This window comes from Mycobacterium sp. E3251, assembly GCF_001666835.1.
Classification (GTDB): Bacteria; Actinomycetota; Actinomycetes; order Mycobacteriales; family Mycobacteriaceae; genus Mycobacterium.
Genome location: NZ_LZJF01000078.1, coordinates 1 through 44,619, shown reverse-complemented (window position 1 = coordinate 44,619; position 44,619 = coordinate 1). Strand labels below are relative to the sequence as shown.

Below are 44,619 nucleotides of genomic sequence, written 5' to 3'. Positions count from 1 at the left end.
CGCGGGAGATCCCCTGCCCCAATGCGGTGCGCCGGCGTTCGACCAGCCCGTCTGTGTAGAGGAGCAGGGTCGCGCGGGCCGGAATGGTCACCCTGGCCTCGGGGCGGGACCAGTCGGCTCGTACCCCCAGCGCGATGGTGTGACCGTCATCGAGGATCTGGGTGGTGCCGTCCGCGTGGACCAGGACGGGCGGCGGGTGGCCGGCGCTGGAATAAATCAGCTCGCCGGTCTCGGGGTTGAGCACCGCGCAGACGGCGGTGGTGCACTGGGCGCCTGGCAGCCGCGCGGCGAAGCGATCCATCCCGGAGAGAGCGGCGCCGGGGCTGGGGTTCTCGAACAGCAACGCGCGGCAGGCGCTGCGCACCTGACCCATGACGGTGGCGGCGGCGAGGCCATGCCCCACACAGTCGCCGACGACCATAGCGATGCGCCCGTCGTCCAGGTCGACGACGTCGTACCAGTCACCGCCCACCTGAAGGGGCCGGCTGGCGGCCTGATAGCGGACCGTGAACCCGTGCGGGAGATCGGCAGGGCCGAGGATCGCGTGTTGCAGCGCCAGGGCGGTTTCCCGCTGCTGGTCGACCTGATGGACCCGCTGCAGCCCCTGGCCGAGCCGGCCGGCCAGCACCGTGAGCAAGGTCTGGTCCTCGAGGGTGAACGCGCGCCGCTCGGCCAGATCGATCCAGACGACGAGCACGCCCTCGGGGTGCTGCAGCGCGATGCCGGCCGTCCCGGCCTCCCCCGTGCTCGCGGTGAGCAAGTCACCGTCGCGCAGCGCGCCGAGCATCTGTTGGGTGTGGGATGGCAGGTCGCCCCACTGCGCTGGCTCGCCGACCGACACGACTTGCGGCGCGCCAAAAGCGGTTCCCGCGGTGGAACCGAGCGTCGGAAAGGTGACAGCCAGCACGCGGCGGGCCCGCCACAGTCGGCGCAATTCCTCGGCGGCGGCGTTCACCGCGGCGTCGACGGTGTCAGCCTGGGCGAGTTCCTGGTTGAGCGCGTGTTCACGACCCGCCGCCAACGCCAGGGCGATAGCCGCGTGCCGGGCAAAGTCGCTGACGAGCTCGAGGTAATCGTTGCCGAACGGCGACTGCTGAGGGTCGCGGGCCACGGCGATGACGCCGAGCACCGCCCCGTCCGCGATCAGTGGCATGACGATCGCCGAGCGTTCACCGACGTCGGTGAATCCCTCGATCGGATATTGGAAGGATTCGGTGATCAACGGTAGGCCGCGCCGCGCGACACCGCCCGTAGTGGAGCCGTCCATCGGCACCTGGCGACCGATCACCTCCGAGGAGTACCGGCCCGCCGTCGCGGCCACCACCAGGGTGTCGACGTCGTCGGCGGGCAGGTCGGACTCCTTCGGAACCAGCAAGATCGCCTGTTCGGCACCGGCCAACTCCAGCGCCCGGTTCACGATGAGTTGCAACGGCCCCGTCTGGGGGTCGCCGGACAGGAGCGCGGTGGTGATCTCGCGGCTGGCCTTCGTCCATCTGGCCGTTTCGCGTTCTCGCTCGAACAGGCGCGCGTTGTCGATGGCTGCCGCCGCGGCCGTCGCCAACGCCCGCACGGCGGCCGCCTGGGAATCGGAGAACACTCGGCCCGCGCGGTCGTCGGCGAGGTAAAGGCTCCCAAAGTCCGCGCCCCGCACGGTGATCGGCAGTCCGAGTAGCGCCCGCAATGGCGGATCGTGGGCTTGCAGCTTGGCGGCCTGCGGATGCGCACTTACATCTTCGAGGCGCAGACCCTCACCCACCGGCAGATCGCCGAGCCGCCGCGCCGTGCCGTCATCGATGCCCGCGCGGACGTAGGTGGCCAGGGCGCCGTCGGCAGCACGGATACCCAGGGCGGCGTAACGGCAGCCCGTCAGCTCCATCGCCCCCTTGACGATCCGGTTCAACGTCACGTCCAGGTCCAGGTCAGAGCCGATTTCGCTGATGACCCGCACCAGTTGTTCCATCTGGTCGCGGGCTTCGACCAGCTCGTCGAGCTGCTCATGAATCTGGCTCACCAGCTCACGCCGGCCCTGCCAGGTGAACGCCGATCCACCCCCTTCGTTGACCATGGATACAAACCTAACTGCTCACGCTCGTGAGCATTCCAGTGGCGGTGACTTGGGGCCTGGACGCGAGGGCTTTACTCGATCTTGACCGTGCATTGAATCTCCCCACTGACGATGGCTGATGTGAGTACGCTTCCATCGGTGGAACTGGGGGTTTTGGGACCTCTCCAGGTCCGGTTAGGCGGGGCGCCCGTCGCTATCCCGGGCGCCAAACCCCGCGCGATCCTTTCAATGCTTGGGCTGCACGGCGGTTCGGTCGTGGCGGCCGACACGCTCGTCGAGCTTCTCTGGGGCGAGGATCCGCCGCGCACCGCAGCCAAGGCCCTACAAACCCACATCTCCTCATTACGCCGCACCCTGGGCGACGGTTTCGTCCTGACGACGGGCACGGGTTGGACGCTGGCCGAGACCCAGGTTGACGCCGCGCGGTACAAATCGGCCGCCCGACTGGGACGCGACGCCGCGGCGGCCGGCGACACCAGCCAGGCGGTGGCCCGCTTCGAGGAGGCGCTCGCCCTGTGGCGCGGAATCCCCGAGCTGCCCGATAGCCGACGCGGCACCTCCGAGAAAACGCGGTGGATCGAGGGCCACGCCGCACTGGTGGAGGATCGGGCCGACGCGCTGCTCGCGACCGGCCGGGCCGCGGAGATCATCGGCGAACTCGAGGCCGCGGTGGCCGATGCGCCACTGCGCGAACGGCGTTGGGGCCAGCTGATGCTCGCGCTGTACCGCGCCGGCAGGCAGGGCGAGGCACTCGGCGCGTACCAGCGTGCGCGCGCGCTGCTCGCCGACGAATTGGGGGTCGACCCGGGACCAGACCTTCGCCGGCTGGAGGCCGCGATCGTCGCGCAGGACTCCGCGCTGGAAACGCCTGCTGCACAACAACTCCCGTCAGTGACTCGGGCGGTGACGTTCCTGCTGACCGACATCGAGGGGTCGACGGCCGCATGGGAGGCAGACGCCGGGGCCATGGCGGTGGCGCTGGCACGGCACGACGAACTCGTCGAGCAGGTCGTGACGTCCCGTGGGGGCCGGCTGATCAAGACCCGCGGCGAGGGCGACGCCACATTCTCGGTGTTCGAGCGACCGTCAGCGGCCGCCGCGGCGGCCATCGAGCTTCAAGATGCGATCGTTCACGAGCCCTGGGCGTTGCGCGAGCCCATGCGTATTCGCGTGGCTTTGCACACCGGGGAGGTCGAATTTCGCGATGGCGACTACTTCGGCCGCGCCGTCAACCGCGCCGCCCGCCTCCGGTCGCTGGCTAGCGGTGGCCAGATCCTCTGCTCGGGTGCGACGGCGGAGCTCGTCATCGACTCACTGCCCGATGACGTCGCGCTCGCCGATCTGGGGACGCGCCAGCTGCGCAATCTGGCGCGCCCGGAACACGTTTTCGAACTCCGATTGCAGACCACCCTGCTCGACCATCCCCCGGATTCGACCGAGGTGCCCCTGGAACGCCCGAGCCTGCCTCCCGTTCTCGCGGGCACCGGGCCGTTCGTGGGGCGCGGGCACGAGCTCGAGCGGCTGTCGTCGGCGTGGCAGGCCGCGCTCGCCGGTGGCACCAATGCACTGCTGATCGCGGGCGAACCAGGTGTCGGTAAGACGCGTCTGGCCGGCGAATGGTCGCGACAAGCGTATGACCAAGGCGCACTGGTTATTTACGGCAGATGCGACGAGGACCTCGGTGCGCCGTACCAGCCGTTCGCGGAAGCGCTGCGTGCGCTGGTGCCGTGCCTGGGTGCGGGTGGGCTTCGTGGGCTGCGGGGCGTGGAAGCGCTCCTCACACTGGTGCCCGGGCTGGCCGATCTGCTGCCCGACCTGGCGGCGCCCACGCGCGCCGACCCGGACACCGAACGGTACGCACTTTTCGACGCCGTCGTCGCGCTGTTGGCCATGGCCTCGGCGAGCGCGCCGGTCGTCCTGATCCTCGACGACCTGCACTGGGCGGCCAAGCCCACGCTGCTGCTGTTACGACATCTCCTGCGTTTCGGCGAACACGGCCGCATGCAGATCATCGGCACCTACCGCAGCACCGACCTTGACCGCTCCCATCCCCTGGCGGCGATGCTGGCCGACCTCCACCGCGACGGCACGGCCAGCCGGCTCAGCCTGAGCGGTCTCGACGAGGACGACGTGACCGCTTACGTCGCCGAGGCGGGCTACAACGACGAAGAGCTCGCCCGGGCACTGGCGTCGGTCACGGGTGGCAATCCGTTCTTCCTCATCGAGGCCCTGCGCCACGTGGATGAAAGCGGCGGACGCTGGGACCAGAGCACCCTGCCCCAGGGGGTGCGCGAGGCGGTGAGTCGCCGCCTTTCGCGGCTTCCGGCGGAGGCGAACAAGGCGCTTGCCGCGGCCGCCGTGGTCGGCAGCCGGTTCGCCTTGGATCTGGTGGAACGCGTGTTGGACGACGACCTGGTCGACGCGTTCGACGAGGCGTGCAAGGCCGGCATCGTCATCGAAGAGCCCGGCGGTCGCTACCGGTTCAACCACGCGATTGTCCGGCAGTCGCTGCTGGCCGAGTTGCCGTCGGTGCGGCGGATGCGGCTGCACCAGCGCATCGCCGCAACGTTGGAAAGCGAGCCGGGCGCCGACGACGAGCTGCTGGCCGAACTGGCGTACCACTACTTCGAATGTGCGTGGGCGGGCAACGCGGCGAAGGCGGTCGAATACTGCCGGCGTGCCGCGGACCAGGCGATGGCACGGCTCGCCTACGAAGGAGCGGCGGACCTCTACGACCGCGCCCTGCACGCACTCGAGGAGATCGACGAGGAGTTGCCCGACCGCGACGCCCAGACGGCCGAGTTGTTGATAGCGCGTTGCGAGGCCCTGCTGGCCGCCGGTGACGTGGCTTCGGCGGCAAGTGCGGTGGCCCAATTGCAAAGCGCGAGCGCCGATTCGAGGCAACTGGCGGCGTGGGCCACCTGCTTCGACGGCCAGCTCTCGATGCTGATCCACCCGGAGCGACTGGACGACGTCGCGGCCGCGGTCGGCTCGGCCGCCGACGAGTTGGCCCAATTAGGCGACGCCGCCGGAGAAGCCATGGCGCACACCGTGCGCGCCGGATGCCTCGCCCGGCTGGGAAGAATCGGCGACGGCGAGATCGCTCTGGACGACGCTCTTTCAGCGGCGCGGCGTGCCCGTGAACACCGCCGGGTGAATGCGGTTCTGGCGAACGCACCGCTTGCGGCGCTGTGGGGCCCGAATCCCGTTCCGCGCGCGGGCGGGCGATGCCTGGACGTGGTGCGGCTGCTCCGAATCACCACGGAATCACCGGCGGTCGAGGCGACATCGACGCGGTGCCAAGCGGTGTTGGAGGCCTTCCGTGGACGGGGGGCGGCGGCGCGACGGATGATCGACTCGGCCCGGCGCACGGCCACCGAGCTCGGACTGCGCCATTCCCTGATGGAGGTCGAGCAGTTCGCCGGGATCGTGGAGCTGGTGGTCGACGAGCCCGCGGCGGCCGAGCCGCACTTGCGCAAGGCCTACAACGGCTTTCGTCGCATGGGGCTGGACGCCGATACCGCCGAAACCGCGGCGCTGCTGGGTCGCGCGTGCCTGGCACTCGACCGAGACGCCGAGGCCGACGAATTGTGCACCGAGAGTGAGAGTCTCGCCGGGCATGCGCTGAAGGCCTCGATCGCCTGGCGCACGCTGCGGGCGCGGCTGCTGTCGCGGCGCGGTGATCACGACGCGGCGCGGCGGGTCGCCGAGGAAGCCGTCGGTCTCGCTGAGCGCACCGACGCGCTGGTGGATCACGGCGATGCGTGCCTGACGCTGGCAACGGTTGTGGGTGCCGCCGGCGACGTTGCGGGTGCGCGGGCCGCCGCCGAGCGGGCGGTTGAATTGTACGAGCGGAAAGGCGCTGCGGCGCTTGCCGAAAAGGCGCGCGGCCTGGTCGGCGATCGTGTCGTCGCGGCTCCTCAAGCGCCGCGAGAAGCTTCACCGCCCGTCGAACTCGACAACGCATGCGTCCGCTCGGTGCGTGAGTTGGACACCGCGATCGACCGGGATGCCTGGGAAGAAACTGAGCGGCGACTCGCGCCCGAGATCGCCCTCGAGAGTCGGCGCAAGGTCGTCGGATTCCCCCGCACAGTGGTCACGCCTTCCCAATGGGTCAACGACGTCGTCAAGAGCACGCGCGCGCTCGGCGGTGTATGGCACGGTCACGCAACCGTCGCCGTACGCGGTGAGCGGCTGGCGCTCACGCGATTGGAAGTGCACATGGCGGATACCAGTCCCGGTGCGCCGCGCGACGACTCGCTGCAATTGTTCGGCCTCGACGATGACGGACGAATCCGGCTGCACCTGTGGTTCGACATCGATGACCTCGACGCCGCGCTCACCGAACTCGACTCCCGATTCGAGGCGGAGCAACCACCCGGGCGACGGTTGGAAAACACGGCGGCGCGGGTGTTCGAGCATGTCTGGTCACATTTCGCGACCCGCAACTGGGACGCCTTGGCGGACACCGTCGCCGACGACTATGTCGGCACCGATCACCGGCGGGTCGTGAGCGCTGAGACGCAGCTCAGTCGAGATGACGTGGTCAGAGACTTGCGGGCGGCGGCCGACGTCGGCTTCACGATCTCGATGGTCAGCGCCGTGGCGATCCGCGGTGAGCGTCTCGTCCTGGCACGTGTTCGCGCGGCCGGCCAAGACCCCGAGGCGATTCAGAACGACGCCCTCAACGTCGTCGAGATCGACGCCGACGACCGAATCGCGAACGTCGTCACGTTCGACCTCGACGACATCGACGCTGCCCTTGCCGAACTCGACACGAGATACCTCGCCGGTGAAGCGGCGGCACACGCGCGCATGTGGGCTGCCGTCTTGGAGGCATATTCCACCATCAACCGGCGCGAAATTCCTACCACCACGCCGGACTTCGTGAGCGAAGACCATCGGCGGGGGGCAGCTTTCGCAACCGGTGGGATGATCGAATACCTCGTCGCCGGGTGGGAACTTGACCAAGAGATCCATTTCCACATCGAGGCAGTTCATCGGCTGAGCGACCAAGGGGTGGTCATCACCCACATGGGGCGTGGCACCTCACGCGAGGGCTTCGACGCCGAGTGGCGGGAGGTCATGCTTTTTAAGGCTCGCGGTACTGCGTTCACCCGCTGCGAGGTATTCGACGAGGCGGACTTGCAGACCGCGATCACGAAATTCGATCAGCTCAGCCGCCCGGCATCGCGTCTGGAAAATGCAGCAACAATGGCATTCGACCACTTCTGGTCGCACTTTGCGGCCCGCGACTGGGATGCGCTGGGCGACAGCATCGCCGATAGCTTCTCCGGCGCTGACCACCGACGGGTGGTGAATGAGGGAAGCAGACGCGGTCGAGATGCAGTGATCGAAAATCTGAAAGTGTCCGCAGACATAGGCTTTACGATATCGATGTTGGATGTCGTCGCGATCCGCGGTGCGCACCTCGCTCTCGTACGCGTACGCGCCTCCGGCCGCGATCCCGAGACGATTCAAGGCGTTGCCTTGAATATCGTCGAAGTTGACGCCGACGAGCGGATCACCGCGATCGTGGTCTTCGATCTCGACGACATAGACGCCGCATTCGGAGAGCTCGATCGTCGATACCTTGCCGGTGAGGCAGCCAATTACGCCCATACCTGGTCGCTCGTTATGGAGGCATTCGCGGCGCTGAACCAGCGGAGAATTCCGAAGACAACCCCCGAATGGGCGAGCATCGACCACCGACGACTCGCACCAATCGGCGCGGGTGACCTAGGCGCATATCTCCTCGCTACATGGGAGCTCTCGCCGCAGTCTCGCATCTACATTGAAGCCGTGCACCGGCTAGGCAATATCGGCGCCGTGCTTACCCACGTGGCCATCGGGACATCGCCAGACGGATTCGACGCCGAGTGGCGGGTGACCGACGTTGTGATGTTCGACGGTGACCGGATCAGCCGCAGCGAGCTTTTCGACGACTCGGACGTGGCCGCCGCACTGACGAGGTTGGATCAGCTCAGCCAGCCGGCAGCGCGGCTCGAGAACACCGCAAGCGAAATCCACAAGCGCGTGCAAGCGTGTTTCGCGACCCGTGACTGGGATGCGATATCTGCGATGGCGGCCGACGATGTGTGCACCGACGATCGCCGTCGTACAGTGAATTCCGGCGTGCGAAAGGGCCGTAACGCCGTACTCGAAGAGATGGCGGCAACGTTCGAAATCGGCGTCGAGAGCTTGACCTCGGATATCATCGCCACCCGTGGCGACCGCCTCACGCTATGCCGCACCCAAACCTGGGGCCGGGACAAACGCCCAGAGGCGTTCCATACCGACGTCTTCGACATCTTCGAAGTCAATGCCGACGCAAAAGCTCTGGCACGGATCATCTTTGATATCAACGACTTCGACGCCGCCATCGATGAGCTCGAGGCACGATACATCGCCGGCGAGGCAGCCGCTCATGCACGCACGTGGTCAGTCATCGCGCAAAGCTTTGCCTCGATCAATAGGCGCGAAATGCCCACGACAACACCGGATTGGGTAAACATCGACCACCGGCGAGGGACGTCAATCGCGCCAGGTGAGGTGGCTGCCTTGATGGGCGCCGCATGGAGTTCTTCGTCTGATCTACGTTGCTACATCGAATCGGTGCACCGTCTGAACGATCGCGGTGTGGTGATCACGCACGTCGCACGTGAAATCTCGCCCGACGGTTTCCACGCTGAATGGCGAGTGATCAGCGTCATCACGGTCGAGGGCGACCTGATCAACCGAACTGAGGTATTCGACGAGGCAGAGCTCGACGCCGCGCAGGCACGGTTTGATCAGCTCAGCCAGTCGGCGCACCTGGTGGAAAACGCCGCAACCCGAGCCGGACAGCGGTACCTGGCGTTCTTCGCCGCCGGCGACTGGGACGCCATGGCGACGATGCTGGACGACAAACTCGTATACGACGATCGCCGTCGTGTAATAGGCGCGGGTCCCCAACATGGTCGAGACGCTCAGATCGCCGACATGAGGACAGTCGCCGGTCTCTGGCCCGCGACCGTGGTGGCAACCGTGGTGGCGACTCGTGGCGCGCGCCTTACCCTCATGCGCCTGCGCTTCGCCGATCGCGATCACGGGCTCGACGCATTTCTCACCGACGTCGTCGGCGTGCTCGAACTCAATCCCGACGGGTTGATTACCTCAGTAGTCTTCTTCGATACCGACGACGTCGGCGCCGCGTTCGAAGAACTCGACTCCCGTTACCTCAAAGGCGAAGCGGCTACCCACTCGCGGGCGTGGTCAGTCATCATGGATGGCTATGCCGCACTGAACCGGCACGAACTACCCGCGACTACACCGGATTTCGCCAGCGTCGACCACCGTCGGGGTACGGCTCACACTCCCGGCGAGCTGATTGAATACGTCCGCGCCGGATGGGATCTCGACCAGAGAATTCGAACCTACCCAGAGGTGGTGCATCGGCTGAGCGACCTGGGAGCCGTCTACACCCACGTCGCGCATGGCACGTCGCACGAGGGCTTCGACGCTGAGTGGCGAGGGATCAGTCTCGTCATGGTCGACGGTGAACTTGTCAGCCGCTCCGAGGTCTTCGACGAAGCGGACATTGATGCCGCCCTAGCGAGATTCGAGCGACTCAGCCGTCCGGCACGAAGTTTGGCGAACGCGGCAAGCCGAGCGGTACAGCGTTTTGTGGCGTGCTTCGTCGCCCGTGATTGGGCGGCCATGGCGGACATGATGGTTGACGGCTACGAGACCGATGATCGCCGACGCACGGTGAACGCCGGCATCCGACGAGGTCGCGATGCCGCGATAGATGATTTTCGGGCCGGTGCCGGCGTCGGTTTCACGACCGGCGCTTCAGTCGTCATTGCGACTCGGGGCGAGCGCCTCGTCCTCACGCGTGCTCGCTACTCGACGCGTGAAGCGTCACCTGCCGCTTTCCAGACCGAGATGCTGCACGTCGTCGAGATCGACGCCGACGGCTTGATAACGGGGGCCGCTGTATTCGATCTGGACGACCTCGACGCGGCCTTCCAAGAGCTCGAAACACGATACCTCGCAAGCGAAGCGGCTTCCCATTCAAACGCCTGGTCTGCCATCGTAGAGAGTTACGCCGCGATCAACAGGGGCGAACTTCCCTCGACGACAACCGACTTCGTAGACATCGACCATCGCCGAGGAGCAGCGATGGCACCTGGTGAACTTATCGCATTCCTCCGCAACGCGTTGGATCAGACGCCTAATCTGACGATCCGCATCGCAGCAGTGCATCGTCTCAGTCAATACGGCGCAGTCATCGCCCACGCTGCGGCTGCGACCTCCCCAGAAGGGTTTGAAGCCGAGTGGCGCGAAGTCGTCATTTTGACGGTTGATGGCAGCATGCTCAATGTTTGCGAGGTATTCGACGAGGCAGACCTGGAAGCCGCGCTCGCCCGATTCACGGAGCTCAACCCACACCGGCCGAGGCTGGAAAACCCAGTGAACCAACGCTTCCTGGCGTACTTTGCTGCCCGCGACTGGGACGCCATGGCCCAGCTGTTTGCCGAGGATTATTCGAACGACGATCGCCGCCGAGTGGTGAATGCGGGGGTTCGACAAGGTCGCGATGCCGCGGTCGAAGATCTACGGGTGTCCGCTGATGTTGGGTTATTGGCGACCATGGACTCGGAAGTCATCGCGACCCGAGGCGACCGCCTCGTTCTCACCCACGTTCAAGCGTCGGGCCGTGATCACCCCGCAATCCAACTCGACGTTCTTCAAGTCGTTGTGCACGACGGCGAACAGGTAATTGCAGCCGTCATTTTCGACTCGGAGGACGTCGACGCCGCATTCGGCGAACTCGACGCCCGCTACCTGGCCGGCGAAGCGGCCCCCTACGCGCACACCTGGTCGGTCATTGCAGAAACTTATGCCGCCTTCAACAGCAACGAGCTCCCCGCGACAGACTGGGCCGCCATCGACCACCGGCGAGGCACACCCTTCGCGCCCAACACCATGATCCAGTCCATCCGCGCCATCTGGGATCTAACCCCAAACCTCAAGATCCGCATCGCGGCGGTCCATCACCTCAGCAAGCACGGGGCGGTCATTACCCATACCCAACATGGGACCTCGTCTGACGGCTTCGATGCCGAGTGGCGACAGATCCAGCTTCTGACCGTCGAAGGCGACCGAGTCAATCGCTGCGAGATCTTCGACGAGAGTGACTTGGACACCGCGCTTGCCAGATTCGAGGAGCTCACCCGTCAGACACGGCGGCTGGAGAATGCAGCGACCCGCGCGGAAGACCGATTCTTCGCGCACTCGGCGGCCAGCGATTGGGCGGCGGTCGGCGAAATCCTGGCCGGCAACAGCCTCGTCGACGATCGCCGTCGGGCGGTGAACGTCGGGATCTGGGACGGTCGCGATGCCGTGATGGCGAACATGCAAGCCTTAGCCGAGGGCCTTGCCCAGGTAACGCTGACGGCAATTGCGACCCGCGGTGACCGCCTCGCCCTCATCCTTATCCGCTCCTTCGAACCCCACTTGCAACGCGGCGAATTCGTCATCGAGATGCTGGGGATCACCGAGATCGACACAGACGGGCGAATTGCGGCCCACGTCTTATTCGACGCCACCGACTTTGATGCCGCCTTTGAAGGACTAGAAGCCCGGTACCTCGCCGGAGAAGCGGCCGAATATGCCCGCACGTGGTCGATCATCACGCAGGCCTATGCCGCGGTTAATCGTCACGAGCTACCGCCGACGACGCCGGACTGGGCCAACGTCGACCACCGAAGAGGAATAGCGTTCGCACCGGGCAATCTGGACGCATATCTCAGAGCGTCGTGGGACCTGCTCGCTCCAGGGCTCAGCGCCTACATCGAAACCGTGCATCGGTTGACGGAGCTCGGCGCGGTCGTCACCCGGGTTGTCGAAGGGACGTCGAGCGACGGCTTCCAGGCCGAATGGCGAGAGATCGGCATCTCGACGGTCGACGGTGATCTGATCAATCGCTCCGAGATCTTCGACGAAGCGGACATTGATGGCGCCCTTGCCCGCTTTGAGGAATTGCAAGCGCGGCCACACCGCCCCGTCAATGCGGCAAGCCAAGTGAGTGAACGGTTTTGGACCTGCCTCACGAGGCGAGACTGGACAGCGATGGCCGAGGTACTCGCCGAGAACGTTGTGTCGCATGACAACCGGCGGGTCGTCAACTCCGGTGTACTACGCGGGCGCGCTACGAATATCGCCAACCTGCGGGCGGTCGCCGAGGTCGGATTCGAACGTCTTGTCTCGACGGTCCTCGCGATTCGCGGGCAACGCCTTGCCCTCACTCGTATTTGGTCCTCCGCCCAGGGATGTGAGCCCGGGGAGATCAGCGCGGACATGATCGGCGTCGTGGAGATCGACAGCGACAATCGGATGATTGTTCACTCCATCTTCGACACCGACGACTTCGAACCCGCCGTTGCCGAACTCGAAACCCGGTACATCGCCGGCGAAGCGGCCACCCACGCGCGCGCATGGTCGCTGGTTGTGCAAGGCCACGCTCAGTTCAATCGGCGCGAGCCTCTCGCGATGATGCCGGACGTGGTTTACATCGACCATCGACGAAGCGTGACAATCGAGGGCGCCGATCTGGCCACCTCCGTTCGTGCCGTGTGGGACCTTCTCCCGCAGGTGCACGTCTACGTAGAGACTGTGCACCGGCTAACCGAACTTGGAGCCGTCGTCACCCAAGTGGTGAAAGGGACTTCACAAGAGGGATTCGACGCCGAGTGGCAGACGATCACTATTTGCACCTTCGAAGGTGACCGGCTCAGCCGATACGAAGTCTTCGAAGAGGACGACCTGGACGCCGCGCTTGCCAGGTTCGAGGAGCTGGGCCGCCCGACACGGCGGCTGCAGAACGCAGCAAGCCGAGCCGAAGACCAACTTTTTGCGCGCTCGGCGGCTCATGATTGGGCGGCGATCGCCGAAATCCTGGCCGAGGACAGCGTCGTCGACGATCGCCGTCGGGTGGTGAATGTCGGATTCTGGGACGGTCGCGAGGCCGTGATGGCGAACATGCAAGCCCTGGCCGAGGGTCTTGCGCAGGTAACGCTGACGGTCATCGCGACCCGCGGCGAGCGCCTCGCGCTGATTCTCGTCCGCTCCTTCAACCCCGATTCAGAGCGCGGGGAATTCGCCATCGAGCTGCTGGGAGTCGTCGAGATCGACACCGACAAGCGGATTGCGGCCCATATCTTCTTCGACGTCGACGACACCGATGCCGCTTTTGATGAGCTCGACGCTCGCTATGTCGCCGGTGAGGCTGCCGCCCACGCGCACGCCTGGTCGGTTGTCGCGAGTTCATATGCCGCGATGAACCGGCGCGAGCTCTTCCCGACCACGCCGGATTGGGTGAACATCGATCACCGACGACCGGGCATCATCGAGGAAGGAGGTCTGAACGCATCCCTCCTTTCCCTGTGGCAACTGACCAAGCACGTCATCTTCCGCGTCGAGGCCGTGCATCGGTTGACCGAACTCGGAGTGGTTTGCTCCCATGTGGCGCACGGCGTTTCGCGGGACGGCTTCGACGCCGAGTGGCGCGGGATCGAAGTCCAGACCGTCGATGGTCCAATGATCAGCCGCTGCGAAATCTTCGACGAAACGGATCTCGACGCCGCGCTCGCAAGGTTCGATGAGCTCGTCGGAAGCACCGGTGACTGAGACGGTGGCACAACAACCGCTTTATCTGTTTGCGGACAGCCAGCTGCTGTTCTGGAAGCGCCGAGACCGCCTGCTCCTCGAGGAAGCCCTCGATGGGTTGGCGCGCGACACACCGCTTAGCGCGGCCTACATCGGTGCCTCCAACGGGGATCGTCCCGAGTACTACGGGATCTTCGAGGCGGCAATGGACGCGCTCGGGGTCACCGACCGTCGGATGATCGATTCGTCGTTCGGCCCCGCCGATCGCGCTTTCCTCGAGCGTGCCTGGTTGATCGTCCTCGCCGGCGGCGATGTACGGCTCGGCTGGGACACGTTCGAGCACACCGGCATGAAGGACGTGATCTTGCGCAGGCACGCCCAAGGGGCGGTCCTGGTGGGTGTTTCGGCGGGAGCGGTCCAGCTCGGACGCTATGGGATCGTCGAGACGCCCGATTCCGCCTCGCTCGAACTACTCGCTGTGTTCAACCTCGTCCCGATGGTGATCGACGCGCATGACGAGCGGGGCGGCTGGGGGCGGTTGTCGCGCATGATTCATGTACTCGAGGGGGCGGTCAGCGGGCTCGGGATCCCGTCCGGTGGCGGAGTCATCCTGCACGTGGACGGCACTATCGAGCCTCTGCGTCATCCCGCGCATGAATTTCACTTCGAGGGCGGTCGCGTCAACCACTCGGTGTTGGGCGCCGAAGACGACAGCTGATTTTCTCGCACCGCAACGAAGTTCGGGACGATCAGCATCACCATCGCGTTGTGACGGTTGGCCGTTGCAATAGTGACTTTCGGCCCGAGTAACGAACCCCCGCCGGTGTCCAGAGTGAATACCATGCCAACCGCCGGTAATAGCCGCATAAAGGAGCCAGCTATGTTCTTCGCGCATCTGATCCCGCGTCGGCTACTAGTCGGGGCCGTCGGTACTGGCGCGGTCACCGGCACGCTTCTATGTGCCACCGCGGCAACCGCTGCCGCTGACCCCCCGCCCCGGCCCCCCAACTGCACGGCAGCGGACGTAGCCGGCGTCGCAGCGGGTGTCGCGGCGGCGCTCTCGAGCTACCTGTTCACCCATCCGGACCTGAACGGGTTCTACACCGACCTTCAGGATCGGCCCAAAGATCAGATCCGCGACGACGTGCAGCAGTATTTCGGCGCCAATCCGGAGGAGCAGGCCGATCTGGAGAACATCCGCCAGCCGATGGTTGACGTCAGGCAGCGTTGCCAGTGGACGCCGCTGCTCGGACAGGGCGGCGCAACCCCTTGAGCGATCGGGACAGGAACACCCGAACTTGCCACCGGTCAGAGTTAAGGAGATCCGGATGAACTCGTGGGTGCGGTCATGGACCGCGGGGGGCATAGCGGTATTGGCGCTCACGGCAATTCCTGAGCTGTATGCCGTCGTACAGCCTTCCGGTGTGGCTAACGCGGACGTCTGCGCAAGCGTCGGCAACCGCGTCTCAGTGAGCGGGTGCACCAACGTCGCCGATACGATCAACGCCAACGTCCCGCCGCCGGGCGCGTATGCGCCACTGCCGCAGGACTTTCCGCCCCCGCCGCCACCGGTGAACGTCTGTGTCGGAGCCGGCCGGCGAATTCACGTAAGCGGATGCTTCTGAAGCGGCAGTCGCTACACCGATCGCCGCGCAGTTCCGCTACCCCGACCTCGCCCCGTGCGGTGCGCTGCTAGCACGTCAGCGTTAGCCAACGATTGGGCCTGAGCTGCCAGCGTCGATGCCCGGTTGGCGTGGGCGATGGCTTCCAAGTCGTTTGTTGCCTGCTTGCCGTGCGCCGCCGCCAAATGCCGCTTCGCGTCTTCGAACCTGGATTGAGCCTCGGCGCCGACGCTCTCGCGATGCCTGGCGACGTAATCGGAGATCTGGCGCACCCTGCCGTCCGCGGTGGAAATCGCCTGCCCCAACGAAGGGCCACGCCCGTCGATGTAGCCATCGGTCGGCTCGACCCGACGGCGGTGGCGCGCGCGGTAGAGCAGGAAAGCCACCACGACGATCACCGCGAAGACAATGACGCCGATCGCAATCGGCACCCAGATCGGCGTCCCGGGCTTGGGCGAGCTTGCCGACTTGTTCAACCCGTCGGCCGCGGCGACCGCCGCACCGCTCCAGTCTTTAGCGGCCAGCGCCGGCTCAATTTGTTTGGATCGCAGACCGATCAACTCGGCCGGTGTGAGCCCCTGCACCTGCGGCGGCACCGTGAACGCGTACAGCTTGGTGTTCGTTGCTACGGCCAGCAGCGCGTCATGGTCGCCCATCCGAGTCTCGCTGCGGGTCCGGTCGGCCCAGTTGTCGGGCTTGAACCTGGAGAAGTTGTCGACGTAAACCACCCACAGTTGGATGTGCCGATCGCGGTAAAGCCGGTCGATTGCCGAGCTGACCGCTGCCCGGCCGGAATCCGTCAATACCCCGTTGCTGTCAGTGATGTGATCCGTGAGCTTGGACGGCGGTTGCGCGCCGGCGGGACTTGCAGACAGCAGCCCCGCCATGAGCATCGTCAGGATCACACCGACCAGGCGAACTACCCGCATGCGGGTAATTTAGCCGTCATTCGCGGAAAGGCGGACACCTGCAGCTCGCAGAAATGATCGGGCCGAGGAAAACACTGGGCCGTAGGGGCTCGCGCTGGCATGGTGGCGTTTCGTGCGGGTGTGGCTGAGCGGCTAGGCAGCGGCCTGCAAAGCCGTATACACGGGTTCGAGTCCCGTCACTCGCTCTGCGCCACGGCGTCGAGGTAGAACCATCGGCCGGCGCGGCGCTCGAAGCGACTGCGTTCGTGCAGGCTGCCCGCGCGGCCCGCGGACTCGAACCGGGCCGTGAATTCCACCTCCCCGTGATCGTCGTCCGGGCCACCCGCGACGGTGTCGATCACGTTCAGGCCAATCCAGGTGGTGCCCGGGTCAATCGTCACGTCGGCCGGACGCGTGCGCGGGTGCCATGTGCGGTAGAGGTAGGCGGCGTCTCCGTAGGCGAATGCCGAATACCGCGACCGCATCAATTCCTCGGCCGACCGGGCCTGCGACTCGCCGTGATGGAATGGCCCGCAACAGGCGAGATAGCGTTTGGCACTGCCGCACGGACACGGTTCGTTCATGTCAAGAGCCTGACAGAGCTTTACGGTTACTCCCCCATCGGCGCCGCACCGGCGGCGTCCTGCAGGATCTGCTGCAACTTGTCGAGCGGATCGCCTCCCGCGGGATCAAGCCGCCGTGGTGGGATCTCCCGGCCGTCGGGTGCGACGGTGGGCAGCGGCGGCGGTGGGGGTGGTGCCGCTGGCGGTGGGAGCGGTGGCGGTGGGGGGGTTGCCGGCGGCGGAGCATTGAGCGCAGTTCGTTTGGCCGCCAACCGGTTCGCGGCGTCGTCCCGGATGGTCCGCCGTTGGGGATCCGGATCGCTATTGCCGACAAAGCAGCCTTGCGGTGCCTGGTCTATGACCGACAGCGCGCTCGCATAACGTTCCTCGGCGCGCGCCCGATCCCCCGCCGTCGCGGAACGGTCGCCCTCGGTCTCGCGCACCAGTTCGAGGTTGACACGCACCGGGCAGGAGCCGTGGGTGTCCGTGCGAGCAAGCGCTTCGGAGAAGTTAGTGTCGGCATCGTCGAGCCGGCCGTCAAGCACGGCGGCGGTGCCCGCAGCGAACGGCGCCTTCGCAGGTTCCACCACGTTGACCACTCCGAGGATCGCCGCATCGGCTCGCACGGTGTTCCCGTCGCCGTTCGCGAAGGCGTGGGTCGCCGAATTGCCGGCCACCACAACGGAGAACAGCTTGACGGCAATCAGCAGCGCTATGGCGGCGGCCGGGGCCGAGTAGATCAGCAGCCGCCGTCGCAGCCGCAGCCGTGCCGGTTTCGAGGTCACGATGTCAGATCCCGCCGGGCGATACGGCCACGCCGGAATTCGCGAACCGATAGGTAGATCTCGGCGAGCAGCAGCCCCGCGGCGAGCAGCGCAGGCAGCCAGTACAGCTCGGTCCGTCCACCGACCTCCACCCGGAAATCCGGCGCGCGGGGCAAGTCCGGCCGAAACGACTGCCCCGGGTCCCGATGTACGTATGGCACGTCGAGTTGTGCTGCGATTCTTCGCAATTCGACCTCATTGATCGCGTCGGTACGGCCGTAGCCCAGCACCGCTCCGCCGGTCACCGCGCTCTGCGCGAGGCTGAAGTCGCCCTGGGGTACACGCGATCCGGGCGCACCGGAGCCGAAGTAGAGCACCACATTTCGCGATCCCGGATACTGCTGCGCCGCCTGGATCAACTGGTACCGCAGCACGTTGTCCGCCGAGGCACCGTTCAGGTCGGGACGCGCGTTTTCGGAGCCGAGTGCGGCGACGGTCGGGCGCAGGCTCCAGACGTCCTCGGACAGCGGCCAGTCCAGCGAGGCGCGCGACGCGAAGCCGACGAGCGCGTACCGTGCCTCCGGATACTCCTTGATCACCGCGCCGATGTCGTCGCGCATCCCTGCGATCCGTGGTTCACCGGCGCCGTAGTCGTGGACGCCCGAGTCGGCCGACCGATCGACGACGAGGAACACGTTGAGGTTAGCGCCGGGCGCTCGCGTTGCTTCGCGGCGATTAGCGTCGCTGCGAAGCCCGGGGCGGGTGGTGGCGGCGATAAGCAGCAGCACCGCGAACGTCACGCCGGTCCACCGCAGCGCCGCGCGGCCACGCCGGCGCCCCGCCGACAGGAGCACCTGGCGCAGCGCCACCAGTCGCGCCAGGAGTAGCGCGCCGGCGACGACCGCGAAGATCGCCCAGGGCAGCAAGGGATCGAACGTCATCGGCGTAACACCAATAGGGCCACCGACAGCACGGCCGCCGACAACAACGCGATTACCAGCGGTACCGCCGGCTCATCCCGGACGTCCGCGGCCACGACGGTGCCGTCGGCCAGGCGTGCGGGTGGGGCATGTGCACGAATTTCGTTGACTGCCTTGATCACCGATCCGCGTCCAGGTGCGAGGTACCGACCGCCGGTCCGCTCGACGAGGGCGACCAGCGATGAGCTGGCGGACGAGGGGGCCGTGTCGATGACATTGAGTTGTGTTCCCGCGCGCTGGACCACGTCCCGCACACCGGCGTCGGTGAACAGTCCGGCACGCGAGTCCCCGGCGGCACGGAGATCCGAGGGGCCGAGATAGATCACTGACCGCCGATGCGTGCCGCCCTCCTCGACGGGAGGGAATCCCGACATACAGAGCGCCAGAACGTCGTTCACGCTCGTCGCATAGTCCGTATAGGGCACCGCGGGGGCGAACGACGCGGGCTGCGCCGCATGTGCGCCGGTGTACTCGCCGAATCGCGCCGCGGCGTACTGATGATCGCGCGTCAGCGGCACCAGACGGCGGTTGACCGAGGTCAAGCCGATGCGCTGGCGCGGCGGAGACGTGCCGGCTTGGCGCGTGAAGTAGTCGAGCAGTTCAGCCGTCGCCGGATCGGTCACCGACTGCCCGACACACAGCATGATGTCCTCGGGGTGAGCGGCGTCGAAATCGTTGCTGGGCACGGCCGGGCGGGCCGCCGCCCACGAGGCGGCGCCGAACATGGCCGTCAGCACCACCAAAGTGACAATCGTTGACAGTGATCGCAGCCGGGCCACCTTCGCGTACTCGGGCAATCGGGTCAGCCGTGCGACGTTGGCCAGCGGGCGAAGTCGCCGACGGGCGGCCGTCATGGGCAGCCATATCGCCAACGCCACCACCGCGGCGAAGCAGGCCAGTCCAATGGCCCCTACCGGCCACCACTTCAGGTCCACGAGCGGATCAACTCCCGCGCACGGGCGCTCACGTCGGCGACGTCGACGCGCGCCTCGGCGTTGAACTGCCCGTCACCGAGCCGGGTCAGCAGCGGCGCGACAGCCGCCAGGTTCGCATCGGCCAGCGCCCCGACGTGTAGGTACTGCGCCCGGGCACCTGTCGCTTGATGGAGAAAGCTGCGCACTGTTCGGCTGATCGCCGAGCACGCCGCGGGTGCCGAAATCCTTCCGGCATCGTGCTCGTCGGCGATGTCCTGCACGCGGCGGGCGAAGCGGTTGCGGATCAGCCAGGCGTGCGCTCGCCGCAGAACGGGGATGCGCCGCAGTTGGTGCGATGGGAGCGTCCACACGAAAAGCGCCGCATACCAGGTGATTATGGCAAGCGCCAACAGCAGGCCGAGCCACAGCCACCACGACGAGTAGGGCTGCGGACCGAATACATGGCGCAGCAGATCATCCGGCACGGGCGGCCACCTCGGTCAGACGAACGAGTTCGCGCCGGATGTGATCGCTGCCCGCGATGGTCGCGTGGGGAATCGCGTGACCGGTGAGGAACGCGTCGAGGCGGTTGCGGCGGGACTGCTCGGCGCGACGATATGCGGTGACGACCCGCGGGCCGAGGTCGGCTCCATTAAGGACGAAACGACCTGTGGCGACGTCGTATCCGTCGGTGTTGTCGGGACCCACCGCCGGCATCTCCGACACCATCGCCCACATGATGTCGTGGCGCCCGCCCAGTCTGGCGAGCACGGCGCCGAGTCTGTCGTCGACCTCGGGCTCATCGGATACCACGATGATCAGCATGGTGTGCCGGTAATGCGTTGCCACGTAGTCAAGTTGGGTTGTGACGTCGCTGCGGCCGGGGTTGGTCGTAGTGTGCTGGTACCAGCGGTGCAGTAGTCCCTCGATGTGCGGCTCGCCCCGCCGCTGCGGAATGTTCACACTGCCGCGGCGGTCGCCGTAGACCATGCCGATCTGATCCGAGCGCCGGAGACCGATCAACCCCACCGCGCCCATGATGTGCGCGGCTACGTCGCGTTTGACCTCCCCACTCGGGGCGAGCGCCGACATGTTGCGACCCGCATCGGCGACGAGCAGAATCTTGTGGTGCTTCTCGGAGACGAACCGCTTGATGAGCACGCTGCCCGATCGCGCAGAGGCCTTCCAGTCGATGTCCCGGACGTCGTCGCCGGGCACGTACGGGCGCAGGTCGTCGAATTCCATGCTGCGCGTATGCAATAACGCATAGCGACCGCCTTCGAGCATGCCGCGGGTGTCGGTGCCGAAGTGCGCCTTGGCTCGGTTGAGGTGTTTACCCAAGACGACCTCAGGGGACGCGGACGGCCCGCAGCGCGGCGTCGATGACGACCTCGGGAGTGATATCGGCGCTGGCCGCTTCGAATCCGAGGATGAGCCGGTGCCGCAGCACCCGGTGCGCGAGCTTCGCGATGTCCTCGGGCAATACGTGCGCACGCCCGGACAGCACGGCCTGCGCGCGGGCCGCCTTACAGAATGCGATCGTGGCGCGGGGGCTGGCGCCGTATTCGACCAGACGCGCGAGCTGCTTGGGCAGCGCCCGCGCGGGATGACGGGTCACGTCGACCAGCTGGCTGGCATAGAGCATCAGCGCGCGGTCCATGTGGACATGGCGCACCACGTCCTGGACGCGGAGCACGTCGTCGAGAGTGGCCACCGGCCGGGCGGGCCGTCCCTTGTCGTAGATGCCGGCGTCGATCCGCGACATCACTTCCACCTCCTCCTGCGGGGAGGGGTAGCGCACGATCTCCTTGAGCAGGAAGCGGTCGGTCTGCGCCTCGGAGAGCGGATAGGTGCCTTCCTGGTCGACGGGGTTCTGGGTGGCGACGACCAGAAACGGGTCCGCGAGCGGGTGCACCTGCCCGGCGATCGTGGTCTGACGCTCCTCCATCGCCTCGAGCATGGCGCTCTGCGTCTTCGCGCTGGACCGGTTGATCTCGTCGAGCAGCACGATGTTGGCGTGCACCGGACCTAGTTGGGTGACGAAGGAGTTGGTTGCCGAGTCATAAATCTGTGTGCCGATGATGTCGCTGGGCAGCAGGTCGGGCGTGCATTGGATGCGTTGAAAGCGGCCGTGAATCGACTCGGCGAGCACCTTGGCTGCGGTGGTCTTGGCCAGGCCCGGCACGCTTTCCAACAGGATGTGACCGCCCGCCAGCAGGCCGATGAGTAGCGACTCGCGTAAGTCGTGCTGCCCGACGATCTTGGCCGCGAAGGCCGAGGAGATGGCGTCAACGATCCCCCGGACGTCGTCGATTTCGTGCTGATCCGGTTGTGTCCTGGCTGTAGTCATACGCCCGGGGGGATACCCCGGTCCCGAATTCCCACACGTGGGGCCGACCTCGTGCGACGCGACTGCTCCCGAGCCCTTGCCTGGAAACGACGATGGGAACTACTTTCGGACACGGTCAATTGCCGATGGGTGGCCGGGGTTCGCCGGCCACGGGTGAAAACGGGCCCTCGCCCTCCTCGGGCACCACCGGCTCAGGGTCCCGCTTGGGCTTGGACTGAGAGTCGGCGGCGTCGTCGTTGGGCGCTTCATCCTCATGGCGTCGGCTCATTCAACCCAATCTATGACTTGCGCCGCCTGCGTGGCTCGGCACCGGCAGGGTCTGGCGGCAGAAGCGGGGGTTCGCGTGTCCTCATCGCAGGACCGATAGATTTCCGTCGAATTGAGGACGTCCGGACACAGGTCCGTTATGGCGAAATGAACGAGGGTGCCGACTCGCTCTCGCGAACCTATGCATTTGTGGCTTGCGTCAATCTCTGCGCTTCATCTCGGGCCAATCCATTAAGTCTTCAAGGCCTACCCCCAAGGCAAGGACGAGAAGACGCTCGTCGTTGTCCGAGACCAGCAGCTTGGGGCCGTCCGCGGCCGTACCGCATGCCAGATAGCCAATCGGAATCATCAGCGTGTAGTTATCCCGGAATCCAGAAATGAGACCGGACCAATAGCACCGGAGGAGTTTGCTGTCGGCGGGGAATCCACGAAATGACCGCATCTCGAAATTTTTGGTCGGTCCGGCAACTGGCGAGACTGGACGCGTGCCATCTCCCTCTCGGCCCTCGGTTCGCACTGAATGGCAAGTGTCGCGGCGGCAGCCTCTCGACAGCATCCCATCAGGCCCCAGGTCGCGTCGAAAAGCGTTTGAGCTGCCATGATAGGGGAACCCGGTGAGGGCCGTTATGAACAATCTGCCAACCATGCTGCCCCGCCTTGCAAACTCGGATGTGCGGCTAGTTCGCAGGCGACTTGGGCGTCTCGAACAAGAGGGATTCGCCCCGATCCGGCGAGGACTTTACCCGACAGAATATGAGGTGAGGATCAATTGAGTTTGCTGACAGGGCTGTAACCGAGGATCGATACCGCACGCATAGCTTCGAGCACGTCGCCCTCGACACGCGGGACGCAAATCCGCAAGGTGTAATTACCGAACGGAAAGATGCTCCAAATGATGGACGGAACACGCCTCAATGCGTGGTCCGTGTCCGAGGCCCGGGTGGAGTGGCGCTTTCTCGGTCATAACGCGACGGAAGTCCCGCAGGACATGGGCCCTAAGACCCTACTCCCCTAGTCGTGAACATTGGTCGGATGAAAAAGAGTTGTCGCATAACTCAATCCAAATCGCTGGAAGAAACACGTCATTATCGAGTTCCGAGGAGGACCTCATGTCAAACAGTTTGAGCACCAAGATCATTGCGTCGGTCGGCCTTGCGCTCCTTGGCGCTGCCACGACCAACGCCATCGCCGCGGCCAATCCGCTCCCGTCCCCGCCCCCTTTGGCGGGCCCTATCAACAGCGTCGACGGATGGGGTGGTGACAAGACCGTGGCCTGCGACAACGGCACGTTGTACGTCAGCGGCGGCAACCATGTAGTCACCGTCACCGGGAACTGCGACGTACTGAACGTTTCCGGGGTCGGGCACAAGGTCACCGTCGACTCGGCCAACTCCATCATGGTGTCCGGAAACTCGAACGACATCACGTACCACTCCGGCACACCGGCGGTCAACAACACCGGCAACCAGAACGTCGTGCACCAGGGCTGAGTCCCCATCTTCGGCCGGGCCCCGCCCGCGAATGTGACGTCGGGCGGGCCCGGATCGGATGACGCGCTCCGTTCGCCGCGAGTGTGGGGTCAACGCATCACCGGTGCACCCGCCACGAAGCACCGGCCCCCTCGTCGCCATCGGAAATCAGACCTTTCCTCGGCGCCTGAAACGTGCTGTGAGACAGCGCTTGCCAGCGCGGGCTCGGCTCTGATTACTACGCCCGACGCAGTCCCGAGCGCTGGAACCACTGCGCGCCTTATCGCGTCGTCTGCGGTGTGGACGCGAGAGCCGCGAAGCAGGAGGGCAGCGGGGCCGGCAACAGCTCGCTTCCGGGACTTTCGCCACTAGCCGGTGGCACCCGGCTGCGATTAACTGCGAACACGCAACTCACCACGCTGCGCATACGGCTACGACAAAGGCAGACTGATGAAGAGAGCAATATTGGGGGTGTCTGCGGCAGCGGTCATAGCACTCGTACCAATCTCTGTTCCCGTAGCACCGGCACGCGTCGGCGATCCCTGTGTCGACATCACCGATCCCGCTGCCCACCAGGCGTGCATCGACAATTACATGCGCGAGATCTACAGACGCGAACTCGGCCAGTGCGAGGCAAGCCCAAATCACGGACAAATAGGCCAGGTCTGTGGCTAACCACCTCGGGCCCCTACCCCGTCAACCAGCTGCACGTTCAGAGCCGGTGGGGCTGTTCAGAGCCGGTGGGGCGGGCGGGGCTCGAACCCGCGACCAACGGATTATGAGTCCGCGGCTCTAACCAACTGAGCTACCGCCCCTAGCGATGTTCCGTAGGAAACGGTAGCCGAACGCCAACATCAATGTCCGTCGGGCGGTTATCCCGGGTAGGTCAGGTGTTCGGCCGTTCAGCGGCGCCGGTTATAGCATTTCGTCGGTTGCTGGCAACGAATCGCGAGAGGCCAGAGCGCTTGCCGTCGCCGCCGAGATCACACGTCGCGGCTCAGCGGAGAGGAGGGCCATGGCCGACGTCATGACGCTCGGCCTGACGACCGCCGAGGCAACCGAGCGGCGCGCGATGGGCGGTACCAACAAGCTCCCCGCCGCGAGGCGGCCGTCGATCGCCCGCCGGCTGCTCGGGGAGCTGACGCACTTTTTCGCGCTGCTGCTGTGGGCGGCCGCAGTGCTCGCCTTCCTGGCGAAGCTGCCACAACTCAGCGTCGCCATCATCGCGGTAATCGTGGTGAACGGGATCTTCTCCTTGATCCAACAAGCGCGGGCAGACCGCGCCGCCGACCGGCTCCAGGAGATGCTGCCGACCCGCGTAACGGTCTTGCGCGACGGCGCTCGGCGGGTGATCGAGGCCGAGGACGTGGTCGTCGACGACGTGCTGCTACTGGAAAGCGGCGACCGCGTTCCCGCCGACGCCGTGGTGCTCAGCCAGAATCGGTTGCTGGTCGACTCCTCCATGCTCACCGGTGAGAGCGAGGCCGGCGCAGTCGCAGCAGGTGAACCGCTGTTCGCCGGCACTTTCGTCGTGGAAGGAGATTCGCGCGCACTGGTGACCGCGATCGGCCAACAGACCCGCCTGGCCGGCATCACCCGGCTGACCACCTCGGCCAGGAAACCGGACACCCCACTGACGCGCGGTTTGCGCGGTGTCGTGCGCCTGATCGCAGCGATCGCAATCAGTGTGGGTGTGTTGTTCCTGCTCGTTTCTATGCTCGTGGGCAACCCGATCCAGCAGGCCTTCGTTTTTGCGATCGGCGTCACGGTCGCCCTGGTCCCCGAGGCGTTGCTGCCCACCGTGACGCTCTCCCTCGCCTGGGGCTCGGAGCAGATGGCGAAACGGCAGATCCTGGTCCGCAACCTCGAGGCCGTCGAGACGCTCGGTTCCACGACGTTCATCTGTACCGACAAGACGGGAACCCTCACCCGCAATCAGATGACGGTGGTCGAAGCCTGGACGCCGGCCGGCTCGTCGACCATCGACGGTGCCGGTTACGGCCCCAAAGCCCGGTTCACGTGGTCTTCACCGACTGCGGAGCAGTCCGTTCGCCGGCTCGCGCTAGCCGGAGAACGCTGCTCCACCGGATACGCCGAAGAAGTCGACGGGCAGTGGCGGGCCCACGGCGACCCCATGGAGGCTGCCCTCGACACCTTCGCCCGACGACTCGGCATCGACACCGTCGAGGACCGTCGCACCGTCCATGCCGAACTGCGGTTCCCCTTCGATCCCCGACTGCGCCGCATGGCCGTCGTGCTGACAAACGAAACCGTGGTGAAAGGCGCACCGGATGCCGTGCTTCCGCTCTGCGGTGACGACCCCGCAGCACACCGGGCCGTCGACGCCCTGACTGCCCGGGGGCTCCGGGTGCTCGCCGTCGCCGCGGGCCCGAGGGCCAGCCGTACCCCCCGGGATCAACAGGAATGCGAAGAGGGTTTGTCCCTGCTCGGCCTCGTGGCGCTCGAGGATCCGCCACGTGAGGACATCTCCGCATCGCTCGACGCGTGCCGCAAAGCGGGAGTGAAGGTGGCGATGGTGACCGGTGATCATCCGGCCACCGCCACGGCCATCGCCAACGAGGTGCGGCTACGGGCCGCCGACTCACCGGTGCTGTTGGGAGCGGAGCTACCGGAGGACGAGCAGCATCTCGGCGCTGTCCTCGACCACGACGGGGTGGTGATCGCTCGGGTGTCTCCCGAGGACAAACTCCGCATCGCCCGTGCGCTTCGCTCCCGGGGCCACGTGGTGGCGATGACCGGCGACGGAGTCAACGACGCACCGGCGTTGCACGAGTCCGACATCGGTGTGGCGATGGGCCGGTCCGGCACCGACGTCGCACGCGAAGCGGCCGACCTCGTTCTGCTCGACGATTCTTTCGCCGGCATCGTGGCCGGCATCGAGCAAGGGCGCGCCACCTTCGTCAATATCCGCCGGTTCCTGACCTACCACCTGACCGACAACGTTGCCGAGCTTGCACCCTTCCTCGTTTGGGCGCTTTCGGGCGGCCTGTTTCCCCTCGCGCTCGGTGTTCTGCAGATCATCGCACTCGACATCGGCACCGACACCCTGTCGGCTGTCGCGCTCGGCGCCGAGCCGCCCGCCAAGCACCTGCTCGAGGGGCCTCCGGTTCACGGACGACTGATGAACCGCACGGTGCTGCACCGCGCATTCGGGGTGCTGGGCCCGCTCGAGGCCGTCGTCTCGCTGACCGCCTTCGTCGTATCCCTGATGGCGCTCGGCTGGCGTCCCGCAAACCCGTTCCCGGCCGGACACGACCTGGCGATGGCTTCCGGCGCGGCGTTCATCACAGTCGTCCTCGCCCAGACCGCCAACGTCTTTGCGTGCCGGTCCTCCTCGCGCTGGCCAGGAGCGTTGGGCTGGCTCACCAACCGGCTCCTGGTACCCGCGGCGTTCATCGGGCTGGCCTTCTCCCTTGTCGAACTGTGGGTACCCCCCATTGCGCGCTTGCTCGGTCAATGGAATCCGCCCCTGTGGGGTTGGGTCGTCGCGGTCGCCGCAGTGCCGATCCTGTTCGGCGTCGACACGGTGGATAAGTACCGACGGACGCATCGCAGGCGGCCGCGACCGGCCTCAGAAGCTCGGAACTAACGCCAAAAACCCTTACGCGCAGCAAGATTGGGCGGCCATGCACAGGCGTCCAGGCAGCCCCCGAAGGGCATCACATGGGCGCCGGTTGCCCGGGGACCTGCCGCGCGGCCTCATCCTTCATCTTGGGAATCATGTCCGGTGCGTAGACATAGACCGCCGATTCAACTTCCCACTCGGCCTGGGCTTGGCTCATCGGCGTGGTTCTGGTGATCATGTTGATCAACTCCTGACCCTCTCCGAACGGATTCGGGTTGGACCGGACCTGAGAGGCGAACCAGCGCCCCTCGGCGGCCTCGCTGCAGTCGTTGAAATCGGCGTTGTGAACCATCTTGTTCTGCGCCAGCAGCTTGATGTACTGATCGTCGGCGGGGCTCATGTTGCACGACGCCGAGGCGTGCGGCGCTGTCAGCACGGCACCACCGAACATCGCGGCCCCCACCACGACGGCGGCCCCCGCCGCCAACTGCGCGCGCGATCGTGAAATCGTCACTTCTCCAGACCCCCTCATCATGGAAATTTGCTACTGTCCCCTTCGCGCTAACGCTCGGGTACCACCGTCGACGAGCAGGTCAAACGACCGGCTCGTCGAACATTGAATGAACAGCGGTTAGCCAAAAAGCTTGCGCGACACTGCATATAACGAAAGGCGGTTGGCACTCACGCGACGAACAGCCGCCGTAAACTGGCGATCGGGCACTCGCCGGCGCCCAGCCGCGCCGGCGCCTTGCGCGAGTTAGCTGGCAGAGCCCCGTCGTTACGCCGTCGGCCAGTCAGCGTGAGCGGCCTGATCCTTGATCTTGGGGATCACGTCCGGCGCGTAGACGTAGATCGCCGACTCGACCTCCCACTCGGCCTGCGCCTGGCTCATCGACGTGGTGTTGGTGATCATGTTGACCAGCTCCTGGGCCTCTCCGAACGGATTCGGGTGGTTCCGGACCTGGTCGGCGAACCACCGTCCCTCGGCGGCCTCAGTGCAATCGCTGAAGTCGGCGTTGTGGACCATCTTGTTCTGCGCGAGCAGCTGAATGTACTGGTCGTCCTTGGGACTCAAGTTGCAGGACGCCGAAGCTTGCGGTGCCGAGAGCACCGCGCCACCGAGCATCGAGGCACCCAGCGCGACGCCGGCAACCCAAACCGATGACCCGCGCATGCGCGAACGCGAACGGGTGGTTGTCATCTCCGGTCCTCCCTCTGCGTGGGAGCGATTTGCTCTCCGACGCAAGCCAAGCCTTGTGTGGTAACTGCTAACCGACAGCGATCCGGGCAACGGCTAACAGTCACGCGGTGTATGGTCGTCAACTCAGGCGCCGCTGCCATCTCAGATCACCGGCACATATGAGTTCACATATGAGTTTTGGTGTCGGGACATAAATTTAGCCAGTACCCGCGGCCCGAGCGGCGAACTTTAGTTTGCGTGACCGTGTACGGATGGTTAACATTTGCTACTTCGCCCCGGGCATCGGGCCGTCGTCCGATCCACTTCGGCTGAGGCATCACATCCAGGGTCGAAAGCCTCTTGACCAGCGGCTAATCGCCCCGCACCCGACGCCACGCCGGCCGCGGAAAGGATCAGTTGAAGACGGTCTTGCCGTCGGCTCCGAGCAGATATCGCTCGGTACCGTGCTCGACCCGAGGGGCGTCAGCGCCTAACGCGACGGCGACTTTGTTGCTTGCATTCCGCATGATGTCAAAGGTGAGCTCCACGGCCTCGGCATCGGAGAACCGGGAGCGCACCTCGGCGGCATCGTCGGCGGCGAGGTGCGCAGGGGTCCAAATTAACGCATCGGCGTAGCGCAGGGCCGCTTTCGCGCGGTCGTCGAGCAGATCCGACGACTCGAAGCGGTCGATCTCGTCGTAGAGCGCTTCCGAACCGCCGGCATCCAGCGCGGTGCCCTCCCGCAGCGACTTGCACAACCGGCAGTTGTGCTGAGCCGCCCCGCGCAGTCGGACCAGCTCGGAGGTGACGGGGTCCAGCGCCCGCATCCGGGCCACCGAAGGCAAGAAATCGTTGAACACCGCTCCCGACGGCTCGGTGGTGCGATCCCATTCGATGGCGCCGTCGACCCAGCCCAAATACTCCGAGCCGACGCCGAGCGCTTCGAGCCCGGCCCGTACCCGGGGAACGAAGTCGGCGATATACATCAGGACCACTACGCCAAACGCCTTGTCGCCCAGGTGTTTAATCAGCCGGGACCGATGCCCGTCGGTGATCGCGGAAACGTCGGCGCTGAACTGCTCGGCGAACTCGATGGTGGCGACTTCGGCCTCCGACTCGGGCGTGCCGACCTCGATACGACTCGGCAGTGGCGGGAGCGACAGCGTCTGGGCGCACGTCCGCCGAACCAGGGCTGCGATGCGCGCGTCCGGCGGCGATCCCGGAGACAGTGCCACCAACCGTGTGAGCTGATCTTCTTGGACCGAAACCGGAGCCGCCATTCGTCACACGCTAGAACGCGACCGGCCCAGCGGCAATCGCCTATTGCGCCTGGCTCACCGAAGACATGTAGAAGTCCGGTATCCGCAGCGACGGCATGGCCGCGCGGGTGGCCCAGTCCGCCCACTCCCGGGGCAGGGTCTTCTCGCTCGCCCCGGCCTCGGTGACCCGCCGCAGCAGGTCCAGCGGACTCTCGTTGAACCGGAAGTTGTTGACGGCGGCGGTCACCTCGCCATCTTCGATGAGGTAGACGCCGTCGCGGGTCAATCCCGTGAGCAGCAGCGTGGTGGGGTCCACCTCGCGGATGTACCACAGTGTGGTCAGCAGCAGGCCGCGTTCGGTGGCCGCGATCATGTCGGCAAGCTCGGCCGACCCACCGGTCATCACCAGGTTGTCGGCGGCCACCGCGACGTCGGCATCGAATTTGGTCGCCGTCGCACGCGGGTAGGCCAGCGCATTGATCACCCCGTTGCGGATCCAGTCCACTTGACCGATCTCCATGCCGTTGTCGAACACCGACGCCGTCTCCGACGAGCTGCTCACCGCGACGAACGGCGTGCATGCCAGGCCCGGCGCCATCGGATCGGAGAACAGGGTCAGCGGCAATTCGGTGAGCCGCTCCCCCACCCGCGTCCCGCCGCCGGGCGCCGAGAACGCGGTGCGGCCCTCCCTGGCACCCCGGCCGGCCATCGACCAGGCGAGGTAAAGCATCATGTCGGCCACCGTGGAGGGCGGCATGATCGTCTCGTAGCGTCCCGCAGGCAGTTCCACGCGGCGCTCGGCCCAGCCGAGCCGCATCGACAGCTCTTCGAGCAGCGAATCCATTGGCACGTCGACGAAGTCGGGCGTCCCAATACCAGCCCACGCGCTCGCGTCGCCGCGCTTGCCGTTGATCTCCACCGCCCCGGCGGGCTGGGTGTAGCGCCGGCGCACTCCGGTCGACGATGCCAGGAAAGTCGTCGAAACGCTATGGTGCGCAAAGCCATACAGCCGGTCGGTGCCGCGGAAGCCGCGGCTCAAGGAGTCGGCGACCTCGGCGAACACCAACGGTCCGGTGCCGGGCGCCGGCGCGTCCCAATCGACGGGCACCCCGGTATCGGTCAACAGCGGCGCGGCGTCACCGGCCTCGGGCGCCGAGCGGGCCGCCTCCTGGGACGCCGCCACCAACTCGGGGATCACCCGCGGGTCCACCTCGGCGGAGACCATCGTGCCGATCCGCGCGCTGGACCCTTCGCGGACGACGGAGATCACCGTGATGCTGCGGTTCACCGAAACACCGTTGGTGGTCATCGAATTGCCCGCCCAGCGTAGCGTCGCCTCGACCTTGTCGGTGACGAGCACCATGGTCTCGCTCGCGCCGCCGAGTTTGGCGGCCTCCTCCAAAACGAGGTTGACGACATGCTGCGGGGTGATCATCGGCCGCCCTCGGTTCGGGTGTTGAGCACGTTGACGCCGCGGAACAAGGCCGACGGGCAGCCGTGGCTGACCGGGGCGATCTGGCCGGGCTGCGCCTTGCCACAGTTGAACGCGCCCCCCAACCGCCAAGTCGACGGGCCGCCCACGGCTTCCATGGAGTTCCAGAAATCGGTGGTGGTGGCCTGGTAGGCGACGTCTCGCAATTGACCGTCCAGCCGACCGTCGCGGATGCGAAAGAATCGCTGACCGGTGAACTGAAAGTTGTAGCGCTGCATGTCGATTGACCACGACTTGTCGCCGATGATGTAGATGCCGTCCTCGACACGGCTGATCAGGTCGGCGGTGCTGACGTCCTCGCGCGCCGGCTGCAGCGACACGTTGGCCATCCGCTGAATCGGCACGTGATGCGGCGAGTCGGCGTACGAGCACCCGTTGGACCGCGGCTGCCCCAGACGAGGAGCGAACACCCGGTCGAGCTGATAGCCGACAAACACCCCGTCGCGCACCAGATCCCAGCTTTGCGCGGCCACGCCCTCGTCGTCGTAACCGATGGTGGCCAGGCCGTGGTCGACGGTGCGGTCGGCGGTTACGTTCATCACCGGGGAGCCGTACCGCATGGTGCCGAGTTTGTCAGGGGTGGCGAAAGAGGTTCCCGCGTAGGCGGCTTCGTAGCCGATGGCCCGGTCGTATTCGGTTGCGTGCCCAATGGATTCGTGAATGGTCAGCCACAGGTTGGTGGGGTCGATCACCAGGTCTTTGCGCCCCGCCGCCACGCTGGGCGCCTTGACCTTTTCGGCGAGCAGCGACGGCAACTGCGCCAGCTCGTCCGTCCAGTTCCACACCTCGTCGCCGGCCAGCACTTCCCAGCCGCGCCCCATCGGCGGGGCCAGCGTGCGCATCGAGTCGAAGCTGCCCGCCGCGGCGTCGACGGTGACCGCCTCCAGCGACGGCTGCACCCGCACCCGCTGCTGGGTGATCGACGATCCGAAGGTATCGGCGTAGAAGGTCTGCTCCTTGACGGCGGTGAGCACGGCCGACACGTGGTCGACGCCGTCGGCACTGAGCAGCCGGCCGGAGTATTCCTCCAGCACGCCGATCTTGTCGGCCGCCGGCACGCTGAACGGGTCGATCCGGTAGTCGGACACCCAGGTGGCGTCGGCGTAGACCGGCTCGGGCGCCAACTCGACGCGCTCGCTGTTCAACGTCGCCAGGGTGGTGGCCACTTGCACGGCTCGACGCGCCGTCTCGGCGGCAACCGAGGGCGCCAGTTCCGCGTGCGAGGCGAATCCCCACGTGCCATCGACGATCACCCGCACCGCCAAACCGACCTCGCGATTGACGACCGCCGTCTCCAGCTCGCCGTCCCGCAGCTGGATGATCTCGGTCACGATGCGGTGAACCCGCAGGTCGGCGTAGCTTGCACCGGCCGCGCTGGCCGACGAAAGCGCGGCCTCGGCCAACTGGTGGCGCGGCAGATTCAGGAAGTCGGCATCGATCCCCCGGTTCGGTGTCACGGATCCACCGTAACGGCCGTTCGCCCCAAACCCCGGCCCCGCCCGCTTTAATTACCTCCATGGCCAGCGGCGCCCTGAGGACACAGCCTCGCTCCACCGCGCTGGGCTATGCCCTGCTGGCGCCCAGCTTGTTCGGGGTCGTGGCCTTCTTGCTGCTGCCCATCCTCGTGGTGATTTGGCTCAGCCTCTACCGCTGGGACCTGCTGGGCCCGCTGCACTATGTGGGCGTTGCCAACTGGCGGTCGGTGCTGACGGATCGCAACTTCGCCAACTCGCTGATCGTCACGGCCCTCTTCGTGGCGATCGTGGTGCCGGCGCAGACGGTGCTGGGCCTGCTGGCCGCTTCCATGCTGGCGCGTCAGCTTCCCGGCACCGGGCTGTTCCGCACCCTCTACGTGCTGCCGTGGATCTGCGCGCCGCTCGCGATCGCCGTGTTGTGGCGCTGGATTCTGGCCCCCACGGACGGGGCCGTGAGCACCGTGCTGGGACACAGCATCGAATGGCTGTCGGACCCCAGCTTCGCCCTGCCGCTCGTCTCGGCAGTCGTCGTGTGGACCAACGTCGGCTACGTCTCGCTGTCGTTCCTGGCGGGCCTGCTGGCGATCCCCGACGACGTTCACGCCGCCGCGAGCACCGATGGCGCCACCGCATGGCAACGGTTCTGGCACATCACCCTGCCCATGCTGCGGCCAACGACATTCTTCGTCCTGGTGACCGGGATCGTCAGCACGGCACAGGTTTTCGATATGGTCTATGCGCTGACCGGCGGCGGACCGGGGGGCAGCACCGACCTGGTGGCTCACCGCATCTACGCCGAGGCTTTCGGCGCGGCTGCCATCGGGCGCGCGTCGGTGATGGCGGTGGTGCTGTTCGTCATCCTGATCGGCGTCACCATGGTGCAGCACCTCTACTTCCGGCGGCGGATCAGCTATGACCTCACTTAGCCGGCTCGCAATTTACGGCGGACTCATCCTCGGTGCGCTGATCACGTTGGTCCCCTTCCTACTTGGTCTGTTGACCTCGTTCACCTCGGCACATCAGTTCGCCACCGGTACGCCGCTACAACTGCCGCGGCCGTTCACCTTGTCCAACTACGCCGACCTCGGTGGAGCCGGATTCGGCCGCGCGGCGGCGGTGACGGCCTTGATGACCGCGGTGATCCTGGTGGGCCAGTTGACCTTTTCGGTGCTGGCCGCATACGCGTTCGCGCGCTTGCGTTTTCCGGGACGCGACGCACTGTTCTGGGTCTACATCGCGACGTTGATGGTGCCGGGAACCGTGACCGTAGTGCCGCTGTATTTGATGATGGCCCAGCTCGGCCTGCGCAACACGTTCTGGGCGCTGGTGCTGCCGTTCATGTTCGGCTCGCCGTATGCGATCTTCTTGCTGCGGGAGCACTTTCGCATCATCCCGAACGACTTGGTCAACGCCGCCCACCTGGACGGGGCCAACACCTTGGACGTGATAGTGCACGTGGTGATTCCGTCCAGCCGGCCGGTGCTGGCGGCCTTGACGCTGATCACGGTGGTCTCGCAGTGGAATAACTTCATGTGGCCGTTGGTGATCACCAGCGGGCACAAGTGGCGGGTGCTCACGGTCGCGACGGCCGATCTGCAGTCGCGGTTCAACTCCCAGTGGACGCTGGTCATGGCGGCGACGACCGTTGCGATCGTCCCGCTGATCGCGCTGTTCGTCGTCTTCCAGCGCCACATCGTGGCGTCGATCGTCGTCTCGGGGCTCAAGTGAGCCGCCCGCACACCGAGATTGCCGTCACGGCTGCGATTTCGGGTGATCCACGACCACCGCGGCAATCTCGGTGCAGCCCATGACTCGCCCGCGCTTTTCGACGCTGATGGCCGGGGCGCTCGCGCTGGTCGCGGTGCTGTTGGGTGCGACCGCGGTGCTGCTGGACTACTCCGGCCAACCCCCCGGCGGCAAGATCGTCGTGACGGTGCGGGTCTGGGCCGAACAAATCGCCACGGCTTATCGGCAGTCGTTCGAGGCGTTCAATCGCACGCATCCCGATATCGCGGTGCACACCAGCGTGGTTGCGTATTCGACGTACTTCGACACGCTACGCACCGATATCGCCGGCGGGAGTGCCGACGACATCTTCTGGCTTTCCAACGCCTATCTGGCCGCCTACGCCGACAGCGGCCGGCTGATGAACATCGGCACGACACTCGAGCCGGGGTCCGCCTCGGCGTGGGACTCGGCGGTCGTCGACCAGTTCACCCGCGGAGGCGCGCTGTGGGGGGTGCCGCAGCTGACCGATGCCGGGATCGCGCTGTATTACAACGCGGACCTGCTCGCCGCGGCCGGCGTCGACCCCGCCCGGCTGAACGGGTTGCGGTGGAGCCCCGGCGACGGTGACACGCTGCGGCCCATGCTCGCCCGGCTCACTTTGGACGCCGACGGACGTCGCGGAAACACGGCGGGTTTCGATGCCGGCCGAGTACGACAGTGGGGCTACAACGCCGCCAACGACCCACAGGGTATCTACCTCAACTACATCGGCTCGGCCGGCGGCATCTTCCAGCGCGGCGACACGTTCGCGTTCGACAATCCCGGCGCCGTGCAGGCCTTCCGCTATCTGGTCCGCCTGATCAACGACGACCACGTCGCGCCGCCCGCCTCGGACACCAACGACAACGGTGACTTCTCCCGCAACCAGTTCCTGGCCGGCAGGATGGCGCTGTTCCAGTCCGGCACCTACAACCTGGCGCCGGTGGCCCGCGATGCCCGCTTCCGCTGGGGAGTGGCGATGATGCCGGTGGGCCCGGTCGGCCGGGTGAGCGTCACGAACGGCATTGCGGCGGCGGGCAACGCCGCGACGAAACACCCCGAGGCCGTCCGTCAGGTCCTGGCGTGGATGGGCAGCAAGGCGGGCAACGAGTTCCTGGGGCGCGAGGGCGCGGCCATCCCGGCGGTCCTGTCGGCTCAGCCGGTTTACTTCCATTACTGGTCCGCCAGAGGCGTCGACGTCACGCCCTTCTTCGCGGTGCTCGACGGCCCGCGCATCGCGGCCCCCGGCGGGGCAGGCTTCGCGGCCGGCAACGACGCCCTGCAGCCCTATTTCGACGAAATGTTCTTGGGCCGCGGCGATGTCGCGGTAGCCCTGAAACGGGCGCAAGCGGCCGCCAACGCGGCTGCGCAGCGCTAGCCCGGCAACACCAGCACCGGCACGGGGCTTTCCCGGATGATCTTGGCGCTGCGGGAACCGAGGAAGACCCGCCGGATGTCGCCGCGCGGCCGGGTGCCCAATGCCAGGATCTCACCCTCCTGCCAATTCGCCTTCGCCAGCGCGTCTTTCCAACTGCGGCCGGTAACCACCTGCAGCGCAACGTCTTCACTGACGATCCTGTTTGTCTTCAGCTCTTCGAGGATGCCGCGCACTTGTGACGCCCAGGCCTGCAACACTTCATCCTCGACCTCAAGCCCGACCTCCGGCGGATACATCGTCTTGCCGCGGACCGCGAACGTGATCACCCGCACCGGTACACCGAACCGCTGCCCGAACTCGAAGCAGCGTCTCACCACGTCGACCGCATCGGGGGTGGCCGAGTAGGCACAGCTGAGGCGGGTCAACTTGCCTTGGTGCGCACGGTAATTGCGCGGGCTGATGGCCACCGGCACGTGCGACGCGTGCAGCAGCCAGTCGGCGGTGGAGCCGATCAGCACCTGGCCGCGCCCGCCGCTGGGCAACGAGCCCAGCACGAGCACGTCGGCGTCAATCTCGTGGGTGACCTCGAGGAGTCCCCCCGACACCGAGCCGTGTGCGCGGTGCACGTAGGTGACCTCGATGTCGTCGGCCACCTTGTCCAAAAAGCGGGCGGCCTCGTTCGCCGACTCCGCGGCCAGCGCGTCGGCCCACATCTCGTATTCGGCGTCGACGCGGGCGCGCGACGGAGTCAGCCAGGGCTTGGGCACAATCGTCACCACGGTGAGCGAGGTGCCGCGGGTGCGCGCGATACGTACGCCCAAATGCAATCCCGAGAGCCCAACCTTGCCGGCCCGGTAGCCGACGACGACGCTCATAGCGCGTCTCGCTCGAGCGTTTCGCTGTTGAGCGCGCTGTGATGGCGGCCCCACACGAAGTAGAAGATTAGCGCGAGCGTGACCCAGCCGCTGAACGCGATCCAGGTGTACCAGTGCAGGCTGGCGAGGATGTACCCGCAAGCCAACACCGAAAGGACGGGCGTGACGGGGTAACCGGGGACCTTGAATCCCCGGGGCAGGTCGGGTTCACGCACCCGCAAGATGATCACTCCGGCGGAAACGACCACGAACGCGGTGAGCGTCCCGATGGACACCATGTCCGCCAACTTCTCCAGCGGTATGAAGGCGGCCAACGCCGAGGCGGCGATCGCCACGATCACCGTGTTGCTCACCGGGGTCATGGTGCTCGTGTTCACGCGCGCGAATCGCGACGGCAATAACCCGTCGCGGCCCATGGCGAAGAGGATGCGCGTCTGTCCGTACATGGTGACCAAAGTGACGGAGAAGATCGAGATGACGGCGCCGGCGGCCAGGATCGTGCTTGCCCAGCTGCCGCGCGTGACCTTGTCGAGGATGGTGGCCAGGCCGGCCTCCTGTTGCCCGGCGAAGTCCTGCCACGGCTGAGTGCCCAGCGCGGCGAGCGCGACGAGCACATACACGCTAGTGACCGTTACCAGCGCCGCGATCAACGCGCGGGGCATGGTCTTCTGCGGGTTCTTCACTTCGTCGCCGGCGGTCGACACGGCATCGAGACCGATATAGGAGAAGAAGATGGTGCCCGCGGCCGAGCCGATGCCCGCCGCACCGAACGGCGCAAAGTCGCGGAGATGGGTCGCGTCGAACGCGGTGAAGCCGATGATCACGAAGATGACCAGCACGCCCAGCTTGACCAGCACCATGATCGTGTTGACCCGGGCCGACTCGCTGGCGCCGCGGATGAGCAGCAGCGCGCACATAGCGAGCAAGATGATCGCCGGCAGGTTCACGAAGCCGGGACGCGCATCCCATGGCGCGGCGGACACCGCGTGCGGAAATTGGATTCCGAACACATTGCTGAGCAACTTGTTGAGGTAGCCGCTCCAGTTCACCGCGACCGCGGCGGTCGACACCCCGTACTCCAGCAGCAGGCACGCCGCCACCCCCATCGCGACGACCTCACCCAGGGTGGTGTACGCGTAGGAGTACGACGACCCGGAAACCGGTACCGCGGAGGCCAATTCGGCGTAGCAGATGGCCGCGAGCCCAGCGGCGAGCCCGGCGATGAGGAACGACAGAATGACTCCGGGGCCGGCTTCGGGCACGGCTTGAGACATGACGAAGAAGATGCCCGTCCCGACCGTCGAGCCGACCCCGAACATGGTCAGCTGGAAGGTGCCGATGGTCCGCTTGAGGTGGTCCGCGGCCCCGTACGCGACGGGCGTGCCCACAACCGGGCGGCGCCGCAGCATCTGCTCTTTCAAGCTGATCGACGTGGGTGGCAATTACCCCTCCTTGCTCGATCAGCTGATTATGGGCCAGCCCCCCGCAACGCCATAGCGAACTGCTCAATCGCCCAGTCGATCTCCTGCTCGCCGATCACCAGCGGTGGCGCGAACCGCAACGTCGACCCGTGCGTGTCCTTCACCAACACACCACGATCGGCCAGCCGAAGACTCAGCTGCTTGCCCGTCCCGAGCGCGGGGTCGACGTCGACGCCGGCCCACAGTCCCAGGCCGCGCACCGCCACGACACCGTGGCCAAGCAGGCCTCGCAGGCGCCCGTGCAGGTGTGCGCCCAATTTCGCCGAGCGGGCTTGAAACTCTCCGCGGCCCAGCATGGAAACCACGGTGGTGCCGATAGCGGCCGCCAACGGATTACCACCGAAGGTCGAGCCGTGTTCGCCGGGATGCAGCACACCCAGCACCTCGTCGTCGGCGACCACCGCCGACAAGGGAACCACACCGCCGCCCAGCGCCTTGCCGAGCAGGTAGACGTCCGGCACCACGCCCCAGTGGTCGCAGGCGAAGGTGCGCCCCGTGCGCGCCAGGCCAGACTGAATCTCGTCGGCGATCATAAGAACGTGGTGCTCGCTGCACAGGGCGCGCACGGTCGGCAGGTAGTCGTCGGGCGGGACGACGATGCCGGCCTCGCCCTGGATCGGCTCGAGCAGGACCGCGACGGTGTCGTCGTCGATCGCGCGGGCCAGCGCGGCGGCATCCCCGAAGGGCACGGAGCGGAAACCCGGGGTGAATGGTCCGAATCCATCCCGCGCCGCCGGATCCGAGGAGAAGCTGACGATGCTGATCGTGCGGCCGTGGAAGTTGTTGTCCGCGACGATGATATTGGCCCGGCCATCGGGCACGCCCTTGACCTCCGCACCCCACTTGCGCGCGACCTTGAGACCGCTCTCCACGGCTTCTGCGCCCGAGTTCATCGGCAACACCAGGTCTTTGCCGCACAGCCGGGCAAGGGCGGCGCAGAACGGACCGAGGGTGTCGGAATGGAACGCGCGGCTCACCAACGTAACGGTGTCGAGCTGGGCGTGGGCCGCCGCGGTGATCTCCGGGTTGCGATGGCCGAAGTTGACCGCCGAATAGGCGGCCAGGCAATCCAAATAGCGCCGGCCCTCCACGTCGGTGATCCACGCACCCTCGGCGCTGGCCGCCACCACGGGCAACGGCGAATAGTTGTGTGCCGCAAAGCGTTCGACCAAGCCGATCGCCGATTCGGTCCGGGTCGAGGTCCGGGCGTCGAGGATCGTCATGGAAACACCTCCAATGTGCAGCACTTGACCGAACCGCCGCCCTTGAGGAGTTCGGACAGCTCGACGCCGATCGGCTCGAAACCGGCCGCACGCAGCTGCGCGGCGAAACCCGTTGCCGCGGCAGGGAGGACGACGTGCAGGCCATCGGAGACGACGTTGAGGCCGAGCACGAACGCGTCGGCGCTTGCGACCACGATCGCGCCGGGAAACAGAGCCTGCAGTTGGTCCCGCGCGCTCGCGCTGAACGCCGGCGGGTAGAACGCGATGGTCTGGTCGTCGAGAACCGCCAGCGCGGTGTCGAGGTGATAAAAGCGTGGATCCACCAACTCGAGTGAGACGACCGGCGCCCGCAGCGCCGCGGAGATTTCCGCGTGTGCACGCCGGTCGGTGCGAAAGCCATAGCCCGCCAACACCGTCTCCCCGACCATCAGCAAGTCGCCCTGCCCCTCGTTGACATGACGGGTGGACACCGGCCGGTACCCGAACGAGGACATCCATTCGGCGTAGGCGCGTGATTCGCCCGCCCGCTCGGCGAATCGAAATCTCGCGACGATCGCGACGTCGCCCGCGATGAATCCGCCGTTTGCGGCGTACACCATGTCCGGGAGGCCGGGCACGGGCTTGATCACCTCCACCCGGTGCCCCAGCCGTAGGTAGGCCGCGCGCAGGGAGTCCCATTGGGCCATCGCGACGCCAACGTCGACGGGGGTGGCGATGTCCATCCACGGGTTGATCGCGTACTCCACCGCGAAGAACTCCGGCGGCGTCATCGCGTACCGGCGGGCCCGCGGCGTGCGGACGAGCTTGCCGGTCGCGCGTGGCGCAACGTACGAATCCGTCATAGATCAACGGTATTTCCGGCAGCTCAAACAAGCAACCGACGTTTCTTGCGCGTCTATAGTTGATTTATTGCACCAAGCCGCGCGTAGCGGCGATTTATTAAGGGGTAACGGATGGACCGCCTGGATGGGACGGACGAGCGCATCCTCTCCGAGTTGACCAGAAACGCACGGGCCACCTTCGCGGAAATCGGCCAGACGGTGAACCTCTCGGCGCCGGCGGTCAAGCGCCGCGTCGACCGGATGGTCGACGACGGGGTGATCAGGGGCTTCACGACGGTCGTCGACCCAAACGCGCTCGGCTGGAAGACAGAGGCCTACGTGCAGGTGTTCTGCCACGGCACGATCGAGCCCGATCGGCTCCGCGCGGCGTGGGTGGACATGCCCGAGGTGGTCAGCGCGGCGACGGTCACCGGCACGTCGGATGCGATCCTGCACGTACTGGCCCGCGACATGCGGCATCTAGAGGCGGCCCTCGAACGCATCCGCTCGAGCGCGGACATCGAGCGCAGCGAAAGCATCGTGGTGTTGTCGAACCTCATCGACCGCATGCGAACTTAGCGGCGTTGCGCTTCCGGCCATCTGGCGACCGGCCATCTGGCGACCTTCGAATGTGCTATCGCCCGCGATATCAAATTCGCCGACCATGTAATGCCCACAGGATGGGTCTCATGTGGCACACGTGATTCAGCGATCGAACGCAGCCGCAATCAGGCGCCTCAGCCTCGACGGCCCCGCCGTCGGCGGCCGGCGAGATGCATAGGGCCACGGGCGGTTTCGCTCCGGGACGGAACTGGCCCTGGCCTGCTTGAGCTCCATCCGCAGGTGCTGACGCACGCTGTGCAGATCCGGATCGGTCCAACGGTTGATCGCTTCGATCGGGTCCGCGGTGAGGTCGTATAGCTCCCACTGATCGTCGAGCGGGGAGGTCCGGTAAGCCTCTCCCCCGAGCCCATTGGCCGCCAAGTGCCGCACTCCTGGCTCCGTCCAGGTGCCCGGGTCGTCGAAGGTGCGCACCAGCTTCCAGAGATGGCCTGCGCCACCGGGAACCGTCGCGTCGTCGACGCGGACCACCAGACCCTCGAAGTTGGAGGCGGTGTGGGCCGGGACGCGGATGCGCAGCGGCGCAGGCGGATTGACGGTCCGCTTCAGGCGGCGAGCCAATCCCGACGCGCCGCTATCCCCTTCGAGCATGTTGTCGCGGGTCATCAGGTAGACGGCACGAGTCTCGTCGGCCGCGGCGCCGTCCACGACGGGCATGAGGTTCCGGCCGGGCAGCCGATGCACTTCCGAGAACGACTGGGCCAGCGTGGCGGAGGCCGCCGCGACATCGATGCCCGCCGCCGCCAGCAGCGTGGGGACCAGGTCGACGTGGGAGGTGGGTGCGGCGACAAGCCGTGGCCGCGTCGAGCGCTCGCCGATGCGCGCGATGACGAAGGGGACGCGGGTGGCCTCGTCGTAGAGGTTGAACCATTTCTGGTGCAGACCGCCGTGGGCGCCCAGCAGATCGCCGTGATCGGCCGTGCGCACCAAAACAGCATTGCGCGAGCCGCCTTCGGTGACGGCCCGCCTGACGCGGTCGATCGGCCCGTCCACCTCGGCGTGCAGCCGGTAATACAGGTCGCGGTAGCGCTGCGCGTTGCGCTCGTAGGTCCGCTCGATCGCGGGCGCGGGGCCGTAGCCGGAGTAGTAAGCCTCGCGAAAGGCGATCTGCGCCGCCGGTTTCGTGGACAGGTCTTCGTCCGCGGTGGGCGCGGCGGGCACCGCGGGCGGGTCGAGTGGCGACGGCTTGACCGGGCTGCGCCGGGACCAGGTCGGGAACAGCACGATGTCATGGGGATTGACGAAGCTGGCGACCAGGAGGAACGGGCGCAGCGCGGCCGGGTCGCCGTCGCGGCGACGGGCATAGCGGTCGGCGAGCCACGCGACCACCCGAGCGGCGATCAGCGGGTCGCGGCGGATACCGGCGTCGGCCAGCGCCGCCCCGTGCGGCTCCGGGCCGACCCACCCCGAGAATCCGAACGGCCCCAACCGATCCGCCTCCAGGTAGCGCCGCACCGCGGCGGCGTCGACGACACCGTTCTCGTCGTTGGTCGCCAGCGGCCCACCGGTCCTCGGGTCGGTGAGGTCGGCGTGCGAGATGTGCCACTTGCCGTCGTAATGGGTGTCGTATCCGGCCACCCGGAACCAATTGCCGAGCGTGGGGACCTCGCCCGCACGCAGCCAGCGCATGCGCGAATCGCCGGCGGTCTTTCCGATGCCGTCGGTCTGGGTGACGCCGTGCAAGTCAGGATAGTGACCGGTGAAAATCGTTGGGCGGCTTGGCACGCAGGCCAGCGAGCCGGTGTAGTGCCGAGTGAAGCTGACCCCGTGGTCCTGAAACCACTTGCGGCCGGTGAGTGTCCGGTCGCGCCACGCGAGCACGTCGGGAGCCTCGTACGGGGGCACCGCACGTTCCTCGTCCGTCATGATGACGATGACGTCGGGGCGATCAGACACCAGCACGCTCCAATCGATTCGCAAGCCCGGCGAGCATCGCCTCGGACTGTCGCGCGAGTACGCGGCACAGGACCCGTTCGGCCAGCTTTTGCATTGCGTGCGGACCGATTTCGACGGTGCTGGTGAGGGTCACCGCCGTCGCGGCGGCCGAATCACCGGTGGATGCCAGCGTCCAGCGGTTGGACACCCTGCGCAGGCGTCTGGGCAGGCCTTCGATGTCGTAGCCGAGCGCGCGGGGCGGGTCGAACTCGGTGATGCGCTCGACGAGGGCGTCGCGGTTGACCTGCACCCGCCGGGCGGTCCCGACGGGAGCTCCGCCGGGGCCGGAGGACAAGATGCACGAGTGGTCGACGTTGCCGGCCCACGAACTGATCGCCCCGAAGTCCGCCAGCGTCTCCCAGATGTCACCGATGCGAGCCGCGATCGTGCGAGTCCGGTGGATGTCGGCCACGCGCTCACGCTACGCGAACGACTAGTGAGTCAGGTGGAATATCGTCTCGATCGCCACCGCGGCACCGCTGACCGCGAGGGTGACCGCGAGCGTCGCCCAATCACCCAATCTCGGCCGCGCCGGGTCGGCCGAGAGCTGACCGGTGCCGCCCCGAGCGGTGATCGCGTCGCCCATCTCATCGGCGCGCCGCAGGGTCACCACGATGGCGGCGGCCACCAGGTCGATCGAGTTGCCCGTCGTTTGGCGGACCCGAGCCTTGCGACCCTGGGGCATGTGGTTGGGCCGCAATCGACGAGCTGCGTAGAGCACCTGAAATTCCTCGATCAACAGCGGGAAGGCGCGTAGCGCCAGGGCCAAGGCCACCGCCCACTCGTCGACCGGAATCCGCAGCCACCTGAACGGGCGACCCAAAATGGCCAGCGCCGGCGCGATTTCGGCGACGTTGGTGGTCCAGGACACCATGGCCCCCAACCCGAGCAGAACGATCGATAGCGCGGTGATCCGCAGGAAGTTCAACGCTCCACCGAGGCCGATGCCAACACCGTGAATCGAGACCACCGGACTGCCGCCGGCCAACGCCGCGGTCACGAATCCCAATGCCAGGAGGACCCACAGCCACCGCGGAATCGACGGAACCGCACCCCGGGGGATGTGTGCGATCCAGATCGCCGCCGCCACGAGCACTGCCACCGCCCCGATCGTCACCCAACCCGGATAGAGGGTCAGCAACACCGAAACACCGAATACCACCAGCAGTTTGGTGCCGGCCCATAAGTTGTGAATGGCCGACCTTCCGGGCACCGGAACCAGCAGCACCACCGGACGAGAACCGCGCCTGCTCCGCCCGGATGCCGTGGACGAGGATGAGGTTGCCGTCACGCCACACCCCCGGCCGTGGCGGTGGCCGGCATAGACTCCAGCGCGCCATTCTGCAGATGCAAAACGCGTGGGCACACCTCTTCCAAACCGACGAAGTCGTGCGAGATGACCACCACTGTCAGGCCTCGGTGACGTCGCAGGTCGGCCAGCAGGCGCAGCAGGCCCCGCTGGCTGGAAATGTCCAGTCCGGCTAACGGCTCGTCGAGGATCAACACGCGTGGCGAACACGCCAGCAGTCCGGCCAGCACCACTCGTCGCATTTCGCCACCGCTGAGCTGGTCGATGCGGCGATTGCCCATCGCGGGCTCCAGACCTACCGCGCCAAGGGCAGCCGCCACGCGGTTCACGTCGCGCTCCGAAAACCCTGCCACGGAAGCGATTTCCAGGCCAACGTGGCTGCGCATCAGTTGCAGCCTCGAAGTCTGAAACGACAACCCCACCGCGCCGACGTGCTCACGGATGGGTTGACCGTCGAGCAAACAGGCACCGCTGGTGGGAGCGGTCAGCCCGGCCATGATCCACGCCAGCGTCGACTTACCCGACCCGTTGCCGCCGTGGATCAGAATTCCGTCGCCCTGTTCGACTACGAAGCTGATACCGCGCAGCGCGGAGTTCACCGGGTTCGATGCGATAGCCCCGAATCTTGACCTGGTCATCGGCGCGCCGCACATACCGCAGCTG

The 44,619-nt window shown here is 66.4% G+C and carries 33 protein-coding genes and 2 tRNA genes; 11 read left to right on the top strand and 24 right to left on the bottom strand.

Features of this window, described 5'->3' with window-relative positions; genetic code table 11:
* A partial coding sequence (locus tag A5697_RS11330; protein WP_068010424.1) for a SpoIIE family protein phosphatase occupies positions 1–2,065 on the bottom strand: 2,065 nt, incomplete at its 3' end.
* Between the two features lie 228 nt (positions 2,066–2,293).
* Between A5697_RS11330 and A5697_RS11325 the strand changes: the two genes are divergently transcribed.
* The 4 genes from A5697_RS11325 to A5697_RS28365 all read left to right on the top strand — a co-directional run bounded on the left by A5697_RS11325 (position 2,294) and on the right by A5697_RS28365 (position 15,342).
* Positions 2,294–13,738, top strand: a complete 11,445-nt coding sequence (locus A5697_RS11325) for a BTAD domain-containing putative transcriptional regulator (RefSeq protein ID WP_231972044.1) — start codon at positions 2,294–2,296, stop codon at positions 13,736–13,738.
* Entirely contained in the window at positions 13,731–14,435 is a 705-nt protein-coding gene (locus A5697_RS11320; RefSeq protein ID WP_231972043.1) for a Type 1 glutamine amidotransferase-like domain-containing protein, read from the top strand. Before A5697_RS11325 ends, A5697_RS11320 begins: the two co-directional genes overlap by 8 nt.
* Positions 14,436–14,597: 162 nt before the next feature.
* Positions 14,598–14,990 (top strand): heme-binding protein, encoded by a 393-nt coding sequence (locus tag A5697_RS11315; protein ID WP_067950608.1) that lies wholly within the window; start codon positions 14,598–14,600, stop codon positions 14,988–14,990.
* Positions 14,991–15,045: 55 nt separating this feature from the next.
* Positions 15,046–15,342 carry a hypothetical protein gene (locus tag A5697_RS28365; protein ID WP_082953340.1) on the top strand — a complete coding sequence of 99 codons (297 nt, stop codon included), beginning with the start codon at positions 15,046–15,048 and terminating at the stop codon, positions 15,340–15,342.
* An 11-nt stretch (positions 15,343–15,353) separates the two neighbouring features.
* On the opposite strand, the gene A5697_RS11310 is transcribed toward A5697_RS28365, so the two are convergent.
* Positions 15,354–16,268, bottom strand: a complete 915-nt coding sequence (locus tag A5697_RS11310; RefSeq protein WP_068010418.1) for a YgcG family protein — start codon at positions 16,266–16,268, stop codon at positions 15,354–15,356.
* 114 nt (positions 16,269–16,382) lie between these two features.
* On the opposite strand from A5697_RS11310, the gene A5697_RS11305 reads away from it, so the two are divergent.
* Positions 16,383–16,453, top strand: a tRNA-Cys gene (locus tag A5697_RS11305).
* Here A5697_RS11305 and A5697_RS11300 read toward each other — a convergent pair.
* From A5697_RS11300 to A5697_RS27680, 8 genes are all read right to left on the bottom strand, one after another.
* On the bottom strand, positions 16,445–16,831 hold the full coding sequence (locus A5697_RS11300; RefSeq protein ID WP_068010416.1) for a YchJ family protein: 387 nt from the start codon (positions 16,829–16,831) through the stop codon (positions 16,445–16,447). The genes A5697_RS11305 and A5697_RS11300 overlap by 9 nt on opposite strands.
* Positions 16,832–16,857: 26 nt before the next feature.
* Positions 16,858–17,595, bottom strand: coding sequence for a hypothetical protein (locus A5697_RS11295; protein WP_068010414.1), 738 nt, complete (start codon positions 17,593–17,595; stop codon positions 16,858–16,860).
* Positions 17,592–18,515 carry a hypothetical protein gene (locus tag A5697_RS11290; RefSeq protein ID WP_068010413.1) on the bottom strand — a complete coding sequence of 308 codons (924 nt, stop codon included), beginning with the start codon at positions 18,513–18,515 and terminating at the stop codon, positions 17,592–17,594. The genes A5697_RS11295 and A5697_RS11290 overlap by 4 nt, the downstream gene beginning before the upstream one ends.
* Positions 18,512–19,489 (bottom strand): hypothetical protein, encoded by a 978-nt coding sequence (locus A5697_RS11285; protein WP_068010411.1) that lies wholly within the window; start codon positions 19,487–19,489, stop codon positions 18,512–18,514. The genes A5697_RS11290 and A5697_RS11285 overlap by 4 nt, the downstream gene beginning before the upstream one ends.
* The gene (locus A5697_RS11280; protein ID WP_068010409.1) at positions 19,480–19,953 is read right to left on the bottom strand and encodes a hypothetical protein; all 474 of its coding nucleotides are present in this window, start codon (positions 19,951–19,953) and stop codon (positions 19,480–19,482) included. Before A5697_RS11280 ends, A5697_RS11285 begins: the two co-directional genes overlap by 10 nt.
* Entirely contained in the window at positions 19,943–20,809 is an 867-nt protein-coding gene (locus A5697_RS11275) for a DUF58 domain-containing protein (protein ID WP_068010406.1), read from the bottom strand. The genes A5697_RS11280 and A5697_RS11275 overlap by 11 nt, the downstream gene beginning before the upstream one ends.
* Positions 20,810–20,816: 7 nt before the next feature.
* Positions 20,817–21,818 carry a MoxR family ATPase gene (locus A5697_RS11270; RefSeq protein ID WP_068010405.1) on the bottom strand — a complete coding sequence of 334 codons (1,002 nt, stop codon included), beginning with the start codon at positions 21,816–21,818 and terminating at the stop codon, positions 20,817–20,819.
* 115 nt (positions 21,819–21,933) lie between these two features.
* Positions 21,934–22,086: a hypothetical protein gene (locus A5697_RS27680; protein WP_156673253.1), complete on the bottom strand. Its 153-nt coding sequence runs from the start codon at positions 22,084–22,086 to the stop codon at positions 21,934–21,936.
* Positions 22,087–23,194: 1,108 nt separating this feature from the next.
* Between A5697_RS27680 and A5697_RS11260 the strand changes: the two genes are divergently transcribed.
* Positions 23,195–23,575: a DUF3060 domain-containing protein gene (locus tag A5697_RS11260; protein WP_067950591.1), complete on the top strand. Its 381-nt coding sequence runs from the start codon at positions 23,195–23,197 to the stop codon at positions 23,573–23,575.
* A gap of 720 nt (positions 23,576–24,295) precedes the next feature.
* On the opposite strand, the gene A5697_RS11255 is transcribed toward A5697_RS11260, so the two are convergent.
* Positions 24,296–24,369, bottom strand: a tRNA-Ile gene (locus A5697_RS11255).
* Between the two features lie 200 nt (positions 24,370–24,569).
* Here A5697_RS11255 and A5697_RS11250 point away from each other — a divergent pair.
* Positions 24,570–27,164 carry a cation-transporting P-type ATPase gene (locus A5697_RS11250; RefSeq protein WP_067950589.1) on the top strand — a complete coding sequence of 865 codons (2,595 nt, stop codon included), beginning with the start codon at positions 24,570–24,572 and terminating at the stop codon, positions 27,162–27,164.
* A 70-nt stretch (positions 27,165–27,234) separates the two neighbouring features.
* Here the strand turns inward: A5697_RS11250 and A5697_RS11245 are convergent, their stop codons facing one another.
* The 5 genes from A5697_RS11245 to A5697_RS11225 form a co-directional block, all read right to left on the bottom strand.
* Positions 27,235–27,591, bottom strand: a complete 357-nt coding sequence (locus tag A5697_RS11245) for a hypothetical protein (protein ID WP_231972045.1) — start codon at positions 27,589–27,591, stop codon at positions 27,235–27,237.
* Between the two features lie 327 nt (positions 27,592–27,918).
* Positions 27,919–28,341, bottom strand: coding sequence for a hypothetical protein (locus A5697_RS11240; protein ID WP_231972042.1), 423 nt, complete (start codon positions 28,339–28,341; stop codon positions 27,919–27,921).
* Between the two features lie 392 nt (positions 28,342–28,733).
* Positions 28,734–29,600 (bottom strand): carboxymuconolactone decarboxylase family protein, encoded by an 867-nt coding sequence (locus tag A5697_RS11235; RefSeq protein ID WP_067950586.1) that lies wholly within the window; start codon positions 29,598–29,600, stop codon positions 28,734–28,736.
* Positions 29,601–29,640: 40 nt separating this feature from the next.
* The gene (locus A5697_RS11230; protein ID WP_068010400.1) at positions 29,641–31,014 is read right to left on the bottom strand and encodes a TldD/PmbA family protein; all 1,374 of its coding nucleotides are present in this window, start codon (positions 31,012–31,014) and stop codon (positions 29,641–29,643) included.
* On the bottom strand, positions 31,011–32,528 hold the full coding sequence (locus tag A5697_RS11225) for a TldD/PmbA family protein (protein ID WP_067950583.1): 1,518 nt from the start codon (positions 32,526–32,528) through the stop codon (positions 31,011–31,013). The genes A5697_RS11230 and A5697_RS11225 overlap by 4 nt, the downstream gene beginning before the upstream one ends.
* A gap of 74 nt (positions 32,529–32,602) precedes the next feature.
* Between A5697_RS11225 and A5697_RS11220 the strand changes: the two genes are divergently transcribed.
* The 3 genes from A5697_RS11220 to A5697_RS11210 all read left to right on the top strand — a co-directional run bounded on the left by A5697_RS11220 (position 32,603) and on the right by A5697_RS11210 (position 35,691).
* A complete protein-coding gene (locus tag A5697_RS11220) occupies positions 32,603–33,472 on the top strand; it encodes a carbohydrate ABC transporter permease (RefSeq protein WP_156673254.1) in 870 nt (289 codons plus the stop codon).
* A complete protein-coding gene (locus A5697_RS11215) occupies positions 33,459–34,274 on the top strand; it encodes a carbohydrate ABC transporter permease (protein WP_068010397.1) in 816 nt (271 codons plus the stop codon). The genes A5697_RS11220 and A5697_RS11215 overlap by 14 nt, the downstream gene beginning before the upstream one ends.
* Before the next feature lie 79 nt (positions 34,275–34,353).
* On the top strand, positions 34,354–35,691 hold the full coding sequence (locus tag A5697_RS11210; protein WP_068010394.1) for a sugar ABC transporter substrate-binding protein: 1,338 nt from the start codon (positions 34,354–34,356) through the stop codon (positions 35,689–35,691).
* On the opposite strand, the gene A5697_RS11205 is transcribed toward A5697_RS11210, so the two are convergent.
* Genes A5697_RS11205 through ddaH form a run of 4 tightly spaced genes read right to left on the bottom strand, consistent with a single transcriptional unit; the run spans position 35,688 to position 40,112 of the window.
* Positions 35,688–36,566, bottom strand: a complete 879-nt coding sequence (locus A5697_RS11205; RefSeq protein WP_068010392.1) for a universal stress protein — start codon at positions 36,564–36,566, stop codon at positions 35,688–35,690. The genes A5697_RS11210 and A5697_RS11205 overlap by 4 nt on opposite strands.
* Positions 36,563–38,008: an amino acid permease gene (locus tag A5697_RS11200; protein ID WP_156673252.1), complete on the bottom strand. Its 1,446-nt coding sequence runs from the start codon at positions 38,006–38,008 to the stop codon at positions 36,563–36,565. Before A5697_RS11200 ends, A5697_RS11205 begins: the two co-directional genes overlap by 4 nt.
* 26 nt (positions 38,009–38,034) lie before the next feature.
* Positions 38,035–39,270, bottom strand: coding sequence for an ornithine--oxo-acid transaminase (gene rocD, locus A5697_RS11195; RefSeq protein WP_067950573.1), 1,236 nt, complete (start codon positions 39,268–39,270; stop codon positions 38,035–38,037).
* Complete coding sequence (gene ddaH / locus A5697_RS11190) at positions 39,267–40,112, bottom strand: dimethylargininase (RefSeq protein WP_068010386.1); 846 nt, start codon at positions 40,110–40,112, stop codon at positions 39,267–39,269. The genes rocD and ddaH overlap by 4 nt, the downstream gene beginning before the upstream one ends.
* Before the next feature lie 111 nt (positions 40,113–40,223).
* Between ddaH and A5697_RS11185 the strand changes: the two genes are divergently transcribed.
* Positions 40,224–40,670, top strand: coding sequence for an Lrp/AsnC family transcriptional regulator (locus A5697_RS11185; protein ID WP_067950569.1), 447 nt, complete (start codon positions 40,224–40,226; stop codon positions 40,668–40,670).
* 126 nt (positions 40,671–40,796) lie between these two features.
* Here A5697_RS11185 and A5697_RS11180 read toward each other — a convergent pair whose 3' ends face one another.
* From A5697_RS11180 to A5697_RS11165, 4 genes are all read right to left on the bottom strand, one after another.
* Positions 40,797–42,608, bottom strand: coding sequence for a sulfatase-like hydrolase/transferase (locus tag A5697_RS11180; RefSeq protein WP_068010426.1), 1,812 nt, complete (start codon positions 42,606–42,608; stop codon positions 40,797–40,799).
* Positions 42,601–43,059: an SRPBCC family protein gene (locus tag A5697_RS11175; protein ID WP_067950568.1), complete on the bottom strand. Its 459-nt coding sequence runs from the start codon at positions 43,057–43,059 to the stop codon at positions 42,601–42,603. The genes A5697_RS11180 and A5697_RS11175 overlap by 8 nt, the downstream gene beginning before the upstream one ends.
* A 21-nt stretch (positions 43,060–43,080) precedes the next feature.
* Complete coding sequence (locus A5697_RS11170; protein ID WP_067950566.1) at positions 43,081–43,938, bottom strand: CbiQ family ECF transporter T component; 858 nt, start codon at positions 43,936–43,938, stop codon at positions 43,081–43,083.
* Positions 43,935–44,619: ABC transporter ATP-binding protein (locus A5697_RS11165; protein WP_156673251.1), on the bottom strand; the 685-nt coding region annotated here is incomplete at its 5' end. The genes A5697_RS11165 and A5697_RS11170, both read right to left, overlap by 4 nt.

Excerpts from the sequence above, each read along its gene's own strand:
- A5697_RS11300 (WP_068010416.1), bottom strand. The coding sequence starts at position 16,831 with ATGAACGAACCGTGTCCGTGCGGCAGTGCCAAACGCTATCTCGCCTGT.
- A5697_RS11270 (WP_068010405.1), bottom strand. The coding sequence starts at position 21,818 with ATGACTACAGCCAGGACACAACCGGATCAGCACGAAATCGACGACGTC.
- A5697_RS11245 (WP_231972045.1), bottom strand. The coding sequence starts at position 27,591 with ATGTTCGGTGGTGCCGTGCTGACAGCGCCGCACGCCTCGGCGTCGTGC.
- A5697_RS11215 (WP_068010397.1), top strand. The coding sequence starts at position 33,459 with ATGACCTCACTTAGCCGGCTCGCAATTTACGGCGGACTCATCCTCGGT.
- A5697_RS11260 (WP_067950591.1), top strand. The coding sequence starts at position 23,195 with ATGTCAAACAGTTTGAGCACCAAGATCATTGCGTCGGTCGGCCTTGCG.
- A5697_RS11325 (WP_231972044.1), top strand. The coding sequence starts at position 2,294 with ATGCTTGGGCTGCACGGCGGTTCGGTCGTGGCGGCCGACACGCTCGTC.
- A5697_RS27680 (WP_156673253.1), bottom strand. The coding sequence starts at position 22,086 with ATGAGCCGACGCCATGAGGATGAAGCGCCCAACGACGACGCCGCCGAC.
- rocD (WP_067950573.1), bottom strand. The coding sequence starts at position 39,270 with ATGACGATCCTCGACGCCCGGACCTCGACCCGGACCGAATCGGCGATC.
- A5697_RS11205 (WP_068010392.1), bottom strand. The coding sequence starts at position 36,566 with ATGAGCGTCGTCGTCGGCTACCGGGCCGGCAAGGTTGGGCTCTCGGGA.
- A5697_RS11210 (WP_068010394.1), top strand. The coding sequence starts at position 34,354 with ATGACTCGCCCGCGCTTTTCGACGCTGATGGCCGGGGCGCTCGCGCTG.
- A5697_RS11185 (WP_067950569.1), top strand. The coding sequence starts at position 40,224 with ATGGACCGCCTGGATGGGACGGACGAGCGCATCCTCTCCGAGTTGACC.
- A5697_RS11315 (WP_067950608.1), top strand. The coding sequence starts at position 14,598 with ATGTTCTTCGCGCATCTGATCCCGCGTCGGCTACTAGTCGGGGCCGTC.
- A5697_RS11310 (WP_068010418.1), bottom strand. The coding sequence starts at position 16,268 with ATGCGGGTAGTTCGCCTGGTCGGTGTGATCCTGACGATGCTCATGGCG.
- A5697_RS11230 (WP_068010400.1), bottom strand. The coding sequence starts at position 31,014 with ATGATCACCCCGCAGCATGTCGTCAACCTCGTTTTGGAGGAGGCCGCC.
- A5697_RS11240 (WP_231972042.1), bottom strand. The coding sequence starts at position 28,341 with ATGACAACCACCCGTTCGCGTTCGCGCATGCGCGGGTCATCGGTTTGG.
- A5697_RS28365 (WP_082953340.1), top strand. The coding sequence starts at position 15,046 with ATGAACTCGTGGGTGCGGTCATGGACCGCGGGGGGCATAGCGGTATTG.
- A5697_RS11290 (WP_068010413.1), bottom strand. The coding sequence starts at position 18,515 with ATGACGTTCGATCCCTTGCTGCCCTGGGCGATCTTCGCGGTCGTCGCC.
- A5697_RS11250 (WP_067950589.1), top strand. The coding sequence starts at position 24,570 with ATGGCCGACGTCATGACGCTCGGCCTGACGACCGCCGAGGCAACCGAG.
- ddaH (WP_068010386.1), bottom strand. The coding sequence starts at position 40,112 with ATGACGGATTCGTACGTTGCGCCACGCGCGACCGGCAAGCTCGTCCGC.
- A5697_RS11235 (WP_067950586.1), bottom strand. The coding sequence starts at position 29,600 with ATGGCGGCTCCGGTTTCGGTCCAAGAAGATCAGCTCACACGGTTGGTG.